Origin of the sequence: Sphingomonas sp. SUN019 (genome assembly GCF_024758705.1) — a bacterium.
GTDB lineage: Bacteria > Pseudomonadota > Alphaproteobacteria > Sphingomonadales > Sphingomonadaceae > Sphingomonas.
In genome coordinates this window covers 3,242,544-3,299,661 of record NZ_CP096971.1, presented here as the reverse complement: position 1 = coordinate 3,299,661, position 57,118 = coordinate 3,242,544, and the positions used below count along the sequence as shown (strand labels likewise).

Below are 57,118 nucleotides of genomic sequence, written 5' to 3'. Positions count from 1 at the left end.
AAAGCGCATCCCGATCGAGTTTCCGGACCGGCCCGGACTCTATTGATTGTCACATCTGATCGACACGAATGTCGCGATCTATCTGCGTGATCAGGATCGCGAAATCATCATCCGATTGTTCGCGCTCGACGACGCGCCAAAGCTGTCGATCATCTCTTTGGTGGAACTGGAAGGTGGCGTTGTCGCTAAGCCGGATCTCGCGACCGTAAGGCGCAAAAACCTCGATACGCTGCTGGCAAAAGTGGTCGTTGCGCAATTCGACCGTGCGGTGGTTGAGGAGTATCGCGGCATTGTCGAGGCTATCGGTTTTTCACGTCGTCGAATTCTCGATCGCCTGATTGCGGCGACCGCGATCGCCAATGATCTGACCCTTATTACCACCAACGGCGTCGACTTTCGCGACATTCCGGGCCTGAAACTCGAAGTCTGGCCCACCCCCGCTCAATAATCCTTCGACACGCGCACGTTCGCGCTCTGCCGCCCGAGTGTAGAAATGCTCGACAGCAGTGACAGCCAGCGGGTGACCTGAAATTCGACGCGGGTGGCGGAATAGCCCTGCCCGTCCGTCACGATCTCCGCATACAGCCGCCGCGTCACGTATTTGCCCGCGGCAATCGACGTGCCCTGCCCGGTCTGCGGATCGGCGGGGAGGATGCGCAAGCGGTCCAGCCCCGCGGCGCGGCGGACCGCGTTGATCGGGTTCAAGCCGGTGCCGCCGTCCTGCAACGCCGCGACGGCTGCGGCGAGTTGCAGCGCCTCGGGCGCGGACAGGTTGGTGATCGACGTGCCGAACAGCAGGCGTGACAACAATTCGTCCTGCGGCAACGCGGGTACGCTGGCGAAGGTGATCTCGGGTTTCTGCGCCACGCCGGTAACGCGGATCGACGCGTTCAGGCCGGTCGAATCGGCGTTCGCCTCGATATCGAGCGACGGGTTCGCGGGGACTTCGCCGGCGAAGCGGATGATGCCGCGTTCCAGCTCGAACTCGCGCCCCGCAAATTCATAATCGCCACGGATCAGGTCGGCGCGGCCGGTGATCGCAGGATTGTCGGGCGCGCCCGCAATCTGCAAATCGGCCGACCATTCGCTGGTCAGGCCGAGACCACTGACCATCACCTGCCCCGGCGCGCGGGCGCGAATGTCGAGCCGCCACGGCGTCGGCGGCGTGTCGTCTTCCTCGCCGCCGCCGGGCAGATTGATCTCGCGGATGTTGAGGCGGGGAACGGCGGTCGCGGCGGTCGCCTGCCCGAGCCGATAGCGGCTGCGGTTCAGCACCACGTCGCCCGAAATCACCCCGCCGCGCCCGCTCGACTGGAAGCGGAGCGGCCCGGTGACGGTCGCGCCGATGTCATCGCGGTCGATCATCACCGCTTTGTCGGCCTGCAGGTTGAGGTCGAGACCGATGCCGTTCGCCGCGGCGAATTCGAACTGCCCGGTGCCGCTGACGCGCCCACCCTTGCCCGCATCCGCCGCGAATTGATTGATCGCCAGCCGTGAACCGGCGAAGCGACCGCTGGCCTGGATGTTCGACAGAACGGTGCCGGTCGTCGCGCTCTCGATCCGCGCGCCGTTCGCCCGCACCACGCCCTGGATCGAGGGATTGGCCACGGTTCCGCGTGCATCCGCGCCGATCGCGACCGGCCCCGACAGGTCGAACAGTTCGACGCCGGTCAGCCGCCACAACGTATCCGCCGGACCGTTGTAGCGCATCTGCGCGAACAACCCCGCCCCGGACAAGCGGCTCGCCAGATCGCCCTGCCCGAGCGGCGTCAGCAACGCCTGCGCGCGGCCGATCGTCTGCCCGCCCGACGCCATCACCGCGCGCACCGCGGCGCGATCGGCCGACAGCACGCCCGCGACGCCGACGTCGATCGGTTTGGACGACAGCAGCAATCCCGCACGGCTGAGCCCACGGATCGTCATGTCGACGCGGCCGGTCGGCGCGGCGCCGTTCGCGAAGGCGTAGCTCAGTTTGCCCGACGCATTGCCGCCGAGGCCCAGTCCCGGATAGGCGATGTCGAGGATCGACAGCGGCATCCGCGCCAGCGTCGCGTCGATCGCGCTCTGCTCGCCCGAGAAGCGCCCCGACACCTGCGCATTGCCCCCGGCGAACGTCAGCCGTGTCGGCGCGAGCCGCCAGCCGTCGCCGTCTCGTGTAAGGACGGCGGGCGATTCCAGCTTCAGCGGACGGCGGTCGACCGTGCCCTGCGCTATGGTGCGGAAGCTGTCCGCCGCGACCTGCGTCACACTCTGGATATCGAACGCTCGCCCGCGCGATCCGGCGATGGACGCGCGCACCTCGCCGACCCCGCCGACCAGCTTCGCCGACCCGTCGAACCGCGCAAGACGCAGCGTGCCGCGACGCAGGCCGCGGCCACGCGCGGTCGCGTCGATCGTCGTGCCGGCGGGATCGAGCACCATGACCAGATCGAGCCGCCCGCGGTTAATGCTGATCCCGCCCAAGGTCGCCGCGCGCGCCTCCAGCTTCGCCGCGATCCGCTGATTGTCGCCCTGCGGCGCGAAATCCAGCGTACCGGTCAGTCCGCCGCCGTTCACCGCCAACTGCCCCGCAAACCCGCCGGGAACGATATCGAGCGCGCCGCTGGCACGCGTTCCGCTGACATCAAGTCGCGCGACCGCGATCCGCGCCTGCCCGCCGCGCGGCAGCAATATCTGACCGTCGGTCGTGAACGGCCCCAGCCGCGATCCGCCCGCCGCGGTGAAGGCGAAGCCCTCCGCATTTGGATCGAGATGCGCGCGCACATCGCTCAGCCCCATCGCGGCGTTGGGCGCGGCGAAGACCAGATCGATCGTCGGACGGTCGATCTTTCCGTCCAGCACCAATGTCACCGCGCCATAGGTAGTCTGGCGTCCACCCCCTTCGAAATGAAACGTCCCGTCGCGACGGCGATAACCGTCGCCGGTCAGCCGGATCGATGGCGCGGTCAGCACCAGATTCCGGAAATGCAGAATACCGTCCGACGTGCGCTCCAGCCCGGTGACGATACGCGGCAGCCCGCCCGCCAGGCTGCGGAAAAACGCATTGTCGAGCCGCACCATCTGCGCGGTCCCCTGCCCGACGACGCGCGTGCCCTTACCGCCCGGTCCGGGCACGACGCTCAACCGCGAGGTGACGTCGACCACACCCAGACCGGGAATCAAATAGCGCCCCAGCGCGCCGTTCAGGCCGACCTCATACCGCCCGGTCGCCAGATCGAGCGACAGCCCGATCCGCCCGGTCAATTTGTCCGACCGCAGCCGAAGGTCGTCGCCCGTCACCAGCCTCGACGTGATGCGCAACACGCCTTCGACCGACAGGTTGCGCAGGATGCCCCCCGCCACATCACCGACCCCCGTGACGCGCGCCGCGGTGAAGCGGATCGGCAGCAGGATCGGCGATTTCGACAGCCGCCCCTTGCCCGCCGCGCGCGCATTTTCGAACCCGGTCTTGTCGAATGCGAAGCGCGGCGTGGTGACGCGATAATCGAACCGCGCGGTCGCGAACGCGCCGTCCAGCACCGCGCGCAGTTCGACATTCTGCCCGGTCATGTTGCCGAACAAGGCAGGCGGGCGGAGCAGCCGCGCGCGGATGCGCAGGTTGCGATAGGCGTTCGCGGCGAGGTCGATCTCGCCGGTCGTTTCCATCGCCAACGCCGAAGACCTGAGCGACAGATTGCCGTCGAGCCGCCGGTTGGCGAAGGTCGCCGCGCCATTGACCAGCACGCGCGGTGCGGTCAGCCGCTGCAATTTGCCCCTCGTCAGCGTCGATGGCGCGAGCGTGCCGGTCAGCGTGTACGCGCCGCTGCGGTTGCCAAGCGCCAGATCGATCACCCGCACACCGCCCGCATCGGCCACCGCGGTCCCGTTCCACTGCGCCCAGCGCCCCTCTCCGCCCACATCGAGCGACAGGGTGCGCCGGATACCGGTCAATCGCGCCAGCACGCCATTGGCGGTCCCGCGGGCGCGCACGTCGATGTCGAACCGGTCGCGGTCCGGCGCGGCGTCGATCCGCATCGTCAGCCGGTCGCTGCCATCGACCACCGCCGACAGGTCGACCAGCGCGCGTCCCTTGCGGATATCCGCGCGTCCGTCGATCCGGCCGTAGCGTACGACGCCGGTCACGCCGCGCGCGACGGTCATCCGGTCGACCGTCAGCCGCCCGATGACGATGTCGAAATCGGGCAGCAACGGCCCTTGGCGTCCTGTCACTCGCGTCTTCGGCAGCTTCGCCAGCGTCGCGGCGGGGATGCGCAGCGCGTCGATCTGCAGCCGGTTGGAGAACCAGCGGAACGGCGACCAATCCAGCTCGGCGCGTGGCGCGACGAACACCAGCCCCTCGGTATCGTACACCCGCACGTCGCGCAGGATGGCTTCGGAATAGATCGACCCGTCGATCCGCCCGACGCTGAAGCGCAAACCGTTGGCGGTCTTCACCGCGTTGATCCGTTCGGCGACGAAGCGATGCCCGACGTCCGTGTCCACGATCAGCAACGCCGCGCCGAGGATAGCGAGCAACGCAACGACCGCGCCCGCGATCCACCGCCACCAGCGCATCAAAACGCCTGCCCGAGCGACACGTACACCGCGACGCGGCTGTCGCCCGGCTGCGGGTTGATCGGCGTACCGACATCGACGCGGATCGGCCCGAAATTGCTGTAGTAGCGCACGCCCAGCCCCGCGCCGTAACGGAAGTCGGACAGCTTCGGCAGCGGCGAGGTGTAGATATTCCCGCCGTCGAAGAACGGCACGATGCCGAAATTGCCGAACGCCCTGACCCGCGCCTCGATCGAGAATTCGGTCAGGCTGCGCCCGCCGATCGGATCGTTGTTCGGGTCGCGCGGCCCGATCGACTGGAACCCATAGCCGCGCACCGACGCACCGCCGCCCGCGTAGAAGCGCCGCGACGGCGCGATCGCATCACGCGGCGCGCCCAAGATCGTGCCCAGCCGCACCCGCCCCGCCAGCACGACCTTCGGCGTTACGGACTGGTACGCGCTCGCGTCGATCTGCGTCCGCGCATAACCGAACACCGATCCCTGCAACGACACTTCCGGGCTCAGCCGTCCGCCCAGCCGAAATCCCTTGGTCGGATTGAGCAGATCGTCCGACCCGTCATAGACCAGGTTCGTCGGCAGCGCGCCGATATAGAAGGTCCGCCGCCGCGGCTCGCCGGTCGACACGATCACGTCGCGCTCGTCAGACGTGACCAGTTCCGCCCCCAGCGACCACGTCCACGCCTTCTGGAAGAAGATGTTGGTCTGCCGCTCGATGCTGGCTGACACCGAGAAGGTATCCGCCTCGTAAGCGTCGCGTTCGGTGTGCGCGACCGCAACCTGCGCGGTCAGGACGCGGTCGCGCCCGTGGAAATTGTTGCGCCGGAAGACGAGCGAGCCGAGCTGTTCGCGCGTCCCCAGCACCGCGCGCACCGTCGCGGCGCCCTCTGGCGGGAACAAATTGCGGTGCGTCCAGCTCGCCTCCACCCGCGCGCCTTCGCCCGTGCCGTAACCGATCTCGCCCGCGATCGTGCGTGGCGGGGCGGGCGCGAGCGTGACGTCGACGTCGACCGTGCCGGGCGTGCTGCCGGGAACGGGCTTCACGTCCGCGGTCGAGACAAGCCCGGTCTGGATCAGCGCGCGCCGCAAATCGTCCAGCCGGGACGCGCTATAGGGCCGACCGGGTTTGAAGCGCGCGATGTCCTGGACGTGATCGGCATCGAACACGCGGTTGTTCGGGTTCGTGCGGATCACGCCGAAACGGCGCTCGGTTCCGGTTTCCAGCGGCAGGTCGAGCGTCGCGGTCTTCGCCTCGCGATCCACCGTGACCACGGGATCGCCGACCTTGGCGAAAGCGAAACTCTCCTCCCCCAGCTTCGTCGCCAGTTGCGCCTGTCCGGCGACGATGGTGTCGGCGTTGACCGGATCCTCGGCCTTCACCCCGAATGCATCGCGCAGCCCGACCGCCTTCGCGCCCGCCGCCTCGACGCCCGCGATGGTCACGCCCTTGAAGCGGTAAAGCGCACCCGGCGTCGCCTCCAGCACCACCAGAGGCCGCTCGCCCTCCGCATCGACCCGCGTGTCGACCCGCGCATCGTAATATCCTTCGCCGCGCAGCAGCGTGACGAGCAACGCCGAATCCTCGCGCGCGCGGCGATCGAGCTGCGCCGCATTCGACGGTTCGCCATCATGCTGGCCGAGTGTGGACAACTCCGCGAAGCGTTGCCGCAACAGCGCGGTGCCGATCCCGTCGATCCCCTCGATCCGCCATTTGTAGCGCGTTTCGGCGGCGATATCGGTGCGCAGTTCGGCCGGCGCTGCGATATCCTGCCCAAGCTCGGGCCAAGCCACGCCGATATCGGGCAGCGGCGCGAGCGGCGAATTCGGATCGAGTTCCGGCGGCTGCGCGGCGGGCGCGGGCGTCTGTTGCGCCGCGAGGCCAGGCGCGGCGAGGAACGCGATCAGACTAACGGCGCCATACAGCGCGCCCCGCCCATACATCGCGCCCTCCTAGCGAGGCGAACGGGCGAACGACAGAGGTTTGATGCGGCGCTGGCGCGGCGTCGCCGGACATGGCAGAGCGCCCGGCATGGCAAGGCCCCCGATACGCAACCCCTCCGCGGGCGGATTCCTGATCGCGGCGGGCGTGATGGGCGGCGCGATGATCGGCTTCCTGTTCGGCCAGGCGACGATCGGCCTGCTGATCGGCGCGGTCGTCAGCATCGGCATATCATTGGCGATCTGGGCGCGCGAACGCGGGCGGTAGCGAGAGCGGTAGAGTTCTGCTTCTGTCAAATCCTCCCCCTGCAAGGGGAGGTGGCAGGCGAAGCCTGACGAAGGGGTGTAAGCATATCGATGGCGCGACACCCCTCCGGCGCTGCGCGCCACCTCCCATTGCAGGGGAGGACAAGAACACCTTCTAAGGCACCCGCAGCAACAGCTTCACCCGCCCGATCACGTCGACATCACCAGCGTCGCGCCGCACCGGCGGGTAAGCGGGATTGTCGCTGACGATCTCCACCTCCCGCCCGATCGGCACGACGCGCTTTACCGATAGGTCGCCGTCGATGCGGATCACGAACACCCCGCCACCCCGCGAGACGCGGGCGTCGGCGCGGTCGACCAGCAGGCGATCGCCGTCCAAAATGCCCGGCGCCATCGAGTCGCCGCGCACGTCGATCAGCGACGCCTGACCAGCCGCGACGCCCGCCCCGGCGAGCATCTCGCGTGACAGCTGTTCGACGCGGACAACCTCCTCGCGATCGACCGCAGCGCCGCCGCCGGCCGACGCCGCCACCGAAAGATACGGAATCGCCGCCACGTCGGATGGCGACGGATCGGGTGCGCCCAGCATCTCCTCCCCCACGCCGAAGAACTGCGCGAGCAACCGCCGGTCACGCTCGTCGAGCCGCTTCGGCGTCCCGCGCCGGACGAATTGCTGGAGGTAGGCGACGTTGCGGCCGAGCATCCGCGACAGCTCCGACAGCGTCACGCCGCGCGCCGCCGCCAGCCCCGCCACCGCCTGTCCGACCGCCTCCGTCATGCACATCCCATACCTCTAGGAAATTTCCTAGACAAGTTGGAAATGTGAGAACAGACCACGAACATCAACCCGGTCAACGGAGTCGCCAGGGATGTCGCTGCTGCTGAAAATCGATCGCTATCTGCGCCGCACCGGCATGCCGCCGACGAAATTCGGACGGCTGGCGGTGAACGATCCGCGTCTGATCGGCGACCTGCGCGCCGGCCGCGTCCTGCGCCCGCCGACCCGCGCGCGGGTCGAAGCCTTCGTGGGGGAGGAAGCATGATGCGCGGCCCCGGCCCGACCGTGCTGCTCGAACGCGCGATCGCCGCGTCGGCGACCGCGTACGGCATCACGATCACCTTCGACGCGACGCACATGACGGCTTGGGAAAGCGCGACCTTTTCCGGTGCTCGCCATGTCCTGGAGGCACACGCGACGGCAGCTAAGGCGATCGATACATGGCTGGCGCAATTGCCCGAAGCCGATCTGCCGCTGCACGGTCACCTCGTCGCCGACCTCGCGATCATCGCCACCGCGCGCGACGGGGCCGGGCATCGCTTTACGATCGAAGCGCTGACCGTCGTCGCCTCGTGATCAGCCCGTCGCCAGACCGCGCAGCATGCCCAAGGTCTGATCGACATCGACCCGCCGCCGCGGCGCACGCTGCGTGCTGCGCTCCAACCGGTCGAGCAGCGCGCCGATCGAAACAGGCTCGCTGGCCGTCGAACGCGGCGTGCGTGTGACCGGGGTCAGGTGGAACGTCTCGAACCGCTCGCCCGGATCGATCAGCGCGCGCCGTGTCGCCAGCGGCGCGACGGGACGGACGGGTTCGGCCGGGGTCACCGGCAGCGCCGCCGGATCGAACGCCGCCAGCGGCAGGTCCAGATCGGCGGGCAAGGGCTGTTCGTGATTTTGCGGCGCGGGCGGCGGGACCGCGATCGGCAGCGGCGGCCCAAGATCCTCGCTCGCTCGAATCGGTCGCCTTGACGGCGCATCGGGATGCGCATCGGCGCGGCGCAGGACGGGAGCGTCGGGCGTGGCGTCGACAGGCCGGGCGTGTCGCGACAGCATGATGTAACCGGCCAGCGCGACGATCGCCCCCGCACCAAGCGCCAGCAGGGTCCGTCCGGTAACGCCGACCGGCGGCGCGGCGGCGGCGAACAATGCGGGCAGCCCGCTCCCCGCGACCAGCGGATCGAGCCACGCGGCCGGCATTGCGGCGACCGAGAGCGAGACCGCAGCCGCCGCCAGCCCGGCGGTCACCGGTCCTAACGGCGCGCTCAGGCGCCCAGAATAGTTGATTGCGACCATGACTCACCCATACGCGCGACTCCCACGAGCCGCTGGTAAACGGGTTCGTAACGCGAAATATTTGACGACCAGTTACGCTCGGCCTCGACGAACGCGCGCGCCCGCACCCGGCGCGCTCCCCATTCGCCACGATCGTTCAACAAAGCCGCGAGCGACGCCGCCAGCGCGGCAGGATCGTCGGCCGGAAACAGCGTACCGGTATCGCCGTCGCGAATCAGTTCGCGGTGACCGCCGACATCCGACGCCGCGACCAATCGCCCCTGCGCCATCGCCTCCAGCGGCTTCAGCGGCGTTACCAGATCGGTCAGCCGCATCTTCTTGCGCGGGTACGCCAGCACGTCGACCAGGCTGTAGTAGCGCTCGACCTGCTCGTGCGGCACGCGCCCGACGAAGCGGATGCGATCGGCGACCGGCGAAGCCGCGGCCTGCGCGCGGAGCGCCTCGCCCATCGGCCCGCCGCCGATCAGCAGCAATTGCGCATTCGGCCGCGCGGCGATCAGCGCGGGCATCGCCGCGATCAGATCGTCCAGCCCCTCATAATCGTAGAAGCTGCCGATGAACCCGACCATTTCGCCATCGATGCCGAGTTCCGCCGCGAGCGCATCATCGCGCGGCACCGGCGTACCGAACAGGCCCATGTCGACCCCGTTCGGCGACACGACGATCCTGTCCGCACCGATCCCCCGCGCGATCAGGTCGCGGCGCAAACCATCACAAATTACGGCGACTGCGTCCGCGCGCTTCACCGCCCACGTTTCCAGCGCGCGAGTCGCCCGGTAGCGTGCCGATCCTTCGCGACCCGTCCCGTTCCCGACCGCCGCATCCTCCCAGAACGCGCGGATTTCGTACACCAGAGGCAGGCTCGTCGCCCGCGCCACCTTCAACGCGGCGAGCGCATCCAGCACCGGCGAATGCGCGTGCAGCACATCGGGCCGAAACTCCCGCACGACCTCCGCGATCCGCCGCGCGAACACCGCGATCTCGGCCAGTTCGCGCAGCGGCGACGGCAACGCGCGCGGCGGCACGGTGCGATGAAAATCGATCCCGTCGATCGTCTCAGACTCTTGGGCGGTCCCTTGCCGCGCGCCCGTCACTGCCGCGACCTCCCATCCGCGCGCCATCTGCGCCTTCAGGATCGCGCGCGTGCGAAAGGTGTAGCCGCTCTGCAGCGGCAATCCGTGGTCGAGGATATGAAGGATGCGCATCGTCCGCACCCCCTGCCACGCCAGCGTTTAACGCCACGTCAACCGCGTGGGGGCTATCGCTGCGTCGGACGCACCAAACTCCGTTCGCCCTGAGCGAAGTCGAAGGGCATGCCCATGTGCTTCGACTTCGCTCAGCACGAACGAAGGTTGGGCGCGTCCGGGCAATCCAGCGAGGGCGAGACATGATCGACAATTTCGCGCTCGGCCTGACCCACGGCCTCATGCTGCTCGCGGCATGGCTGCTGCTGCGCCGCCCCGATCTCGATTCGGAAGCACCGCCCAGCGACGCGGGTAAAACCGGGCCGGAGCGTCGCCCGCGTGCGTGACCTCGCCTTCATCGGTTTCCTGCTCGCGCTGTTCGGGATGGGCCTCAAGCGCCCGTTCCTGTTCGTGCTCGCCTATGTCTATATCGACGTCGTCTCGCCGCAGCGTCTGACGTACATGCTGCTGAACACCGTGCCGATCTCGCTGATCGCGGTCGGGCTGGCGGTGGTCGCGTGGGCACTGGTCGACGACAAGAAGGATTCGCGCTTCGCCCCGCGACAGGCGCTGATCCTGCTGCTGCTCGGCTATTGCTGGGCGACGACGCGCAGCGCCGATTTCCCGGTGGAGGCGGTCGAGAAATGGGATTGGGTGTGGAAGGCGCTGGCCTTCGCCGCCTTCCTGCCGCTGACGTTGCGCACGAAACTGCGGATCGAATCGCTGCTGCTGTTCATGGTGTTGTCGGCCAGTTCGATCGTCATCGTCGGCGGGATCAAGACGCTGGCCAGCGGCGGCGGTTACGGCGAACTGAACCTGATGGTATCGAACAATTCGGGCCTTTACGAAGGCTCGATCATCTCGGCCGTGGCGGTCTGCATCATCCCCATCATCCTGTGGTTCAGCCGCCACGGCACGATCTTCGCCCCCGACTGGCGCGTGCGGACCTTCTGCTACGCGTTGATCTTCGCCTGCCTGCTGATCCCGGTCGGCACCTCGGCGCGTACCGGGCTGCTGTGCATCGCGCTGCTGGCGGTGCTGATGCTGCGCGAGGTGAAGCGGCGGATGCTGTATCTGTCGGCGCTGGCGGTGGTCGGCCTCGCCGCGATCCCGCTGCTGCCCTCGGCGTTCTCCGAACGGATGGGCACGATCAAGACCTATCAGGCCGACGAATCCGCCTCGACCCGGCTCGCGGTGTGGCAGTGGACGTGGGATTACGCGAAACAGCATCCGTTCGGCGGCGGGTTCGAGGCGTACCGCCAGAACAATATCCGCTACGACACGATCAAGACGACCGGGACGGGCACCAGCGCGAAGGTCGAGCGCAGCCTGACCGTCGACAAGAGCCGCGCCTATCATTCGAGCTATTTCGAGATGCTCGGCGAACAGGGTTTTCCCGGTCTGATCCTGTGGCTGGCGATCAGCCTGATCGGACTGGTGCGGATGGAAATCCTGCGCCGTCGCTACCGGGAGGGCGAATATGTCTGGGCCGGGCAATTGGCCGGCGCGCTGCAGCACGCGCATCTGATCTACCTGCTCGGCGGCGCCTTCGTCGGGATCGCGTTCCAGCCGTTCATCTACATGCTGCTGGGCGCGCAGATCGGGCTGGATACGTACCTAGGGCGGAAGAAGGCCGAAACCGCCTGGCGGCCGATGCGGCGCAGCCAGGCGGTTGTTGCGGCGGCTTAAGCGTCCGCCAGTTCCTCGGTCAGCGCGTTGATTATCGCCTGATTGAACGCCGTAATATCGTCCGGCTTGCGGCTGGTGATCAAATTCCCGTCGACCACGACGGCCTCATCGACCACCTCCGCCCCCGCATTTTCCAGATCGGTCCGCACCGAAGGCCAGCTCGTCACGCGCCGCCCGTCCACGACGTCGGCCTCGACCAGCAGCCATGGCGCGTGGCAGATTGCGGCGACGATCTTCTCGTCCTCCATAAACTCCGCGACGATCTCGACCGCACGTTCCTCGATCCGCAATTTGTCGGGATTGCCGACCCCGCCCGGCAACACCAGCGCATCAAAATCGTCGGTGTCGACCTGGTCCAGCGTCAGGTCCGGCGTGATCGTCCGCGCCGCATCCTTTACGCCCTGGATCGGATCGGTCTTGATCGAGGCGAGCGTCACCGTCGCGCCCGCATCCAGCAGCGCCTGCCGCGGATCGAACAGCTCCGAATCCTCGAAACCGTCGGTGGCGAGCATCAGGATGCGCGCCTTGGAAAGGTCGGCCATGTCGTAAACTCCTGTGGGGGGATTACCCGGCTAAACCCCCGTCGCCGCGACCCGTTCCGGAACGAAGCGATGCCCCGCGCATTTCCGGAGACGGGCGACAATCGTGACGGATGCAGAATGACGGTCAGACTTTCGTACTCCGACGACAGCAAACCCGGCATCACCCGGCAGAAGGTCCGCGGCGGCTGGGGATATTGGGATGCGAAGGGTGACCGCATCAAGGATCGCGAGGAAATCGACCGGCTGAACGCGATCGGCCTGCCCCCCGCCTACGTCGACGCATGGTTCTGCCCGAAGCCGACCGGCCATATCCAGGCGGTGGGATGGGACAACAAGGGCCGCAAGCAATATCGCTATCACACGCAGTTTCGCGAGGCGCAGGACGCATCGAAATACGAACGCTGCGGCGATTTCGGTCTCGCGCTGCCCAAATTGCGCAAGCAGGTCGAACGCGACCTGCGCCAGCGCACGCTCAGCAAGGAACGCGCGGTCGCCGCGGTCGTCCGCCTGCTCGACAACGGCCACCTCCGCGTCGGCAACGAATCCTATGCCAAGGACAACAAGAGTTTCGGCGCGACCACGCTCAGGAAACGCCACGCCAAGGTGAAGGGCGCGACGCTGAAGCTGCAGTTCAAGGCCAAATCGGGGAAACTCTGCACCCTGTCGCTGACCGACCGTTCGCTCAGCCGCTTCGTAAAGACCTGCTCGGACCTCGACGACCAGCATCTGTTCGCCTGGGTCGACGACGCGGGCGAGCCGCGTCCGGTCACCTCCACCGACGTCAACGAATACATCCGCGCCGCGACCGGCGACGATTTCACCGCCAAGCATTTCCGCACCTGGGCGGCCAGCGTCGTCGCGTTCGAGGCGCTGGCGACCGCCGAACGCGATCTGAGCCTGAAGACGATGCTCGAACCCGTCACCGCAAAGCTTGGCAACACCCCCGCGATTGCGCGCAAATCCTACGTTCATCCCACGCTCATCGCACTGATCAAGAATGGGCAGACCAAATTCCGCAAGGCGCTGCGCCTGCCGCGGAAGTCCTCTCACCTCAGCCGCACCGAACGCGGCCTCATCGCGTTCCTGCAGACAGGGACGCCGGCCTCCGCCAAGGCGGCGTGACGCCGCACACGGAAAGAACACATGACGACCAATACCGCCGCCGCCGCGAAGGCGCAGGCCATCAAGACCGCCGATTTCCAACGCGAGGCGCAGGAGTTCGTTTCCTCCAGCACCACTTGGGTGCAGGGCCACTGGCTCAACATCGCGATCGCCGCGGGCATCGGCACCGGCATCGCCTTGCTATTGTTCTGGCTGCGCGGCTTCGGCCCGCGTCTCGCCAAGCGCAGCAAGAGCGGCAAGGGCTGGCCCGCGATCTTCGGCCGCGCGATCGAACGCACCAACAGCTTCTTTATCGTCACCTTGTCCGCGCGTCTCGTCTCGCGCTTCGCGGGCGCGCCGGAAACGGTGGCGGACACGATCGGCTTCCTGTTCACCGTAGCCGCCGTCTTTCAGGCCGCGATCTGGGCGCGCGAGATCATCCTGGGCGCGGTCGAACACCGTGCGCGATCGGAGAATTATTCGGGCGAGGCGCTGATCAGCGCATTGGGCCTGATCCGCCTGCTCGTCACCTTCGTCGTCTTCGCGATCGCGCTGATCGTGGTGCTCGACAATCTCGGCGTGAACGTGACCGGCCTGGTTGCGGGTCTGGGCGTCGGCGGCATCGCGATCGGTCTGGCCGCGCAGGGCATCTTCGCCGATCTGTTCGCGGCCCTCGCGATCATCTTCGACCGCCCGTTCCGCCGCGGCGACGTCGTCGCCTACGATCAGACATCGGGCACGGTCGAGGAGATCGGCCTGAAATCCACCCGCATCCGCGGCATCAACGGCGAACAGCGGATCATCGCCAACAAACAATTGCTCGACAAGGAAATCACCAACAACACGAAGCGCGACTGGCGCCGCACGAAGATGGTGATCGGCGTCGCGTACGAAACCGCGCCCGAGGTGCTGGAAGCGATCCCGCAGATGTTCCAGGAGATCGTCGAGGCGGCGGACTGCACCTTCGTCCGATCGGGCGTGTTCCAGTTCGGTGCATCGTCAATCGATTACGAGCTGGAATTCGACAGCCCCCACCCCGATTTCCAGCACGCCTACAACGGCCGCCACCACGTCAGCATCGGCATCGTCCGCCGCTTCACCGCAGAGGCGATCGTCATCCCCTATCCGACACAGACGACCTACACCGCCGCGCCCGACGGCACATTGGTCATGCCGTATGCCAATCCGAACCACCGCGAACATGCGGTTTAATTAGTACCGATTCGTCCCTGATAGTCATTACGGCGACGTACCTTTAGGGTTTGTTAACCTTTGTTGTTCAAATCCTAACTGGCTTTTAGGCGAAGAGGGTCGACTATCGTGTCAGACGCGGATCTTCGCGAAACGTTGCTCCGATCCCGGCTGACGATCGCCATGATCGAGGCGCTGCAACGGGCCTGGCCGACCCCGGTCGATATCGTCCCGTCGGTGCTGGATGACGGCGACGCCACGGTCGACGCCGTCTTCCTCGACGCGATCCACGGGCTGGTCGACGAAGGGCTGGTGATGATCGAGGCGTTGCTGGTCGGCGCCGCCGCGGAACCGGTGGCGAAGGGCGCGGTGCTGACCCGGCGCGGCGCGACCGTCCTGTATCACGTCACGCGGCCGATGTGATCCGATGGTCTGCAACACGCGCTGTCCGCAGATTCAATCGCATCTCAAGCACCTGAACTGCCAGTCCGGCCAGCTTCTTCAGCAACGCGATCTGATCGTCGCTGATCGTCCGCGGCGCGCGATCCATCACTGCCAGTGTTCCCAGATCGTACCCCGCCGGTGATCGTAGCGGCACGCCCGCGTGGAAGCGCAGCCCGAACGCCGCGGCGACCAGCGGGTTGGCCAACGTCCGCGGATCGACCGCGGGATGATCGACAACCCAAGGATCGTCTTCCATCACCGCCGTCCCGCACAGCGCCACAGCGCGCGCACGGCCGTCTGTCCCGGGGCCGGTTTTCAGCCCGATGCGATCATCGTCCACCAAACTGATCACCGCGACCGGACATCCGCAGGCGCGCGCCGCAATGTCCGCGATATCGTCCAGGATCGCTTCATGCTGCAGATCGGCGATCCGCGCGCCTTCGTCTTCAGAAGCCCCCAACGACATTCTCCCCCGAGACCGTTGATGCGTCCCGACCGGACCCGCGTGAGTGCGATCCGATCCGCAGGTACGAGGCTAGATCCCGGATGGATGCGGGGCAAGCATCTCAGATTCCTCCTTCGTCCAGGCTGAGCAGCGTCGCGTTCCCGCCCGCGCTGGTCGTGTCGATCGACACCGCGCGCTCGGCGCAGAAGCGATAGAGGTAATGCGGCCCGCCCGCCTTCGGCCCGGTGCCCGACAGCCCCTCGCCACCGAACGGCTGCGACCCGACCACTGCGCCGATCATGCTGCGGTTCACGTAGAGGTTGCCGACCGCGGCCTCCGCCTCGACCACTTCGGCGGCCCGCGCGATGCGGCTGTGCAGGCCCATCGTCAGGCCGTATCCCTTCGCGTTGACGCGCGCGATCGTCTGGCTGAGCTCGCCCGCCTTCCACGTCGCGACATGCAGCAGCGGCCCGAACCATTCGGCGTTCAAATCGTCGATCGATCCGATGCGGATCAGCGTCGGGGGCACGAACAGGCCATCCGCAGGTGCGTCGACCGTCTTGACCCAGCGATCCCGAACGTTCTCACGATACGCCATCAGCCGATCATAAGCCGCGCGGTCGATCACCGGGCCGACATCGGTCGCCGGATCGGCTGGATTGCCCAGCGTCAGCAAATCCATCGCGCCCGACAGCATCTCGATCAGGCCATCGGCGATATCCTCCTGCACCAGCAACAGCCGCAGCGCCGAACAGCGTTGCCCCGCCGAGCGGTACGCGCTGGTCACCACGTCCGCCACGACCTGCTCCGGCAAAGCGGTGGAATCGACGATCATCGCGTTGATCCCGCCGGTCTCCGCGATCAGCGGCACGATCGGACGCGTGTCGTCCTCCAGCAGCGACCGGGCGATCTTCCGCGCGGTCGCAGTCGATCCGGTAAACGCGACCCCCTGCACGCGCACATCCGCGGTCAGCGCCGCGCCGACCTCCGGCCCGCCGGGAACCAGGATCAGCGCATCCGTCGGCACGCCAGCCTCGTGCGCCAGCGCCACCGCGGCGGCAGCGATGCGCGGCGTCTGCGGCGCGGGCTTCGCGACGACGGTGTTCCCGGTGACCAACGCGGCGGCACATTGGCCGAGGAAGATCGCCAGCGGGAAATTCCACGGCGCGATCGTCGCCCACACCCCGCGCCCTTCCAGGTGCAGCGTGTTGCGCTCCCCCGTCGGCCCCGGCAGCTCGATCGAATGCAGGTTCCGGCGCGCCTCCAGAGCGTAGTAACGACAGAAATCGGCCGCCTCGCGCACCTCGCCGATCGCATCGGGAATCGTCTTGAACGCCTCCTGCACACAGATCGCCATCAATTTCTCGCGATCGCGTTCGAGCAGGTCGGCGAGGCGGTCGAGGCAATCGGCGCGCTCGTCGACCGGGGTGAAGCGCCACGCGGGGAACGCGCAGTGCGCACGGGTGATGGCGTCACCAACAAATCCACCTCCCCGGCGAAGGCCGGGGTCCAGTTGCGACGAAGGTCGTTCGGGAGCGCCGCCCTCTCCAACCAAAACAGTTGCGACTGAACCCCGGCTTTCGCCGGGGGGGCACGATACGGCGGAGGCAATATCCTCCAACACCCCCCGATCGCTAAGATCGATCCCCCCAGAGTTCCGATGCCCCTCCGCCCCGAACAGGTCCACCGGCAACGGAATGCTCGGATGCCGCGCGCCGCCCACAGCGGCGATCTTCGCCACCGGATCGGCCAGGATCTCCTCCTCGCTCAGCCGCTCATCCGCCAGCTGATGCACGAACGACGAATTGGCCCCATTCTCCAGTAACCGTCGTACCAGATACGCCAGCAGGTCGCGGTGCCCGCCGACCGGCGCATACACGCGGCAATGGTATCCGCGCTCGCGCACCAGCCGCTCGTACAGGCCGTCGCCCATCCCGTGCAGCCGCTGGAATTCGAAATCGCGGGCGTTGCCCGCCCATTCGACGATCGTCGCGACGGTCAGCGCGTTATGGCTCGCGAACGCCGGCCGGATATTCTCCGCGTCCAGCATGTCCTTCGCCACCGCCAGATACGACACGTCGGTCGCCGCCTTGCGCGTGAAAAGCGGATAGTCGCTCAATCCCTCCACCTGCGTGCGCTTGATCTCGCTATCCCAATACGCGCCCTTCACCAGCCGCACGTTCATCACGCGGCCCAGCGCATTCGCCCAGGCGACGACGGGCCGTGCGCGCTTTCCGTACGCCTGCACCGCCATGCCGAACCCGTCCCAGCCCTTCAGCGCGGGCAGCGCCGCGACCGCGCCGATGATGTCGAGACTCATCTCCAGCCGCTCGCTCTCCTCGGCATCCACGGTCAGCGCGATCCCCTTGCTGGCCGCCTGTACCGCCAGCGCCGCCAGCATCGCGGTCAACGCAGGCACACACTCGTCCCACTTCGCCACCTCGTACCGCGGGTGGAGCGCGGACAGCTTGACCGAAATCGAGTGCCCAGCCGCCGCATCGCGCCCGACCGCCTCGATCGCATCGGCATAGGCCTGCAGGTATCGCTCGGCGTCGCGCGTCGTCCGCGCCGCCTCACCCAGCATATCGAAACTGGCGGTAAACCCGCGATGTTCGGGCTTCCGCATCCGCCGCGACGCTTCCTCGATCGTCCGCCCCATGACGAAGATTTCGCCCATCATCTTCATCGCGGCGCCCACCGCCTGTCGCACGAACGGCTCGCCCGCGCGCGCGATCAGCCGCCGCAGCGCCCCCGTCTCACCTTCGCGCACCAGCACGCGCCCGACCACCAAGCCCCAGGTCGCCGAATTGACGAGCTTCGAATTCGATTTCCCCGCGTGCGCGCGCCAGTCCGCGTCGCCCAGCTTGTCGGCGATCAGCAGATCGGCGGTTTCGGGATCGGGCACGCGCAGGAACGCCTCGGCCAGCGACAGCAGCGCGATGCCCTCCGACGAGTTCAACCGGTATTCCTGCAGGAACTGATTGACCCAACCCTTTGCGTTCGCTGCGCGCAGATCGGCGAGCAATCCCAGCGCGTGGCCCATGATCCGAGTCCGTGATTCGGGCGACACCGCAGCGCGCTCCAGCAACGGTTTTAGAACATCGGGTTCGCTCGCGCGGTACAGCGCGGCCATGGATTTACGGGTGTCGGACGCTACGGCAGTGGCCATCTTCATGCTTTCGGTTCTGTCGGACTTGCAGGCGGGACGGACCCGCGCCTACAGGGATGCCGAGCGCCTTAGCGCGTGATGCACCACAAGGGGAATCCCGTGAACGCAGACGAGATGAAGGCCAGCATCGGCACCGAAAGCGTGTCCGACTGGATCGAGGTCAGCCAAGACATGATCGACAAGTTCGCCGATGCGACCGGCGATCACCAGTTCATCCACGTCGATCCCGAAAAGGCGAAACTGACGCCGTTCGGCACCACGATCGCGCACGGTTTCCTGACTCTCTCGCTCCTGCCGCTGATCAGCCAGAAAACGCCCGACGCGCCGCGTCTCGACGGCGTGAAGATGGGCGTCAACTACGGCGGCAACAAAGTCCGCTTCCTTGCCCCAGTCCCCTCGGGCAGCAAGATCCGCGGCCGGTCGAAGATCGTCGAATTCGAAGAAAAGCGTCCCGGCCAATTTCAGTACACTACCGAAACGACCGTCGAGATCGAAGGATCGGACAAGCCCGCGATGATCGCCGAATGGCTGACGCAGGTGTTCGTCTAGGCCTAACCTTCCGCTAAACTTCCAAGCCATATCCCTGAGGACTCGTCCATGCGCTCCGCCGTCATCGTCTCCACCGCCCGCACCCCGATCGGCCGCGCCTATCGCGGCGCGTTCAACAACCTGCCCTCCCCCACGCTCGCCTCTCACGCGATCAAGGCCGCGGTCGAGCGTGCGAAGATCGACGGCGCAGAGGTCGACGACGTCGTGTTCGGCTCCGCGCTCCAGCAGGGCGTCCAGGCGGGCAACATCGCCCGCACGTCGCTGCTCCGCGCCGGCTTGCCGACCAGCGTGTCCGGCATGTCGCTCGATCGCCAGTGCGCGTCCGGCCTCATGGCCATCGCCACCGCCGCCAAGCAGATCGTCGTCGACAACATGGACGTGACGATCGGCGGCGGGGTCGACAGCATCAGCCTGGTGCAGACCCCCGAAATGCGTGTCGCCCCCGACCGCGAGCTGCTGGCGCTGCACAAGGACATTTATATGCCGATGCTGCAGACCGCCGAGGTCGTCGCCAAGCGCTACGGTATCAGCCGCGATGCGATGGACGAATATGGCTATCAATCGCAGATGCGCACCGCGGCGGCGCAGGCCGCGGGCAAGTTCGACGACGAGATCGTGGCAGTGACCGCGACGATGGCGATCGTGAACAAGGAAACGAAGGAAGTCAGCCACAAGGAAGTCATCCTGTCGAAGGACGAGGGCAACCGCGCCGATACGACGCTGGAGGGGCTGAAAGGCCTGAAGGCAGTGCTCGGCCCAGACATGACAATCACCGCGGGCAACGCCTCGCAGTTGTCGGACGGCGCCAGCGCATCGGTGCTGATGGAGGAAAAGGTCGCCACGGCGAAGGGCCTGACCCCGCTCGGCCGCTATGTCGGCATGGCGGTCGCGGGCACCGAACCCGACGAGATGGGCATCGGCCCGGTCTTCGCGATCCCGAAGCTGCTCGAACGCAACGGCCTGAAGATGGACGACATCGGCCTGTGGGAACTGAACGAAGCGTTCGCGGTGCAGGTGCTGTATTGCCGCGACAAGCTCGGCATCCCCGACGAATTGCTCAACGTCAACGGCGGCGCGATCTCGATCGGCCACCCTTACGGCATGAGCGGCGCACGCATGACCGGCCACGCGCTGATCGAAGGCAAGCGCCGCGGCGCGAAATACGTCGTCGTCACGATGTGCGTCGGCGGCGGCATGGGCGCGGCGGGGCTGTTCGAGGTGCTGTGATTGAAAAGTCAGGGTCGATACGTTATGTATCGATCAGGCGATGACATAGCGCCTCTTTGTGTGAGCCCCGGCTGCTGCTACAGCCGGGGCTCAATACGTTTGGGGCTCAGCCTGCTAGCCGAGCCCCGCCCGTGCACCTACTCTCTACGCGATACCTCGATCACCTTTACGACCAACGTCGCAAAGGCGATCAGTACGCCAAGGAACAGGCACAATTCGGCAAACGACATAGTTTACCTCCTTGTGTCAACGGCAGAATTGCCGCCGCCGTCGACCATGCCCGGCGATTGAATCGCGCGCAACCAAGCGCCACACGCATCGTTCTCTCCCGCATAACCCGCAGGAGAAAACGACATGGCCGATCACAATCCGCAGGAAGTCGCCGAGAAATTCATCGACAAGCTGAAGGCCAGCCCGTTCGTCATGCTGGGCCTCGAAAACGACCACCAGCACAGCGAACCGATGACCGCGCAGATCGACGACGATCAGCCGAATACGCTGTTCTTCTTCTCCGGCCCCAACAATCGCGCGGCAGCAGGCGGCAAGGCGATGGCGCAGTTCGCGTCGAAGGGGCACGATTTCTTCGCCTGCCTCGCCGGCACGGTCACTAGGGACAATGATCCCGCACAGGTCGACAAGCTGTGGAATAATCAGGTCGAGGCATGGTTCCCGAACGGCAAGGCCGACGCCACACTGCTCCGCTTCGACATCGACAGCGCCGAATTGTGGGAGACCGACGTCTCGCTCGGCGGCAAATTGAAGATGTTGTTCGGCGGCACCATCCGCAGCGACGAAGCGGGCAGCCACGCGGTGGTCGACAGCGTCGCTTAACAGGAAGGGGCTGGAACTCACCCTCCGGCCCCCTTTTACTTCAGCTGTTCTTCGCGATCCAGTCCTCGACCACCGGCGCGATCCGGTCGCGCCACTTGGAGCCATTGAAGATGCCGTAATGCCCGACGTTGTCGGCGAGCAGGTACTTCTTTTTCGCGCTCGGCAGCTTTGTCGCCAGCTTCAGCGCCGCCTTGGTCTGGCCGATCCCCGAGATATCGTCGCGCTCGCCCTCGATCGCCAACAGCGCGATGTCGGTGATCGCGGCTGGATCGACCCGCCGTCCGCGATGTTCCATCGTCCCGTTCGGCAGCGCGTGGGTCTGGAAAACCAGATCGACCGTCTGCAGGTAGAATTCGGCGCTCATGTCGCAGACCGCGCGATATTCGTCGTAGAACTCCTTGGTCGCATCCGCGCTGTCGCCGTCGCCCTTCACGAGGTGTTTGAACATCTCGAAATGGCTCATCATGTGGTTGCCGAGGTTCATCGACATGAAGCCGGTCAGCTGCAGGAATCCCGGATACACCCGCCGTCCCGCACCCGCGTGCATCGAAGGCACGGTCGCGATGACATTCTGTTCGAACCACGCGTGCGGGCGTTGCATCGCCAGCGTGTTGACCGCAGTCGGCGCCTCGCGCGTGTCGATCGGCCCGCCCATCATCGTCAGCGTCTTCGGACGGCACGGATGCTTGTCAGCGCTCATCAGCGCCGCCGCGGCGTAACACGGCACCGACGGCTGACAGACCGCCAGCATATGGCTGCCCGGCCCCATCTCCTCCAGAAATGCGACCAGATAGTCGATGTAATCGTCCAGATCGAAGCGCCCGTCGCTCATCGGGACAAGCTTCGCGTCACGCCAGTCGGTGATGTGGACGTCAGCGGTCGGCAGCATCCGCTCCACCGTACCACGCAGCAGCGTCGCGTAATGGCCAGACATCGGGGCGACGATCAGCAGCTTCGGCCCGCCCTCTACGCCGTCACGCTTGAACCGCTTCAACTGCCCGAACGGCTTCTGGAGCAGAATCTCTTCAGTCACCGCGACCTCGCGCCCGTCGACGACCGTCGAATCGAGCCCGAACGCGGGCTTCCCTCGCGGCGCAGCCGCATGCGCGAACACATCGAGCGCGGAGGCCACCACGGTCCCGCCGCCGAAATAAGCGAACGGATTGGACGGGCTGCGCAGCATTCCGACCCCAAAATTGGCCATTGCGCTTGCGGTCGCCAACATCGACCGCTGAAATTCATAGGCGTTATAGAGCATCGAGTATCCTGTAACCGCTTTCGGTAAACCACATACCGTAACAAAGTTTACGGACCTGACAACGCCGTCATGCTTAGAATGCTCCCGCGGGTGACCGTTGAGCAACACCGCGCGCGCTGCTACCCACATTCCATGGCATCCGATCCGGGCAACGATCCCCCCACCAGTCGCCGTATCGGCAACCTCGCATTGGTCTGGAATCAGGCGAAGCGCTATCCGGCGCAAATCGCCGCGGCCTGGGGTGCACTGGCGGTCACCTCCGCGGCGACGATCGCGATCCCCTACAGCTTCAAACGCGTGATCGACCGCGGCTTCGGCCCCAATGCGGGCGAGGCGGTAGCGTCGGCGTTCCATTACATGCTGATGATCGTCGTCGTGCTGGCGATCGGCACCGCGGTGCGCTTCTATTTCGTGTCGTGGCTGGGCGAGCGCGTCGTCGCCGACATCCGTACGCGCGTGCAGGCGCATCTGATGACGCTGACGCCGCGCTTCTTCGAGGAGAACCGCCCGTCCGAGATCGCCAGCCGGATGACGTCGGATACCGCGCAGATCGAAAACGTCGTCGGATCGACCGTCTCGGTCGCGCTGCGCAACGCCTTCACCGGGATCGGCGGCCTGATCTACCTGTTCGCGATCTCGCCCAAGCTGGCGGGCATGCTACTGCTCGGCATTCCCCTCATCATCCTGCCGATCGCGCTGCTCGGCCGCCGCGTCCGCGCCCATTCGCGTACTTCGCAGGACCGTATCGCCGATGTCGGATCGATGGCGACCGAAACGCTGGGCGCGATGAAGATCGTGCAAGCGTTCGGTCAGGAACGGCGCGAATCCAAGCGCTTCGCCGGTGCGGTAGAGGCGACGATGGCCGCCGCGAAACGCCGTATCGCACTGCGCGCGGCGATGACCGCGATTGTGATCGGGCTGGTCTTCGGATCGATCACGATGGTGCTGTGGGAGGGCGCGATCGACGTCGCGGCCGGACGGATCAGCGGCGGATCGATCGCCGCCTTCGTGCTGACCGGCGGGATCGTCGCGGGCGCGTTCGGCGCGCTGACCGAAGTCTATGGCGACCTGCTCCGCGGCGCAGGCGCAGCCGGGCGGCTGGCAGAACTGCTGTCCGAAACGCCCGAGATTGCCGCCCCCGCCAACCCGGTGCCGCTGCCGCGGCCGGGCGTCGGCGCGGTCGCGTTCGACCATGTCGAATTCCGCTACCCGACCCGCCGCGACACCGCCGCGCTGCACGACTTCACACTGACGATCGCACCGGGTGAGACGGTTGCGGTGGTCGGCCCGTCGGGGGCTGGCAAGACCACCCTGTTCCAGTTGCTCCAGCGCTTCTACGATCCGGAAAACGGCCGCGTGACGATCGACGGCGTCGACCTGCGCGACGCCGATCCGGCCGAGGTTCGCGCGCGCATCGCGATGGTACCGCAGGAAACGGTGATCTTCGGCGCGTCCGCCCGCGACAATTTGCGCTACGGCGACTGGACCGCCAGCGACGACCGGCTGTGGGCGGCCGCCGAAGCAGCCAACGCCGCGACCTTCCTGCGCGCGCTTCCCGATGGCCTCGACACGTTCCTGGGCGAAGGCGGCGCGCGGCTGTCGGGCGGACAGCGCCAGCGCGTCGCGATCGCCCGCGCCTTGCTCCGCGACGCGCCGATCCTGCTGCTCGACGAGGCGACCAGCGCGCTGGATGCGGAGAGCGAACAGCTGGTCCAGCAGGCGCTCGAACGGCTGATGGCGAACCGGACTACGCTGGTCATCGCGCACCGCCTTGCCACCGTCCGCGCGGCGCAGCGCATCGTGGTGATGGACGACGGCCGCATCGTCGAGGAAGGCCCGCACGCCGCGTTGATGGCGCGCGGCGGCCTGTATGCACGGCTTGCCAATCTGCAGTTCAGCGAGGCGGCTTAGGTTTGGTCTTCCGCGGCTTCGGTGGCGGGAGTTCGGCAGCGGAGCGGCGGATCAGTTCGCTCAACCAGTCGCCGTCGTCCCACCGATCGGGATCAATCAACAGGCACGGCTTGGCACCTGGATATGGCTGTCCCTCGGCAATCTCGCCCGCAAAGGCGCGCCCGGCGGGGGTCGGCTTCACATAGAGCTGATCGTCGCAGATCAACGCGACAATTCGACCGTCGCAGTAGATACCGTACTCGCCGAACATCGGCCTTGCGGCGATATCGCCCGCGGCGGCAATCTGATCGACGATGAATGCAACGGTGTTCCGATCGGAGGCCATGTCCGCATCTTGCGATCGAGGGGCGCGAGGCGCAAGCTGACATTGGGAGAGACTTAACATGAGCGACTTCGACGTGATCGTGTACGGCGCGACCGGTTTCACCGGGCGGCTGGTCGCGGAATATATCGCGCAGACCTATCCGGCCGGGGTGCGCTGGGCGATGGCCGGGCGATCGCTGACGAAGCTGGAGGAGGTGCGCGCCGAGATGGGCGTGCCAGACTCGATTTCGCTCATCGCCGCCAATGCGGACGACCCCGCCAGCCTGCGCGCGATGTGCGAGCGCGCGACCGTCGTCATCTCCACCGTCGGCCCGTACCAGCTCTACGGCAGCGACCTGGTCGCCGCCTGCGCCGCCACCGGCACGGCCTATGTCGACCTGTGCGGCGAACCCGCGTGGATGCGCCACATGATCGACGCGCACCACGAAACTGCCAAGGCCAGCGGCGCGCGGATCGTGTTCAGCTGCGGCTTCGATTCGATCCCGTTCGACCTCGGCGTGATGACGCTGCAGGAGGCGGCGGTGAAGCGCTTCGGCAGTCCCGCCCCGCGCGTCAAATGCCGCGTACGGACGATGAAAGGCGGCTTTTCAGGCGGCACCGCAGCCAGCCTGAAGGCGACGATCGCCGCCGCCGCGCGCGACCCGTCGCTCATCAAGCTGCTCGCCAGCCCGTTCGCGCTGACCCCGGGCCACACCGGCGTCCACCAGCCGACGGGCATGCTGCCCGAATATGACACGACGATCGATGCCTGGGTCGCGCCGTTCATCATGGCGCCGATCAACACCAAGAACGTACATCGCACCAATTTCCTGCTCGGGCACAGATACGGCGCGGACTTCACCTATGACGAGATGGTCGTCGCAGGGCTGGGCGACATGGGCAAGGCCGCGGCTGAGGCGCTCGCGAAACTCAACCCGCTTGCGTCCGACAAAGGTCCAAAACCCGGCGAAGGCCCGTCGAAGGAGGAACGCGACACCGGCCACTACGACATCTTGTTCATCGGCCTGATGCCCGACGGCGCGCGGATCGACACGGTCGTTACCGGAGACCGCGATCCGGGCTATGGATCGACCAGCAAGATGCTCGCGGAGAGCGCCTTGTGTCTGGTGCAGGACGTGACCGGCGAAGGCGGCGTATGGACGCCGGGCGCGATCATGGGACCGGAATTGCGCGACCGGCTGATCGCGAAGGCAGGGATGACCTTCGTCGCGGGTTGAATGCGAAGAACCGGAGCGACGGACTACCCGCCGCTCCGGCTTATCGGGGAAGATCAGATCAGGCCCAGCACCTGGTCCGGCATCGCCAGCGACTGCGGTCCCTGCAACGCCGCGCCCAGCACATATGGATCGGCCTGCGACAGGTCGACCTGATATCCGACGTCCTTCAGCGACGCGATCGTCATCCGGCTCATGGCCAGCGATCCGTTGGCGAAGCCGGTCATCAACTCGCCGTTGAACACCGATTCTTCCCAATGCCCGCCCGCAGTGCCGGGGCCGCCGTCATTCTCGACGGGCACGAAGGTCGCGTTGGGATTGCCGGACAGCGTGCGGTATTCGGCCAGCGCATTCGCCCCAGTGTAGCGGAAATTGCTCTCCAGCCCGAGTGAATCCCACAACGTCCCGATGCCCAGCACGTGACCCATTTCGTGCAGGATCACCCCCAGCAACGATCCGCCGCCGGCCAGCGAGGCGATGTCCGCGCTGTCGAACTGCATCACACCGTGCGACGGCAGCAACGATCCCGACCGGAACTCGTCCGGTCCCGCCTGTCCCAGCACGCTGCCCTGCCCGTCGATCGCCGAGATGCTGGCGTCGATCAGCAAATCGTCAATCAGACCGTAACGCGAGGAATTGAAGTTGGGGATGTCGCCGGTGATAACCGATTCCCACCGCGCCGCCGCCTGATCGAACAATGCCTGATATTGCGGATCGCCGGTGTAGCGGATCACGATGTCAAACCCGCCGCCGCTGGTGGGCGGAGTGCTGCCGGCGGCGGTGAGTGAATAGCCGCCGGTGCCGCTCTGATACCCGGCCGCTTCGAGATAGACCGTGCCGGTCGACGACGCGGTATAGGTGATCTGCGAATTCTGGCCCGATCCGAAATCGTCGTTGATCGCGATCTGCCCGCCGCTGGTGTTCAGCAGCCGCAGGACCGGATCGCCGAGGCCGCCGCTCGATGCGTTGTTCAGGTTGAACGTATAGGTGGTTCCGGCGGTCGCCGCGAAGGAGAACAGATCCTTGTCTCCCGCCGTCTCGACCCGCCCCGTGCTCGCCGCGCCGATAGCGAGCGCACCGAACGGCGCGGTCGTGTCGGTAATGTTGTCGCGATAATCATCGGTCGGCACAGGGGGCGGCGCGGTGCCGCTGGCGGACAGCGAATAACGACCGACCGACGAGCCGTAACCGCCCGCGTCGAGATAATAGGTGCCCGCCGTCTGCGCGGTGAGGGTGATCTGCGAATTGCGCGAGCCGCCGAAATCGTCGTTGGTGGCGAGCACGCTGCCCGCGGCGTTGCGCACGCTCAGCAGCGGATCGGACAAGCCGCTGGTCGCCGCCGTGTTAAGGTTCAAGGTGACGCGTTGGCCCGCGGTCAGCGAGATAGCGAAGATATCGTGATCGCCGCGCACCTCGACATTGCCGGTGACGCTCGACCCCGGCGTCAACCGTCCGAACGGGGCGGTCGTGTCGCGCACGGTGTCGGCGAAATCGTCCGCAACCGCGCGCGCCATCGTAATGCTTGGGGAGCCGCCAATCTGCACCGCCGCATGGTCGCCCAGCTTGGAGAAATCCCCCAGCGCTGAAAAGTCGAGTCCGTCGAGGTGGTAAAGGTCATCATTCGTGCGCGATCCGCGCGCGGTGAGCTGATTTTTCATCCTGCGTCCCTTTATATCGTTGGCTTATTTCGACCCTCGGCGGTGTGGCCCGCCGATCTTCACGCTGTCCGGAAGACTCTCCCTGCCGCCTCGTTCTGGCCAAGGCGTATCCGCCCCGCAGAACCGCAGCAACGCCGCCCGCGAGCCGCGAGCGGTCGATGAAATTCACGATAATCGGCAGAACGCGACCGGGTGCGGCGCGCCCTCGGCGACGATATACTCGCCGGACTTTGCGTGAAATTTCAGACTATTGGACGATCACGAAATCGCGTCGCTGGCGCGTGAGACGATCACGCGCAACTCCGGTTAACCCGGAATTAGCACCGTTTGTCAGTCAGTTACGTTCGAGCAAATGCGCCATGCCGTGCGGCCCGCGCGGCAGGCCGCTTCGCTGTCATCGCTGTCATGCACGGCCTATTCGGCCGCCGCCGCGTAGCGTGCGACCATCGACGCCAGCCGCCGGTCGATGATCTCCTCCGCATCCGCCACGATGCGGTCGATCAGTTCCTTCACGCTCGGCACGTCATGGATCAGGCCCTGCACCATGCCCGCCGACCAGATGCCGCCGTCGGTATCGCCATTGTGCATCGCGTCCTGCCCGCGCTTGCCCGCGACCAGATGCTGGATATCGGCGAAAGTCGCACCGCCCGCACGTTCGATCCCGACCACCTCATCGCTGACCGCATTCTTCATCACCCGCGCGGTGTTGTGCAGTGTGCGGAAGATCAGGTTGGTCGCACGTTCGTCATTCTCGACCATCTTTTGTTTGAAACTCTCGGCGATCTGCGCCTCCTGCGTCACGCAGAAACGTGTGCCCATGTTGATGCCGTCCGCGCCCAGCGCCAGCGCCGCGACCAGCCCGCGTCCGTCGCCGAACCCACCGCTCGCCAGCATCGGGATTTTCAGCTTATCCGCGGCAGCCGGGATCAGGATCAGCCCCGGAATGTCGTCCTCGCCCGGATGCCCCGCGCATTCGAACCCGTCGATGCTGATCGCGTCGACGCCTTTGCGTTCGGCCGACAACGCGTGACGGACGCTGGTGCATTTGTGGATGATCTTCAGGCCCGCCGCCTTGAACAGCGCCCATTGCTCGGCCACCGCAGGCGTACCCGCAGTTTCGACGATGGTGATCCCGCCGTCGATGATGACCTGCGCATAGGCATTGTAGTCGGGCGCGTTGATCGTCGGGAATACGGTCAGGTTCACGCCGAACGGCTTGTCGGTCAGGTCGCGCGTGCGCTTGATCTCGTCCGCCAGCGCCTCGGGGCTCGGCTGCGTCAGCGCGGTCAGGAAGCCCAGCGCGCCTGCATTGGCGACCGCGGCGACCAGTTGGGCCTTGCCGACCCACTGCATACCGCCCTGCGCGATCGGGTACTCGACCCCGAATTCCTCGGTGAACCGCGTCTTCAGCATCGTATCTCTCCCGTCCCGTAACAGATGTTATGCTAGTTTGGCGTCGAAGTTCAAGCCTGACCACAGTACCTCCCCGGCGAAGGCCGGGGTCCAGTCGCCACGCAAGGGATAACAGCGGACTGCCCGCCGCCGTGTTGTCCGTGCAACTGGACCCCGGCCTTCCGGGGAGGTATTGAGCGGAGTCAGCCCTTGGCCCGCTTGTTCGGCCCGGCAAACCCGAACATCCACGCCGCGATCTTGCGCATCTGGATTTCCTCCGATCCCTCGGTGATGCGGTAGCGGCGGTGGTGGCGATAGATGTGCTCGAACGGCTTGTGCCGCGAATATCCCATCCCGCCATGTACCTGCATCGCGCGATCCGCCGCCTCGCAGCACAGGCGGTTCGCCCAGTAGTTGCACATGCTGATCTTGTCGGAGAGTTGCTTTTCGACCTCGGGCTTCGACATCTGGTCCATCCGCCACGCCGTCTCGCGGATCATCAGCCGCAGCATCCGCACCTGCGTCGCCAGTTCGACCAGCGGAAACTGGATCGCCTGATTGGTCGCCAGCGGCTTGCCGAACGGCTTGCGTTCCAGCGCATAGCGAACGCTTTCCTGCACGCAATAATCCGCCGCACCCAGCGATGATGCCGCCTGACGGATGCGGTTTTCGTGGACGAAATGCTGCGCCACCGCGAGACCCTTGCCCTCCTCGCCCAGGATCGCGTCGGCGGGAATGTGGACGTTCGCAATGCTCAGCCGGGGGTGATCGGTCGGCATGTTGAAGGTCCACATATACTCCTCGACCTTGATGCCCGGGTCCTTCGCATCGACCAGGAAACAGGTGATGCCGGTGCCGTCGCCATCGTTGCCGCTGGAGCGCGCGAACAGCATGATGTGCGTCGCGACGTGCATACCCGTGATCCACATCTTCTCGCCGCCGATCCTCCAGCCGTTGCCTTCGCGGACCGCGCGGGTTTCCATGAACGTCGCGTCGGAGCCGTGGTTCGCCTCGGTCAGCCCGAAGCAGATGCGGTAGCCGCCGGTCAGCATCCCCGGAATGAATTCATCCGCCTGCGCCTTCGTCCCGAAATCACGGAACATCAGCACCTGCGGGAAATTGGCGATGATCGAATGTTCGTTCTGCAGATCGTTGTGCAGCCCCAGCCCCTTCGCCGCGAAATGATCGCGGATGACCGCCATCGCCAGGTTCGATCCGTCCTGGCCGCCATATTCCTTCGGCAACGCGAACCGCAGATGCCCGGCCTTGTCCGCGCGCACGCGGGCCTCGCGCAGCAACGCCTCCCATTCGTGGGTCGGCAGCCCCTGATTGTCCCAGTCGGTGCGCGCGTTCTCGCGGCGGTGATCGAAGAAGCGGATGTTGTCGTCCTGCTGTTCCAGCGGCTTGATCTCGGCGGCGATGAAGGCGTCCAGCTCGGCCAGATAACCGGTCAGCTCCTGCGGCAGGTCGAAGTCCATCGCGCTCTCCTGTTCGTTCGATCTAAGTCGAGTCTTTTAATTGCGTAGCGCGCCGGGGCGTGATTTACAGCCCCGAAAAGGAGCGGGTGTGGCCGAGAAGCTGTCAGGGCATGAACTTGGCGAACGGCTGACTGCGCTTGCCCCGCGGATGGCCACAGGCGCGACGCGGATCGAGGGACTGACGCGGCTGACCGGCGGCGCAAGCATGGAAACGTGGTCGTTCGATGCCTCGAGCGATGCCGGTGCCGCGACCCCGCTGATCCTGCGCCGCCGCACCGCGCCGATCGATACGCATCCGGGCAAGAAACCGCCGCTGCGGCTGGAGGCGGAGGTCATCGCCGCGGCGGTCGCGAACGGCGTCGCGGCACCGGACGTCGCGTATATCTGCGACGACGCGGACGGGCTGGACGAGGCCTATGTCATGCGTCGCGTCGCGGGCGAGACGTTGGGAAAGCGCATCGCCACTGATCCCGCCTTCGCCCCCGCCCGCGAAAAGCTGGCGCACCAATGCGGCGCGGCGCTGGCGCGTATCCACGCGACTGCGCCGGTCGCGGGACTCGGCACGGTCGATGCGCGCGAGACGCTGGCGAATTACGAGGAGACATGGCGCGCGGCGGGGCCTGTCCGCCCGACGATAGAGGCGGCGTTCCGCTGGCTGGAGCGACGCGTGCCCGAACAGACCGACCTCACCCTGGTCCACGGCGATTTCCGCAACGGCAACATCATGGTCGATCCCGATGCGGGGCTGGCCGCGGTGTTGGACTGGGAACTCGCGCATATCGGCGATCCGGCGGAGGATCTGGGGTGGATCTGCACCAACAGCTGGCGCTTCGGCCAACCGCGCAAGCGCGTCGGCGGGTTCGGCGATCTCGGCGATCTGCTGGCCGGTTATGTGGAAGCTGGCGGCGCACCGATCGCGCGCGATCGGGTCGATTTCTGGCAAATGGTCGGATCGTTGAAATGGGGCGTGATGACCACGATGATGCACGCCAGCTTCGCCGCCGATCCCGCCGCGGGGCCTGAACGCGGGGTGATCGGACGGCGGTTGAGCGAGACCGAGGCGGACATCGTCGCGATCATCGAGCGGAGTGCGGGGTGAAAGTTGCGCGCCCCATCCCCAAGCACCACCCCGGCGAAAGCCGGGGCCCAGTTGCAAGCGATCAGTTGGCGCTCTCATCGCTCCCTTTCATCCACCTCGGCGACTGGGCCCCGGCCTTCGCCGGGGAGGTCCGAAAATTCGAGGCGACGGCAACATGATCACCCACCCCACCGCGCAAGCGTTGATCGAGGGCGTCGCCACGTGGCTCCCGTTCGATGGCAGCGCGACGACCTTCGGCCTCCGTGTCGCCCGCAATGCGCTGGAGATCGCCGCACGCGACATCGCGCTCTCCCCCGCCGCCGACGCGCGTGCAGCCGAACGGATGCGCAAAATCCTCGATCGCGAAGGCGCCCGCGAGGAACTCGACACCGCCCTGGTCGACGCCATCCGCTCGGGCATGATCGCCCCCGACGACCCGGCCCTGATCGCCCACATGAAAGCCTGCGCGCTCGACATGCTCGCGATCGACCAGCCGAAATACGCGCACGAACTTACCGCTGCATAGCGAAACGCCGTTTTCCTACAGACCCATAGACGTGATATGCAGTCCACCGATCTTTGAAATCCCCGAATAGAAACGATCGACTACGATCGTTTCCCCCTCGCCGTCCGATGCCGTTTTGGCCTAACCTTAGCCTAACTTTCCGCGCCCCGCCGGGCTGGACATCCGCCGCCATTCCCCCGAAACGCGCGGGCAAAAGGAGACTGACATGGCCGGCATGGGCCCCTTCGACTGGGCGGACCCGTTCCTGATCGACGATCAGCTGAACGACGACGAACGCATGATCCGCGACACCGCGGCGGCTTATGCGCAGGAAAAGCTCGCCCCGCGCATCATCGACGCGTTCGCCAACGAGGTAACCGACCCTGCGATCTTCCGCGAGATGGGCGAACTCGGCCTGCTCGGCCCGACCATTCCGGAGGAATATGGCGGCGTCGGCGCCTCCTACGTCGCCTACGGCCTGGTCGCGCGCGAGGTGGAGCGGATCGACAGCGGCTATCGCTCGATGATGAGCGTCCAGTCGAGCCTCGTCATGTTCCCGATCAACGAATATGGATCGGAGGAGCAGAAGCGTAAGTATCTGCCGAAGCTCGCGACCGGCGAATGGATCGGCTGTTTCGGGCTGACCGAACCCGATGCGGGCAGCGACCCCGGCGGCATGAAGACCCGCGCGACGAAGGTCGACGGCGGCTACCGCATTTCCGGCAGCAAGACGTGGATCAGCAATTCGCCGATTGCCGACGTGTTCGTGGTGTGGGCGAAGAGCGACGCGCACGGCGGGGGCATCCGCGGCTTCGTGCTCGAAAAGGGCGTGAAGGGCCTCAGCGCGCCGAAGATCGAGGGCAAGCTGAGTCTGCGCGCGTCGATCACCGGCATGATCGTGATGGAGGACGTGGAGGTCGGCGAGGACGCCCTGCTGCCCGACGTCCAGGGGCTGAAGGGGCCGTTCGGCTGCCTCAACCGCGCGCGCTACGGGATTTCGTGGGGTGCGTTGGGTGCAGCCGAATTCTGCTTCCACGCGGCGCGGCAATATGGCCTCGACCGGCAGCAGTTCGGCCGTCCGCTCGCCGCGACGCAGCTGTATCAGAAGAAGCTGGCCGACATGCAGACCGACATCGCGCTTGGGCTGCAGGCGAGCCTGCGCGTCGGCCGCCTGATGGACGAAGGCCGGTTTGCGCCGGAGATGGTCTCGATCGTGAAGCGCAATAACGTCGGCAAGGCGCTGGATATTGCGCGGCAAGCCCGCGACATGCACGGCGGCAACGGCATTTCGGGCGAATATCAGGTCATGCGCCACCTGATGAACCTGGAGACGGTCAACACCTACGAAGGCGCGCACGACGTCCACGCGCTGATCCTGGGCCGCGCGATCACGGGACACGCGGCGTTCTGAGCTTGGCGAAGGAGACCCCCCTCAACGGCATCAAGGTCGTCGAACTCGCCCGCATCCTCGCCGGACCGTGGGCGGGGCAGATCCTTGCCGATCTCGGCGCGGAGGTGGTGAAGGTCCAGTCCCCCGCGGGCGACGACACGCGCACGTGGGGGCCGCCGTTCGTCGACCACGACGGCGACCATGCCGCGGCATACTATCACGCGTGCAACCGCGGGAAATCGTCGATCGTCGCGGACTTCACCAACTCCGACGACGTGGCGCGGGTGATGGAGCTGATCGCCGACGCAGACGTGGTGATCGAGAATTTCAAGGTTGGCGGGCTGGTCAAATACAGCCTCGACTACGCCAGCCTCGCCGCCGAACACCCGCGGCTGGTCTATTGTTCGATCACCGGTTTCGGGCAGGATGGCCCCTACGCCAGCCGCCCCGGTTACGACTTCATCATCCAGGGGATGGCCGGGATCATGTCGCTGACCGGCGAACCCGACGGCGCGCCGCAGAAGATCGGCGTCGCCTTCGCCGACATCATGACCGGGCTGTATGCGACGATCGGCATCCAGGCCGCGCTGCTGATGCGCGAGCGGACCGGGCGCGGGCAACAGGTCGACATGGCGTTGCTCGACACGATGACCGGCGTACTGGCGAACCAGGCGGCGAATTATTTCGCCAGCGGCGAGAACCCCGCGCGGATGGGCAATGCGCACGCCAATGTCTCGCCTTATGCGGTGTTTCCGACGAACGACGGGTGGTTCATCCTCGCGGTCGGCAACGATGCGCAATACCGGCGGTTCGCCGCGATCGTCGGGATCGAGGAAGACGCGCGCTGGGAAACGAACGGGGGCCGGATCGAGTACCGCGATCCGTTGTTCGCGCTGATCGAGGCGCGGACGCGGACGTTCCTGCGCGACGATCTGCTGGCGAAACTGGAGGCGGCGGGCGTTCCGGCGGGGCCGATCAACACGGTCGAGCAGGCGCTGAACGATCCGCAGGTCGTCGCGCGGGGCATGGTCCTGCCCGCCAACGACAGCCGCCCGATCGCGGGTCTTCGCACGCCGATCCGTTTTTCGGATGCGGACCTTGCGCTCGATAGGGGTGCGCCGCCACTCCGCTAGCATAACTTTTGTTGTGCTCCACCGCCGCCCGCGATACCCATTCGCAAAATCGATGGAGAGCAATGTGGCCAATCCCCCCCTGCACGGCATCCGCGTGGTCGAATTCGCCGGGATCGGCCCCGGCCCGTTCGCGGGGATGATGCTGGCCGATCACGGCGCGGAGGTGATCCGCATCGATCGCCCGTCGAAGGGCGGCGGGATCAGCATCGACAGCAAGGATCCGCTGCTGCGGTCGCGTAAGTCGATCGGGATGGACCTGAAAAACCCCGACGCCATCGCCGCGGTGCGGAAGATCGTGCGGGGCGCGGACGCGATCATCGAGGGGTTTCGCCCCGGCGTGATGGAGCGGCTGGGCCTTGGCCCCGATGTGCTGCTCGCCGACAATCCGCGGCTGGTGTACGGCCGCATGACCGGCTGGGGGCAGACCGGCCCGATGGCGCCGGAACCGGGCCACGACATCAATTATATCGCGATCTCAGGCGCGCTCCACGCCTTCGGGCGGAAGGGCGAGAAGCCGACCCCACCGATCAACATGGTCGGCGATTTCGGTGGTGGGGGGATGTTCCTGGCCTTCGGGATGCTCGCCGCGCTACTCCATGCGAAGGCGACCGGCGAGGGACAGGTCGTCGATGCGGCGATGACCGATGGCTCTGCGGTGCTGATGACGATGATGTGGGGGTTCCGCGGCATGGGCCGGTGGAGCGACGAGCGCGGCACGAACCTGCTCGATACCGCGGCTCATTTCTACGACACGTATGAAACGAGCGATGCGAAGTTCATCTCGCTCGGCGCGATCGAGCCGCAATTCTACGCCGAGTTCCGTCAGGTCATGGGGCTGAGCGACGACAAATGGTCGGCGCAGATGGACGCGCGGCAATGGGGTCCGTTGAAGGACGAACTGACCGCGCTGTTCCGGACGAAGACGCGCGATGAATGGACTGCGGCGTTCAAGGGCCACGACGTGTGCTTCGCGCCCGTGCTGGGCTTCGACGAAGCCTATGATGACGCACATAATCAGGCGCGCCAGACCTTCGTCACCGCGGGTGGGTGCAAGCAACCCGCCCCCGCGCCGCGCTATTCGGCCAGCACGACGGTCGCGCCACAGATGCCGGGCGACCGCACAGACGCGACGGTGCTGCGCGATCTCGGGTTCGATGATGCGGAGGTCGCCGCACTCGGCTACTGACGCTTTCCATGACGAAGCTGACGGTCAACAACGAAGCCATCGAATATCGCATGGACCCGCAGACGCCCCTGCTCTGGGCGCTGCGCGACGCGTCGAATCTGACTGGCGCGAAGTACGGCTGCGGCACAGGAAGCTGCGGGGCGTGCACGGTCGATATCGACGGGCGCGCGGTGCGATCATGTCAGGTCACGATCGCGGCGGTCGAGGGCAGTTTCGTTACGACGATCGAAGGCCTGTCGCGCGAACGCACGCACCCGGTCCAGCTCGCAATGATCGCCGAGAACGTGACGCAATGCGGCTTCTGCATCCCCGGCATCGTCATGGCCGCCGCGGTGCTGATCAAGGCGAACCGCGATCCGAGCGAGGAAGCGATCCGCGCGAGCATCACCAACCTGTGCCGCTGCGGCATCTATCCGCGGCTGGTCGAGGCGATCCAGCGCGCCGCACGGGCGAACCGCGGGGACGAAACGCTACCCGCAGGGCCGCGGCCGGGGATCGATGCGAAGGACGCCGCGCGGGTCGTTCCGGCGCTTAGTCCCCGCTGAATCCTACCCGGGACGGGGAGGTGGCACGCCGAAGGCGTGACGGATGGGGTTCTCCGCGAGCGATCCGCCTGTGGCCCACCCCCTCCACCAGCTTCGCTGGTCCCCCTCCCCTCCCCGTCCCGGGGAGGAGTGCCTCAATCCTCCACGATCCGGCTATGGTCGCGCGTGTCGCGCATGCGCAGATACACGATCAGCGAGACCCCGATCATCGCGGTGACGTACCAGTAGAAGCCCCGCTCCCACCCCGCATCCTTGAACTTCAGCGCCACTAGTTCCGCGGTCCCGCCGAAGATCGTGTTCGCGATCGCATAGGGCAAAGCCACGCCCAGCGCGCGGATGTGGGCGGGAAACATCTCGGCCTTCACCACCCCGCTGATCGCGCTGTAGCCGCTGACGATCACCAGCGCGCCCATCACCAGTAATCCGGCCATTAGCGGATCGCGCACGCTCTCCAGCGTCACGAAGATCGGATAGGTCGCCAGCACCCCCAGCACCCCGAACGACACCATCAGCGGCTTGCGCCCGACGCGGTCGCTGAGCGCGCCGACCGCGGGCTGCAGGCACATGAAGCCGAACAGCGTCGCCGCGCTGATCCGTGACGCGGTCTCGCGGCTGAACCCGCTCGTGTTGACGAGGAATTTCTGCATGTAGATCGAGTAGGCATAGAAGGCGAGCGTACCGCCCGCGGTCAGCAGCATCACCGTGATCGTCTCGCGCGGATGCCGGGTCAGTAGCGCGAGAAAGCTCGATTTCTCAGCCGTCCGGTTGGCGAAGCTCTCCGTCTCAGCCAAGCCGCGGCGGATGTAGAACACCGCAATCGCCAGCACACCGCCGATCGCGAACGGGATGCGCCAGCCCCATGCATCCAGCGCCGCCTCGCTCATCACCGATTGCAGCACCAGCAGCACCGCGAGCGCAACCAGCTGCCCCGCGATCAGCGTGACATACTGGAAACTGGAAAAGAACCCGCGGTGCTTCTTCCCCGCCATTTCCGACAGATACGTCGCACTCGCGCCATATTCGCCGCCGACCGACAGCCCCTGCATCAGCCGCGCGAGCACCAGCAGCGCGGGCGCAAACACGCCGATCGTCTCATATCCCGGCGTCACCGCGATCAGCAGCGACCCGGCACACATCAACGTCACCGACAGCGTCAGTCCTGCCTTGCGCCCCCGGCGGTCGGCATAGATGCCCATCATCCATGCGCCGATCGGCCGCATGACGAAGCCGACCGCGAACACCACCGCCGCGCTCAGCAACTGCGCGGTACGGTCGCCTGCGGGGAAGAAATGCGGCGCGAAGTACAGCGTGAACGCGGCATAGGCATACCAGTCGTACCATTCGACCAGATTGCCCGTTGAGCCGCCGACGATCGACTTCAGCCGCGGGCTCACGGCGCAACCTCACCCGTCGGCAGATCCTCGACCGGCGGCAGCTTCCCCGCCAGCGCGGCGGCGAGTTGCTCCTTGTCGAGCATCCCCTCCCACCGCGCGACGACCAGGGTCGCCACCGCATTGCCGACGAAATTGGTGAGGCTACGGCATTCGGACATGAATCGGTCGACGCCCAGGATCAGCGCCATGCCCGCCACCGGCACCGTCGGCACGATCGACAAAGTGGCGGCCAGCGTGACGAAGCCCGCGCCGGTCACCCCCGCCGCGCCCTTCGACGACAGCATCGCCACACCCAGCAGCAGCAATTGCTGGCCCAGGGTCAGATCGATGTTGGTCGCCTGCGCGATGAATAGCGCCGCCAGCGTCATATAGATGTTGGTGCCGTCCAGGTTGAACGAATAGCCGGCGGGCACGACCAGTCCGACGATCGATTTCGGCGCGCCCGCGCGCTCCATCTTCTCGATCAGCGCGGGAAGCGCGGCCTCGGACGACGACGTGCCGAGCACGAGCAAAAGTTCGGCCTTCAGGTACGCGATCAGCTTGAAGATCGAAAAACCGCACAGCCAGCCGACCAGCCCCAGCACGACCAAAACGAACAGCAATGACGTGAGGTAGAAGGTTGCGACCAGCCCGGCGAGATTGGCCAAAGTCCCGACGCCGTAGGTCGCGATCGTGAACGCCATCGCGCCGAATGCGCCGACCGGCGCGGCCTTCATCAGGATCGAGACGAGCTTGAACACCGCGATGCTGATGTCCTCCAGCACCGAGACGACGCGCGCGCCGCGGTCGCCGATCAGGGTCAGCGCGATGCCGAACAGGATCGCGACGAACAGCACCTGCAGGATGTTGCCGTCGGTCAGCGCGGACACGAGCGTGTCGGGGATCACCGACAGCAGGAATCCGACCAGCGACGTTTCATGCGCCTTTGCGGCGTAACCGCTGACCGCGCCCGCATCGAGGGTAGCGGGGTCGATGTTCAGCCCCGCGCCCGGCCGCATGACATTGGCGACGATCAGCCCGACGATCAGCGCCAGCGTGGAGAAGAACAGGAAATATCCGAACGCCTTTGCCGCGACGCGCCCGACGCGCGCGAGATCGCGCATTCCGGCGATGCCGGTGACGATCGTCAGGAAGATCACCGGCGCGATGATCATCTTCACCAGTTTGATGAAGCCGTCGCCCAGCGGCTTCAGCGCGGCACCGGCTTGCGGGTAGAGATGCCCGACCGCCACGCCCAACGCGATCGCGATCAGCACTTGCACGTAGAGGTGGGCGTACCAGGGATGGCGGTGCGGCGGCAGCGCGGCGGTTTCGGGTAGCATCATCGTCCCCGCCGCGTGGGTGCGGCGGGGGCGGGTGTAGCGGGCACGCCGCGCCACGCAAATCCTTCGTTCCCAACACGCCGACGCCTGCTAGGCTTGGTCGATGATCGAACTATGGCATTGCGCCGATGCGCGCTCGTTCCGGGCGCTCTGGGCGCTGGAGGAAATGGAGTTGCCGTACCGGCTCCACCTGCTTCCGTTCCCGCCGCGTATCCGGCAACCCGAATATCTCGAGGTGAACCCGCTCGGCACGATACCGTTGCTGGTCGACGGGAATACGCGGATGACCGAATCGGCGGCGATCACCGAATATCTCGCGGTGAGATACAGCCCGACGCCGCTCGCCGTGTCGCCCGACGAGGCCGACTACGGCGCGTGGCTCGACTGGCTGCACCGCGGCGAGGCGACGCTGACTTTCCCGCAGACGATCGTGCTGCGTTATCGCCATCTGGAGCCGAAGGAGCGGCGCATCCCGCAGGCGGCGGACGATTATGCGCAATGGTTCCTGTCGCGGTTGCGCCACGTCGACCGGGCGCTGGCCGACGGGCGGGAGTGGCTGGTCGCCGGTCGTTTCACGATGGCCGACATTTCGGTTGGCTATGCATTGTTGCTGGCGGACAGCCTTAAACTGGACAGCCGCTTCTCGCCGCTCGTCGCCGCTTATTGGGAGCGCCTCAGCGCGCGACCCGGATTCATTGCGGCGAAGGCGGCGCAGCCAGCGGCTTGAGCAGCACGACGAACGCCAGGTCGCGCGTGCGCGGCACGCCGAAGCGCGGATCGTCGAGCGGGAACGGACGCTCCTCGCCGGTCAACGCATAGCCGCGGCGTTCGTAATAGGCGATCAGCTCGCGCCGCTGACGAATCACCGTCATTTCAATCGCCTGCGCCCCGAACAAGACGACCGCATGATCCTCGGCCGCGGCGATCAGCTTCGCGCCCAGGCCACCCGCCTGACGGTCGGGATCGACGGTCAGCAGCCCGAGATAGGCGCGCCCGCTGCCCACCTTGCTGATCTGGACGCAGCCGATCAGCGTATCGCCGTCGAACGCCGCCAGGATGCGCCGGTCGGGATCGGCGAGCGTCTCGGCCAACGCCTCGAGATCGGTGCGCTGCCCGTCCAGCAGGTCAGCCTCATGCGTCCAACCGGCGCGCGCCGCATCACCGCGGTACGCGCGCTCGACCAGCGCATGAAACGCGGGCAGGTCTTCGCCGGTAGCGTATCGCACTTGCATGATGGTGACCCCTACGGGGCTCGAACCCGTGTTTCAGCCGTGAAAGGGCCGCGTCCTAACCACTAGACGAAGGGGCCGTGAAGGCGAGGTGCGCGGTACGGAATTGATTCGCGGCGGTCAAGCGGGCTTGCCGCGCATTTTCGTCATCAGTCCGCCCATGCCGCATCGTCGACGTGCAGTTCGGCCGAAGGACGCTGCGCCCAATCGTCGACCTTCGCGCGGCCGGCGAGCCAGAATTTGCGGTGCGGGGCAGCCCCCAGTAGGGCCGCACCGAGCGGGGTTTCGGCGGCGCGGAAGGCCATCGCCTTGAGGCTGCGCCCGTCGTCGCCCGCGACGATTGCGCGAACGTGGCCGTTGCCGACGACATCGACCTTGATCGCGCGCACCGGGCCGATCGCGACGCGCGGCTGCGGCCAGCCGGTGCCGTAGGGGCCGCCCTGATCGAGCGCGGCGACCAGATCGGGCGTGACGCCGCCCGGCGCGATGACCGAATCGACCAGCAAGGCGCGATCGGCGCGGGCGGTTTCAACGCGTGATTCGAGCAGTTCGTTGAGGAAATCCGCGAACGCCGCGACGTGTTCGGCGGCAATCGTCAGCCCGGCCGCCATCGCGTGTCCCCCGCCTGCGACGAGCAGCCCGGCCTCCTTCGCCGCCAGCACCGCCGCGCCGAGATCGACCCCGATGATCGATCGGCCCGAACCCTTGCCGACGCCGTTTTCGTCCAGCGCGATGACGATCGCGGGCCGACCGAGCTTTTCCTTCAAGCGCCCGGCGACGATTCCGATCACGCCGGGGTGCCAGCCCTGCCCCGCGACGACGACGACCGACCGGCCTGCGTCGATCGTTGCCTCCGCGCCTTCCTGCACGACCGCCTCGATCGCACGACGCTCTTCGTTCAGGCGGTCGAGTTCGGCGGCGATCGCGCGCGCCTCGGCCGGGTCTTGCGTGGTCAGCAGCCGGACGCCGAGATCGGCGCGCCCCACCCTGCCCCCGGCGTTGATCCGCGGACCGAGCGCGAAGCCCAGATCGGTGGCGGTCGGCGCACGGGTCAGGCGCGACGCCTCGATCAATGCGGCGACGCCGATGTTGCGGCGCGCGGCCATCACCTTCAGGCCCTGCGCTACGAAGGCGCGGTTCAGCCCGCGGAGTTGCGCGACATCGGCGACGGTGCCGAGCGCGACCAGATCGAGCAGGTCGAGCAGTTTCGGCTCGGCGCGTCCGTTGAAGAAACCGCGCCCGCGCAATTCGCGCACGAGCGCCGCGCCGAGCAGAAAGGCCACGCCGACCGCTGCGAGATGGCCATGCGCCGCGCCTTCGCCCTCATCGAGCCGGTTGGGGTTCACCACCGCGTGCGCGCGGGGCAATTGCGTCGCGCATTGGTGGTGGTCGACGACGATCACCTCGACCGGGGCGGCGGCGAGCGCGTCGAACGCCTGCGCGCCGCAGTCGACCGTCACGATCAAGGTCGCGCCTTCGTCGGCCAGCCGTTGCAGCGCCGGGGCGTTCGGGCCGTAGCCCTCTACCATCCGGTCCGGGATGTACGGCCGGGCCTCGACGCCCAGATCGCGCAGCAACAGGACCAGCAACGCGGCGGAGGTCGCGCCGTCGACGTCATAGTCGCCGAAGATCGCGATCTGCTCGTTCGCCTGAACCGCGCCGGCAATGCGCGCGGCGGCCTTGTCCATGTCGCGGAAGATCGACGGATCGGGCATGAACGCGCGGATCGACGGCGCGCGATGCGCATCGAGCGCATCGCGCGGACAGCCGCGCGCGAGCAGCAATTGCGTCACCAGATCGTCGGGCGCGAGATTGTCCGCGGCGAGCGACCGCCAGCGCCACGGCTGCCCCATGATCGAGCGGTCGATGTTGAGGACGTTCATGCGCGAATGTTGTGAATGTTGAGACGGTGGCACGTTTTTTCACGGCCCCGCGGGAACGCCGCTGAATCAACTGGTGAACGGAGATGATCTGCGAATGTGGGCATCGCAGCGACCATGACACGGAACAGGTGTTGTAGGACAGCACGCGTTCCATCGCGCCTGCATTCGTGCGACGAATGACGGTGGAAACGGCATATCGGGACAAGCTGACAGTGGTAAAATCGGACGATCGACGCGCGGCGATGCTCGATGCGCTGGCCGATCACGTCCTGGCGCACGGCCTGTCGGGGTCGAGCCTGCGCCCGCTGGCCAAGGCGGCGGGGATCAGCGACCGGATGCTGCTATATTATTTTCCTGATAAAGCGGCGGTGGTGGCGGCGACGCTGGAGGTGGTCGCGGCGCGGCTGACCGCGCTGATGGCCGAGCGGACCGGGTCGGCGAGATTGCCGCTGGAGACGTTGCGGCGGGAACTGGCGGCGTTCCTGCTCGACGACCGGTTGTGGCCGTACATGCGGCTGTGGCTGGAGGTGGCGAGCCGCGCGGCGCGCGATCCGTTCTATCGCGCGGTCGGAGAGCGGATCGGGCGCGGATTCCTGGCGTGGGGCGCGGCGCAGCTCGATGGCGGCGACAACCCGAAGGACGCGGCGCGGTTGCTGGTGACGATCGAGGGGATGGTGTTGCTGAAGAGCCTGGGCATGGAGGATGTTGCGGCGCTGGCGGTTTGATTTCTAATCCTCCCCTGCAAGGGGAGGTGGCGCGAAGCGCCGGAGGGGTGAAGACCTATCGATAGTGCGACACCCCTCCGTCAGCGCTGCGCGCTGCCACCTCCCCTTGTAGGGGAGGATTTTTCGCAACCTCTTCGTTCAGGGCTTCAATTCCTCACCGCCCCCGGCTCATCACGACCGCCAACATTAGCGCAACCCCCGCGCCCCAGAGGATCGCCGCTCCCGCCCCCGCCGTATTCGCGCCGTACAGCGCCGGAAAATACGCCAGCGCCAGACCGTCGAGCAGACCCGCCACACCGGTTGCGACCGCCACGCCATAGACGGTCTTGTCGCGACGAAGGGCCGCGAGGCGGCGGATCAGCGGAATGAAGGGGACGGTGCCCGGAATGATCAGCGCGTAGAATATTGCCACGCCGGTCCCTTCCAGCGCACCGAACGGCTCGACCGCGCGGATCAGTAGCGCGGCGAGGAACCACAGGGTCGCGCCGATCGTCGCGACGATCGCGAGTTGCGTGGCGGAAAGCTCGTTAGGATGCGCAACTGCGGCGGGGATGCTGGCCATCGATCGTCTCCGTAGCGGATGCTACGAGCGTCAATAGCGCGATGTAGCGGGCGCTACAATACGTCGGTTGGCCGTGCGGAGCGTGGGCAAATCACGCCGCCAGCCATCGCTCCTCGCGAAACCATTTCGTGACGATGTATTTGACGCCTTCGACGACCTCAGTCCCCTCATGGATGGTCATCGGGTTGGGGCTGCCGTCGCCCTGCATATTGTCCCACGCCAGCAACAGCCCCTGCTGCGGCGCGACGCGCAGGCCGGCTTGCGGGAACCAGGTCGCCCCGCCGTCTTCGACGTCGTTCAGGTAAATCATCGCGGTCCACGTGCGCTGCCCGCCCGCCTGCTTGATCCGCTCCCAATAGCTTTCGCCCTGGTGAAAATAATCGTGGTGCGCGCGGAAATGCTGCCCTGGCGCGTAGCGCTGACCCTGCATCGTCTCGCCGTTTTCGGGTGCGATGCCGAGCAGGGCAGCGATCGATTCGTCGATCGGCTGGACGCTGTCGGACCAGCGATCCATGTCGCAGCTTTCGCTGGTGCGGAACGTCGCGTCGCCGCGGTCGCTGAGCAGGGTGGAGGGGCGACGGTTCCTGTCGATCATCGTGATCAGCCGACGGCACGCCCGCGCATCGAGGAAGTTCTTGATGCGCCACGCGGCGACCTTGTCGCTCGGCAGGCGTTGCGCCGCGGGGTGCGCCTCCAGCCGCGCGGCGACACCCGTGCCGATCGCGGCGCGAGTGGCGGAGGGTAGTCCGGGCACGGAATGAGTGGTGGCCATACGCGATCATTTGCGCGGGATGGCCGACGACACAAGAGGTTGGAGAGAGGCGGGCGGGTCTAGGGGACCGCCCGCCTCTCTCCTGACCGCTCCGCGCGAACGCGGAGCGGAAGACGTTTACCAGAAGATTCCTTCGATCACGTCGACGACTTCGCCGCTGTACGTGTCGACCAGCAGCGCGTCGTTGTAGTAGCGCACCCACTGGTAGGGCTCGTAGGCTTCGGGCAGGCGGTACGAATACGGATCGCTGATCCAGTAATTCTGCGAGAACAATACCTGATTCAGCGTCGAACCGATGCCGAAGCGCCGGTAACCGCTGTTCCAGCCGTAAGGCGCGTAATAGCGCGGCAGGCGGAAGGCGTTGCGGTTCGACTGACGCCAGTTGTTCCAGTCGTAGCGGCGATCGCTGCGCCAGCCGCGGTTCCAATTGCCGCGGTCGTCGCGATTATAGCCGCGCTGGTTCTGCCAGTTGCGCTGATTCTGCCAGTTGCCCCGCTGATCGAACTGACTGCGGTTGTTCCAGTCGTTGCGATCATTGCCGCGATTGTTCCAGTCGCGTCGATCGTCACGACGGTCTTCGCGCCGGTCCTGCACGCGTTTACGATAGTCGCCGTCGTAGGCCATCCAGCGACGATTGTTCTCGCGCGCCGCCTGGCGCTGAGCGTCGTCGCCCCGGTCCTGCCCGGCGAGCCGTTGACGCCCGACCGGACCGTCGCGGCGCTGTTCGATCATCTGTTGACGTTGCGCCTGGCTTTGCTCGATCGCAGCACGGCGGGCGTCACGCGCCTGAAAATCCGCGCGAGGTTGCGATTCGATCCGCTCCGGGCGCTGCTGGCGCTGTTCGACGCGCATCGCGCGCTCTGCTTGACGCGCCTCGCGATTCTCGGAACGTTCGGCGCGACCGCCGCGATCACCGCGTTCGCCACGGTCCTGCGCCGCCGCCGCCATCGGCAGCAATGCGACCGCGGCCATCAACGCTCCAACGATCTGCTTCTTCATCTCGTTCACTCCACTGCCGGCGCACCTGCCGACCCCTGTCGATGAGGCGCTTATCGACGAGTCGTGGCGAACCGATGCTGAACCGCGCCGTCAGCGAAATGACAGCTTTCTATGCGACGCCCGCCAACGACTTCGCCTTTGCGTAATCGGCCTTGCCGTTCGGCGCGCGCAGCGACGTCTCGGTCGCGACCAGCAGCTTCGGCTGCTTGTAGCCCGCCAGTTTGCTGCGCAGCATATCGCGGACGTGACCCTCGTCGTACCCGACCGCGCGTTGCACCACCGCGGCAACCGCCTGCCCCCATTTCGGGTCGGGCACGCCGAAGACGAGCGCGTCATCGACGCAGGGACACAATTTCAGTGCCTCCTCAATCTCTTCGGGGAAGATTTTCTCACCGGCCGAATTGATGCACGCCGAGCCGCGCCCGAGCAGGACTAGCGTGCCGTCGGCGTTCACCTGCGCGAAATCGCCCGACACGGTGTAACGCGCGCCGTCGATGATGCGGAACGTCCGCGCGCTTTTTTCCGCGTCCTTGTGATATTCGACCGGGTTGGGCGGACCGAGCACGACTTTTCCCGTCACGCCCGATCCGGGGATGACATCACGGTCGTCGTCATCGAGCACGCGGCAGCGCGGGGAGACGATGAACTTCGCGGTTTCCACCGTGCCGTCCCGGGTGGTCAGCGACGCGCCCATGCCGATCGCCTCGGACGAGCTGAAATTATCCTGGCACGTCGCGTCGGGCATATGACGGATCAGCCCGTCCTTGACCCCTTGAGTCCACATCACCCCGGACGACACGATCAGGCGCACGCTCGAGACATTCCAGCGATCGGGCTCGGCATCGAGCGCGTCGAGGATAGGCCGGGCGAAGGCGTCGCCGACGACGATCAGGCGATTCGCCTGCCAGTTGTGGATCGCATCCAGCGCCTCTTCGGGGTGGAAACTGGTGCTGGGCAATGTCGCGACGAATCCGCCTGCGAGCAATGCGCCGTATGCGCTGAGCAGGCCGGTGCCGTGCATCAGCGGCGGGCCGCAGACGGTTTTCGGATAATCGGGATTGGCGGCGGCGAATTGCGCGGCCTGCGCGACCGAATCGGGCACCGGCAACCCCTGCGACGCGGCGACCGCGAGGCCGATCGCGTTGATATCGGCATGGGTCCACACGACGCCCTTCGGCATGCCCGTCGTGCCACCGGTGTAGATGAAGAACCGGTCGTGCGGATCGCGTTCGATGCCGAGCGCCACGCCGTCGCCCTCGATCAGATCGTCGAAGCGTTCGGCAAAGGCGGGCGCATCCTCGCCGCCGATCTCGACATAGGTTCGCACCAGCGGCGACTTGTCCACCACCGCGGCCACGGCTTCGCGGAGGCGGCCGTCATAGACCAGCACGGTCGCATCGCTGTCGGCCAGAATGTAAGCGAGTTCGTCGGCGACATAGCGATAGTTGACGTTGACGTGCGTCGCGCGCGCCTTCCAGCAGGCCATCAGCGCGATCAGATAGTCGGCGGAATTATAGGCGTAGAAAGCGAACCGGTCGCCCGGTTGCAGTCCGCGCGTCACCAGCGCGCGCGCGAGGTTGTTGGAACGACGGCGGAGGTCCGCCCAGGTGACGGTCTGACGCCCATGCGCCAGCGCGATGCGATCGGGCGGGATCGCCGCTTCGACCGCCTCGATCATGTCGCCGAAGTTCCAGCTCATGCTGCAGCGCCCTCGACGAGCGGTTTCTTGCCCCAATATTCGTCGCGCAGCAGGCGCTTGTAGAGTTTCCCCGTATCGTGCCGCGGCAGTTCGGCGCGGAAATCGATCCGGCGGGGAGTCTTCACATGGCTCAAATGCGCGCGCGCGAATTCGGTCAGTTCGGCGGCCAGCGCGTCGCCCGCCTCGGCCATGTCGCGCGGCTGAATCACCGCGACGACCTCCTCGCCCATCTCGTCATGCGGTGCGCCGATCACCGCCACGTCGGCGACCTTCGGATGCGTCACCAGCAGGCTTTCGATCTCGGCCGGATAGATATTCACCCCGCCCGAAATGATCATGAAGCTCTTGCGGTCGGTCAGCCAGAGATAGCCGTCCTCATCCACCCAGCCCACGTCGCCGAGCGTCGTCCAGCCGTGCGAGTCGGTCGAATCCGCGGTCTTTCCCGGATCGTTGTGGTACGAAAACGTCCGCTCGCCGGTGGGGGATTCGAAGAAGATCGCGCCCTCGGTCCGCGGCGGCACTTCGTTGCCCTCATCGTCGCAAATGTGCGTGATGGTGGTCAGGTTGCGCCCGACCGAACCCTTGTGCGTCAACCATTCCGCGGACTGGATCGCGTGAAAGCCGTTGCCTTCGGTCCCGGCGTAATATTCGCCGACGATCGGCCCCCACCAGTCGATGATCGCCTGTTTCACCGGCACCGGGCAGGGCGCGGCGGCGTGCCACACCGCCTTCAACGACGAGATGTCGTAGCGCGCGCGAACATCGTCCGGCAGTTTCAGCATCCGCACGAAATGCGTCGGCACCCACTGTGCATGGGTGACGCGGTATTGTTCGATATAGTGGAGCGCCTGCTCGGCATCGAATCGTTCCATCACGATCACGGTGCCACCCATCTGCTGCACCGCCATCGACCAGCGAAGCGGCGCGGCATGGTACAACGGTGCCGGGCTGAGATAGACCATGTCGGGGGTCCAGCCGTACAGTCCCTGCCCCAGCATCACGAGCGGCGAGACGTTCACGCCCAACGCCCCCTCGGGCAAGGCGAAGCGCACGCCCTTTGGCTTGCCGGTCGTGCCCGACGAATACAGCATGATCTGCCCCGGCGAAGGATCCGCAATCGGCGTCGCCGGTTGCGCATCGCGCGCGGTTTCGTAGCTGTCGAATCCGTCGGCCACGCCGCCTACCATCAGGCATTTGAGATCGTCGATCTTGGGACGGAGTTCCGAAGCGCAGCGCGCCGTCGCGATCGACGCGACAAACACGCGGCAGTCGCCGTCGCGGATGATGTATTCGGCTTCCTCGACCAGCAATTTGGACGAGATGCAGGTGACGTACACGCCGGTCCGCTCGGCCGCCCAAAGCAATTCCAGATAGCGCGCGTTGTTGTCCATCATCACCGCCATCGCGTCCCCACGCCGCAGCCCGAGCGAGCGGATCAGGTGCGCGCCTTGGTTCGCGCGCGCATCGAGTTCGGCGTAGGTGACCGTCTCGCCCGTGCCCGCCATGATATAGGCGGGCTTGTCGGGCGTCGCGGTCGCATGGGCGACCGGGTGCAGCATATTCTCTCTCCGCCTTGTCGACGGGACCGCGTCTGGCGCGCAGTTCCCGTCAGATAATCAGATGCGCTCGATGATGATCGCCGGTGCCATCCCGCCCGCGGCGCACATCGTCACGAGACCGTAGCGGCCACCCGTCCGCTCCAGTTCGTCGAGCACGGTGCCGATCAGGATCGATCCGGTCGCGCCGATCGGATGGCCGAGCGCGATCGAGCCGCCGTTGACGTTAACCTTGGCGCGATCGAGGTCGAGGTCGCGGATGAATTTCTCCGCCACCACCGCGAAAGCCTCGTTGATCTCCCACAGATCGATGTCGTCCTTGGTGAGGCCAGCCTTCGCCAGCACCTTCTTCGCGGCCGGAACCGGCGCGTTGAGCATCAGCGTGGGATCGTCGCCGATGTTGGCCATCGCGACGATCTTCGCGCGTGGTTTCAAACCGTGCGCGTCGGCATATTCCTTCGACGCCAGCAGGACCGCCGCCGCGCCGTCGACCACGCCCGACGAATTGCCCGCGTGATGGAAGTGCTCGATCGTCAGGTCGGGATATTTCGCGTTGATCTGGCTGCGGAAGGTCGTGCCCCTCTTGTCATAGGGCATATCCGCCATCGCCGCGAACGACGGCTTCAGCGCGGCGAGTCCCTCCGCGGTGGTTTGCGGCCGGGGAAACTCGTCCTTCGCCAATACGACATTGCCCGCATCGTCGACTACCGGCACGATCGACTTGTCGAACCGCCCCTCGTCCATCGCGATCTTCGCGCGGCGCTGACTTTCAAGGCCGAGTGCGTCGAGCGCCTCGCGGTCGATCCCCTCCATGCTGGCGATCGCGTCGCCGCAGATGCCCTGGTGCGATTGCGGGTGCGTTTCGTTCAGCCGCGTGTTGCCCGATCCCATCAGACCCGGCGCCTTGCCCGCAGCCTGATCCTCCGCGCTCATCGCGGCGGTCAGGCTCATCATCTCGGTCCCGCCGGCGATGACCAGGTCTTCCATCCCCGACATGATCTGCGCTGCTGCAAAATTCACCGCGGTGATCCCGCCGCCGCAGAAGCGGTCGAGCGTCGTGCCGCTGGCCTTCACGTCATATCCGGCGTCGAGCGCGGCCATCCGGCCCATGTCGCCGCCCTGCTTGCCGCGTTGCGTGCTGGTCGACCAGATGATGTCGTCCACCTCCGCAGTATTCAGGTTGTTGCGTTCCTTGATCGCCTTCAGCACGGTCGCGGCCAGATGCTGCGGATGCATGTCGGCCAGCGCCCCCTTGCCCTGCTTGCCGATGCCACGCGGCGTGCGGCAGGCGTCGATGATATAGGCGTCGGGCATACGGGCTCTCCAGAATCACGTCAGCGCGCGGCACCTTTACCGGCGCGGAGTTCCAGCATAACCTTCGTTATGGTCGAAGCGATGTCAAGCGTAACCCCAACTGCCGCAGCCCCCGCCCGCAGCAATGATCTCACCCAGCGCGATTGGCTGGAGGCGGGGCAATCGTTGCTTAGGCGCGGCGGTCTGCGCGCGCTGAAACTGCGCCCGCTGGCCGACGAACTGCGCGTGTCGACGGGCAGTTTCTATCATCATTTCGGTGATTTCGACGCCTATCAGGGGCGACTCGCGACCTATTTTGCGGAGACGCAGGTGGCCGACATGGTCGCGTCGCTGAAACGCGCGACGCCCGACCCGATCGACCGCATCCGCCTGCTGGGGCAGACGGTACGGCGGCGCGGCCTGTCGCGGCTGGGCATCGCGATGCGCGCCTGGGCGGAAAGCGACCCGCGCGCGCGGCTGGCGGTGGACAAGCACGATGCGGAGTTGCTCGGCTTCATCGGCGATTGCCTGGAGGACGCGGGCTTCGACCGCGGCGAGGCCGATATCCGCGCCTATGCGCTGATGATGCTGGGCCACGGCAAGATCCACGCGCCGCATCTCGACATGGAGACGCTGTTCGAATCGTTGCTCGGGATACTCGCGACAAAACCGAAGGCGGCATGAAGGCGGTCGTCGTCGCCGCGCTGTCGGACGATTTGTCCGGCACCGCATTGGCCGATGTTCCGGAACCAGTCGCGAAGCTGGGTCAGGTGCTGATCCACGTAAAGGCGGCGTCGCTGAACTTTCCCGACCTGCTGATGACGAAGGGCGAATATCAGTTGAAGCCGCCCCTGCCGTTCACGCCTGGGATGGAGATTGCGGGCGAGGTGATCGCGGGGGACGGCTTTGCGGCGGGCGATGCGGTGGTCGCGGGCACGCGGCTGGGCGGTTTCGCGGAGATCGTCGCGGTCGATGCCGACGCGGTGCGCGGAAAGCCTGCGCATCTGTCGTTCGCCGAAGCCGCCAGCGTAGGGACGGCGTATCTCACAGCTTACGTCGCGCTGGTGCGGCTGGCGGCAGTGCAGCCGGAGGAATGGGTGCTGGTCCACGGCGCGACCGGAGGGGTCGGACTGGCCGCGGTCGATCTGGCGAAGGCGCTCGGCTACCGCGTGATCGCCACGTCGCGATCGATGGAGAAACTGTCGGTCGTGATGGACGAATATTCGCCCGACGCGGTCGTCCCCGCGCCCGGTTTTCGCGAGGCGGTGAAGGATCTGACCGGAGGCGGCGCGAACGTGATCTACGATCCGGTCGGCGGCGACGTGTTCGACGAATCGACGCGCTGCATCGCGTTCGGCGGGCGCTTGCTGGTGGTGGGGTTTACCTCCGGGAGGATCGCTACGGTTTCGACCAACATGCCGCTGATCAAGGGCTTCTCGGTCGTCGGCGTGCGCGCGGGCGAATATGGGCGGCAGTTCCCGGACAAGGGCCGCGAGAATCTGGCGGCGGTGTGGAAGCTGGCGGAGGATAAGAAAATTCGCCCCCGCGTGCACGCCGAATATCCGTTGGCGGATTGGCGTAGCGCGTTTGCGGCGATGCAGGACAGCGAGATGGTCGGGAAGCTTGTGCTGGTCCCGTGAGATAAAGAGAAAAGTGGAGAGAAGAATGCCCGGTTACGATTACGTCATCATCGGCGGCGGTTCGGCCGGGTGTACGCTGGCCGCGCGGCTGTCCGAAGACCCCGCGGTCAGCGTCTGCCTGCTGGAGGCGGGCGGCGCGAACAAGGAGATGCTGGTGCGGATGCCGGCGGGCGTCGGCAATCTGATCAAGGCGAAGGGCAAGCATAATTGGGGCTTCTGGACCGAGGCCGAGCCGCACATGGACCAGCGCCGCCTGTGGTGGCCGCGCGGCAAGGGACTGGGCGGATCGTCGTCGATCAACGGCATGGTCTATACCCGCGGGCACCCGCAGGACTTCGACGAATGGCGGCAGATGGGGCTGAGTGGCTGGTCGTGGGACGACGTGCTTCCCTACTTCCGCAAGCTGGAGGGGCATCATCGCGGCGGCGATCTGCACGGAGCGGAGGGGCCGTTGCGCGTGTCGGCGGGCGAAAGCGACAGCCCGTTCCACGATGCGCTGATCGAGGCCGGGCGGCAGGCGGGGTATCCGGTGACGCCCGACTTCAATGGCGCGCAACAGGAGGGGTTCGGGCGCTACGATTTGACGATCTCGAACGGCCAGCGCTGGTCGACCGCGGCGGCGTATCTGCGGCCGGTCGAGACGCGCGCGAACCTGACCATCGTCACCGACGCGCGGACGACAAGGATCGTCGTCAGCCGCGGGCGCGTCCGGGCGGTCGAATATGTCACCGGCAAGAAGCTGGAACGCGCCGAGGTTTCGGGCGAGGCGTTGCTATGTGCGGGTGCGGTGCAATCGCCGCATATCCTGCAATTGTCGGGGATCGGCGCTGCGGATCGCTTGCGTGCGGCGGGGGTTCAGCCGGTCCATGACCTGCCCGGCGTCGGGGAAAATCTGCAGGATCACCTGGACATCATTCTGAGCTGGCGCGCGCGGGGACTGACCACCGCCTTCTCCGCGACGAAGGGGTTGCGGCAGTTAAAGGTCGGCCTCGAATATCTGACGCGCGGGACTGGGCTCGGACGGCAGCAATTCCTGGAAAGCGGCGCGTTCGTGTGTTCGCGCGAGGGACTGTCGCGGCCCGACGTGCAGATCCACGGCGTGCTGGCGATCATGCGCGACCACGGCAAGGTGCGCGTGAAGGAGGACGGCTTCTCTTTCCATTTGTGCCAACTGCGCCCCGAAAGTCGCGGGCGGATCGGCATCGCCTCGGGCGATCCGCTGGCCGATCCGTTGATCTACGCGAACTATCTGGCGAGCGAGGTGGACCGCCGCGTGATGCGCGAATGCGTCAAGATCGGCCGCGACGTGGCGAGCCAAGTGGCGCTCGATCCTTATCGCGGCGATGAACTCGCGCCGGGCCGCGATATCCAGACCGACGCACAGATCGACGCCTGGGTCCGCGCGACCGCCGAGACGATCTACCACCCGGTCGGCACCTGCAAGATGGGCGCGGACGGCGACACGATGGCGGTGGTCGACGAACGGCTGCGCGTGCGCGGGCTGGACGGCCTGCGCGTGGTCGATGCGTCGGTGATGCCGACGCTGGTGGGATCGAATACCAACGCCCCGACGATCATGATCGCGGAGAAAGCCGCAGACATGATACGGGAGCGGCAGGTGGTGACCGCTTAGCGTAATTCCTCCCCGGCACGGGGAGGAATTTTAGAATCAGTCCACCTTCACCCGCGTCATCGCCGCCGCGGCCGCCAGCATCACCACCGCCGCGAACGCCATCGTCCACACCGGCTCGGTCGGGAAGAAATGTCGCACGATCGTGCCCATCACGGTCGCGACCAGCAATTGCGGGATCACGACGAAGACGTTGAACAACCCCATGTAGATGCCGAGCTTGGATTGCGGCAGGCTGGACGCCAGAATCGCATAGGGCATGGCGAGGATCGAGGCCCAGGCGATGCCGATGCCGATCTCCGACACCAGCAGCCAATACGGATCGCGCACGACCAGGAAAGATGCGAAACCCGCCGCGCCCAGCACCAGCGCGACGATATGCGTCCGCGCCTTGCCGAAGCGGCGCGCGAGCGGCTGCAGCACGAACAGCGCCGCCAGCGCCGCGACGCCGTTGTAGGCGGCGAACAGGATGCCGGTCCAATTGCCCCCCGCATTGTACGCCGCGCTCGCCGGATCGACTGAGCCGAACGCGTACTGCGCGACTACCGGGGTGGTATAGATCCACATGATGAACAGCGCCGACCAGCTGAAGAACTGGACCAGCGCGAGCCGCTTCATCACCGGCGGCATGCCCGCGAAATCGCCGACGATGTTGGTCAGCAGATTGTCGTGACGCCCGCGTGCATGGAGCGCGATCGCGCCGAGCCGCGCGACGCCATAGGCCGCGACCAGGACGCCGAGCAGGTATAGTTCCTTCTCCAGCCCGGCAACCGCGACGACACCCGCAATCGCCAAGCCCGCTGCGATCCAGGCAAGGCCGGTCGCGGTGGACGATGGCGGCGCTGGCGGCGCAGCGGCCTTCGCATCGCGCCCCTCGAACGCGGCCAGTTCGGCGGGCGAATATTCCTTCGTCGTCAGCACGGTCCACATCACCGACGCGAACAGCGCCGCGCCGCCGATGTAGAAGCTCCAGCGCACCGTATCCGGCACGCCTTCAGCCGCGACATTCGTCACGCCGAACCGGTCGAGCAGCCACGGCGTCGCCGACCCCACCACCGCGCCCGCGCCGATGAACGCGGTCTGCAACGCATAGCCCGCCGTATGCTGATCCTTGTCGAGCATATCGCCGACGAAGGCGCGGAAGGGCTCCATCGAGATGTTGAGCGACGCATCGAGCATCCACAGCATCAGCGCCGCCGCGAACAGGGTCGGCGCATTCGGCATCCCGAAAAGCGCCAGCGCGGCGAGTACCGCGCCGGCAAAGAAATACGGCCGCCGCCGCCCGAACCGTCCCCACGTCCGGTCGCTGTAATGGCCGATGATCGGCTGGACGAGCAGCCCGGTCAGCGGCGCGGCGATCCACAATACCGCCAGATCGTCGAGGCTCTCGCCGAGCGACTGGAAGATGCGGCTCATGTTCGCATTCTGCAGCGCGAAGCCGATCTGGATGCCGAAAAACCCGAAACTGATGTTCCACAGTCCCGCAAGGGATTGCCGCGGACGGCCGAGCGTGACGGGGGCGTTCATGCGGATTCCTTGGTCGCGAGCAGCGCGTCATGCGGGGTGAAATTCAGCGCGCAGCGGCGCAGGAAGTCGTCGATCCCGTCGCTTGACACGTCGGCGGGGCGAAGGCGGGCGGCGTTGGGGAACGTGCCGTAACCCGCGAACAGGCAGCCCCATGACAGCGGCGCGTAGTAACGCGCGATGTCCTGATGCGCGATCTCCGCGGTCAGGTCGCGGCCGGTGAACCATGCGGTCATCAGTGACTTGAGCGAATCCGAGAGCCGGTCGTGCGCGGCATTATCGCACCAGTATGGCGTATCGGTGCGCTGGTTCATGCGGTAATGCGCGACGATGTAATCGCGGATTCCTTCGTACCGGCGCGCGATCGTGGCGTTGAAGGTGCTGCGATGTTCGGGGGTGAAGCCGCCGTCCTCGTAACTTTCGATGAAGCCCTCGACCGTCGCCTGCACGATGTGCAGCGCAGTCGCCTCCAGCGGTTCGATGAAGCCCTGCGCCAGCCCAACCGCGAGGCAATTGCCACGCCACGTATCGGCGACGCGGCCGACCTTCATCTCCAGGTGCCGCGCGGTGCCGTCGTCGCCGACGCCGAGGTGGGCGCGGAGTTCGGCTTCGGCTCCGTCGGGATCGCAGTAGCGCGAGGAGTATACGTAGCCGTTGCCGGTGCGCGAGGTCAGCGGAATGTCCCACACCCAGCCGTTCTTCATGGCGGTGGCAGTGGTGTAGGGCTTCGTCGCGGCCTCCGCGGAGGTGGGCATCACGACGGCGCGATCGTTGAACAGGTTTTCGCCGAAGTTGACGAAGGGCACGCCCAACGCCTGTTGCGCGAGGACGGAGCGGAAGCCGCTGCAGTCGACGAATATGTCGGCACTCACCTCTTCGTCACCCAGCGAAAGTTTGCGGATGTTGCCACTCTCATCGACCGATGTGTGCACAACGGTGCGCGGGAGGTGACGCACGCCGCGTCCGATCGCGTGTTCGCGCAGCACCGCGCCGACCAGATGCGCGTCGAAATGATAGCCGTAAGCCGCGTCGAACGGGAACGTCTCCGCCGCGATCGGCCCGAGGCCTTCGCGGGCGAGACGGGTGTTGAGGAAGAAGCGGTCGGGGTGCGCGGGCACGTCATGCCCGGTGCGGCGTGCGTGATGCGCGGCGTGGAACGCGCCTTCGGTATGCACGTCCACATCGCTGGCGAAGGGGTGGAAGTAACGATCGTATCCGCTCGCGTCGGACCAGCCGCGAAACTCGATCCCGACCTTGTAGGTCGCGTTCGCCGCGGGCATCCAGTCGGCCTCCGCGATGCCGAGCGTGCGGAAGAAAGCGCGCAGTTGCGGGGTCGATCCCTCCCCCACACCGACGATGCCGATGTCGGGGCTTTCGATCACGGTGATGGTCGAGGCGGGCCACGCCTTCGCCATCAGGCACGCCGCCATCCATCCGGCGGTCCCGCCGCCGAGGATGACGATCGAGGGGGTCATGCCGCCCATCTCCCAAGCTCCACCCCGGCGAACGCCGGGGCCCAGTCGCCGCGAACTCGATTGGCGCGTTCGACGCCCTCCAACGCAAACCTGTGCAACTGGGCCCCGGCGTTCGCCGGGGTGGTGCGCGAAATCACCGCCGCCGCTTCCCGCCGCTCGCCACGAAGCGCACCGCCGTCCCGCCGCCGGGCGCGAGCGAGAGCGTCATCGTGTCGCCCTTCCGAACCTGCTTAGTCTCGATCGTGATCGAATGCCGCGCGTCGGTGCGGTAGTCGGCTGCGGGGCCGTCGCAATAGATTTCCGCGGTGTAGCTTCGCCCGGCGTCGAGGAAGTCGAGCGTCACGGTCGACTGGCGCGGCTGTTCGTCGCCGACCGCGCCCAGATACCAGTCGTTCGACTTCGCGTCCTTACGCGCGATCGTCGCATAATCGCCGACCTCTCCGTTCAGCGCGCGGGTGTCGGACCAGTCGGTCGGCACGTCGCGGATGAATTTGAATGCTGCGGGGTATTTCGCGTAATTCTCCGGCGTGTCCGCCGCCATCACGACCGGCGAATAGAGCACGACGTAGAGCGCCAGCTGCTTCGCGATCGTCGATAGGATCGGGCTGCCGCCCTGCCCTGTCAGGCTCAGTACGCCGGGGGTGAAATCCATCGGCCCGCCCAGAAACTGCGTGAAGACCATGTTCGCCTCATGCTCGGGCGGGTTCTTGCCCGGCCAAGCGTTATATTCCATGCCCCGGCCGCCCTCTCGCGCCAGCCAGTTGGGATAGGTGCGGCGCAGGCCCGTGTCCTTCACCGGTTCGTGCGCATCCACCCCGACGCGATATTTCGCGGCGGTCTGCACGACGCGCAGATGGTGGTTCACCATCCACTGCCCCTCATGCCATTCGCGGTGCTTGCTGCCGTCGGGATCGACGCGCTCGATCTGCCCGGCGTCGGTGACGTAGCCGGTCTTCACCACCGGCTCACCGTGATCGGCGGCGAATTTGTAGGCGGTGTCGAGCTGCCGATCGTAGTTGCTGACCGAACCGCCTGTTTCGTGATGGCCGATCAGATACACGCCCTTCGATTTCGCATAGGCCGCCAGCCCATTCGCGTCGAAATCCTCGGTCGGCTGGCTGAAGTTCATGTCGTTGCCGTTG

At 66.3% G+C, this 57,118-nt stretch carries 52 protein-coding genes and 1 tRNA gene (2 of these 53 only partly in view); 26 read left to right on the top strand and 27 right to left on the bottom strand.

Translation table 11 applies throughout. From position 1 onward, the window contains the following. Both M0208_RS15910 and M0208_RS15905 read left to right on the top strand, forming a co-directional pair. Positions 1–46, top strand: the 3' end of a protein-coding gene (locus tag M0208_RS15910; protein ID WP_258892647.1) for a hypothetical protein. 215 nt of this gene lie to the left of the window's left edge; only the last 46 of its 261 coding nucleotides appear in the window; its start codon lies beyond the left edge, outside the window; the stop codon is at positions 44–46. Then, positions 47–448 carry a PIN domain-containing protein gene (locus M0208_RS15905; protein WP_258892646.1) on the top strand — a complete coding sequence of 134 codons (402 nt, stop codon included), beginning with the start codon at positions 47–49 and terminating at the stop codon, positions 446–448. On the opposite strand, the gene M0208_RS15900 is transcribed toward M0208_RS15905, so the two are convergent. Together M0208_RS15900 and M0208_RS15895 are read right to left on the bottom strand one after the other, a co-directional pair. After that, the gene (locus M0208_RS15900; protein ID WP_258892645.1) at positions 442–4,554 is read right to left on the bottom strand and encodes a translocation/assembly module TamB domain-containing protein; all 4,113 of its coding nucleotides are present in this window, start codon (positions 4,552–4,554) and stop codon (positions 442–444) included. The genes M0208_RS15905 and M0208_RS15900 overlap by 7 nt on opposite strands. Then, positions 4,554–6,494 (bottom strand): autotransporter assembly complex family protein, encoded by a 1,941-nt coding sequence (locus tag M0208_RS15895; RefSeq protein WP_258892644.1) that lies wholly within the window; start codon positions 6,492–6,494, stop codon positions 4,554–4,556. Before M0208_RS15895 ends, M0208_RS15900 begins: the two co-directional genes overlap by 1 nt. Before the next feature lie 88 nt (positions 6,495–6,582). On the opposite strand from M0208_RS15895, the gene M0208_RS15890 reads away from it, so the two are divergent. Continuing rightward, complete coding sequence (locus tag M0208_RS15890; protein ID WP_258892643.1) at positions 6,583–6,759, top strand: hypothetical protein; 177 nt, start codon at positions 6,583–6,585, stop codon at positions 6,757–6,759. A gap of 153 nt (positions 6,760–6,912) precedes the next feature. Here M0208_RS15890 and M0208_RS15885 read toward each other — a convergent pair whose 3' ends face one another. Beyond that, positions 6,913–7,536: a S24 family peptidase gene (locus tag M0208_RS15885; protein WP_258892642.1), complete on the bottom strand. Its 624-nt coding sequence runs from the start codon at positions 7,534–7,536 to the stop codon at positions 6,913–6,915. Positions 7,537–7,627: 91 nt separating this feature from the next. Here M0208_RS15885 and M0208_RS15880 point away from each other — a divergent pair, with 91 nt between their 5' ends. Then, the gene (locus tag M0208_RS15880; protein WP_258892641.1) at positions 7,628–7,801 is read left to right on the top strand and encodes a hypothetical protein; all 174 of its coding nucleotides are present in this window, start codon (positions 7,628–7,630) and stop codon (positions 7,799–7,801) included. Further along, complete coding sequence (locus tag M0208_RS15875; protein WP_258892640.1) at positions 7,798–8,112, top strand: hypothetical protein; 315 nt, start codon at positions 7,798–7,800, stop codon at positions 8,110–8,112. The genes M0208_RS15880 and M0208_RS15875 overlap by 4 nt, the downstream gene beginning before the upstream one ends. Here M0208_RS15875 and M0208_RS15870 read toward each other — a convergent pair whose 3' ends face one another. Continuing rightward, positions 8,113–8,829 carry a hypothetical protein gene (locus M0208_RS15870; protein WP_258892639.1) on the bottom strand — a complete coding sequence of 239 codons (717 nt, stop codon included), beginning with the start codon at positions 8,827–8,829 and terminating at the stop codon, positions 8,113–8,115. After that, positions 8,799–10,034 (bottom strand): TIGR04063 family PEP-CTERM/XrtA system glycosyltransferase, encoded by a 1,236-nt coding sequence (locus tag M0208_RS15865; RefSeq protein WP_258892638.1) that lies wholly within the window; start codon positions 10,032–10,034, stop codon positions 8,799–8,801. Before M0208_RS15865 ends, M0208_RS15870 begins: the two co-directional genes overlap by 31 nt. A 182-nt stretch (positions 10,035–10,216) precedes the next feature. Between M0208_RS15865 and M0208_RS15860 the strand changes: the two genes are divergently transcribed. After that, positions 10,217–10,360, top strand: a complete 144-nt coding sequence (locus M0208_RS15860) for a hypothetical protein (protein WP_258892637.1) — start codon at positions 10,217–10,219, stop codon at positions 10,358–10,360. Further along, a complete protein-coding gene (locus M0208_RS15855) occupies positions 10,353–11,702 on the top strand; it encodes a putative O-glycosylation ligase, exosortase A system-associated (RefSeq protein ID WP_258892636.1) in 1,350 nt (449 codons plus the stop codon). The genes M0208_RS15860 and M0208_RS15855 overlap by 8 nt, the downstream gene beginning before the upstream one ends. Here M0208_RS15855 and M0208_RS15850 read toward each other — a convergent pair. Continuing rightward, positions 11,699–12,244 (bottom strand): type 1 glutamine amidotransferase domain-containing protein, encoded by a 546-nt coding sequence (locus M0208_RS15850; protein WP_258892635.1) that lies wholly within the window; start codon positions 12,242–12,244, stop codon positions 11,699–11,701. The genes M0208_RS15855 and M0208_RS15850 overlap by 4 nt on opposite strands. 117 nt (positions 12,245–12,361) lie before the next feature. Here M0208_RS15850 and M0208_RS15845 point away from each other — a divergent pair, with 117 nt between their 5' ends. The 3 genes from M0208_RS15845 to M0208_RS15835 all read left to right on the top strand — a co-directional run bounded on the left by M0208_RS15845 (position 12,362) and on the right by M0208_RS15835 (position 14,959). After that, the gene (locus M0208_RS15845; RefSeq protein ID WP_258892634.1) at positions 12,362–13,366 is read left to right on the top strand and encodes a DNA topoisomerase IB; all 1,005 of its coding nucleotides are present in this window, start codon (positions 12,362–12,364) and stop codon (positions 13,364–13,366) included. A 21-nt stretch (positions 13,367–13,387) separates the two neighbouring features. Next, on the top strand, positions 13,388–14,557 hold the full coding sequence (locus tag M0208_RS15840) for a mechanosensitive ion channel family protein (protein WP_258892633.1): 1,170 nt from the start codon (positions 13,388–13,390) through the stop codon (positions 14,555–14,557). A gap of 108 nt (positions 14,558–14,665) precedes the next feature. After that, on the top strand, positions 14,666–14,959 hold the full coding sequence (locus tag M0208_RS15835) for a hypothetical protein (protein WP_258892632.1): 294 nt from the start codon (positions 14,666–14,668) through the stop codon (positions 14,957–14,959). Here M0208_RS15835 and M0208_RS15830 read toward each other — a convergent pair. Beyond that, entirely contained in the window at positions 14,943–15,440 is a 498-nt protein-coding gene (locus tag M0208_RS15830; RefSeq protein WP_258892631.1) for a GAF domain-containing protein, read from the bottom strand. The two genes, M0208_RS15835 and M0208_RS15830, sit on opposite strands and share 17 nt — an antisense overlap. A 106-nt stretch (positions 15,441–15,546) precedes the next feature. Continuing rightward, positions 15,547–18,594, bottom strand: a complete 3,048-nt coding sequence (putA, locus tag M0208_RS15825; RefSeq protein WP_258892630.1) for a bifunctional proline dehydrogenase/L-glutamate gamma-semialdehyde dehydrogenase PutA — start codon at positions 18,592–18,594, stop codon at positions 15,547–15,549. A gap of 114 nt (positions 18,595–18,708) precedes the next feature. On the opposite strand from putA, the gene M0208_RS15820 reads away from it, so the two are divergent. The 3 genes from M0208_RS15820 to M0208_RS15810 all read left to right on the top strand — a co-directional run bounded on the left by M0208_RS15820 (position 18,709) and on the right by M0208_RS15810 (position 21,201). Then, positions 18,709–19,143: a MaoC family dehydratase gene (locus M0208_RS15820; RefSeq protein ID WP_258893281.1), complete on the top strand. Its 435-nt coding sequence runs from the start codon at positions 18,709–18,711 to the stop codon at positions 19,141–19,143. Positions 19,144–19,191: 48 nt separating this feature from the next. Further along, positions 19,192–20,370, top strand: coding sequence for an acetyl-CoA C-acyltransferase (locus tag M0208_RS15815; protein ID WP_258892629.1), 1,179 nt, complete (start codon positions 19,192–19,194; stop codon positions 20,368–20,370). A gap of 354 nt (positions 20,371–20,724) precedes the next feature. Next, complete coding sequence (locus M0208_RS15810; RefSeq protein ID WP_258892628.1) at positions 20,725–21,201, top strand: pyridoxamine 5'-phosphate oxidase family protein; 477 nt, start codon at positions 20,725–20,727, stop codon at positions 21,199–21,201. Between the two features lie 40 nt (positions 21,202–21,241). Here M0208_RS15810 and M0208_RS15805 read toward each other — a convergent pair whose 3' ends face one another. Then, positions 21,242–22,459, bottom strand: coding sequence for a polyhydroxyalkanoate depolymerase (locus M0208_RS15805; RefSeq protein WP_258892627.1), 1,218 nt, complete (start codon positions 22,457–22,459; stop codon positions 21,242–21,244). A gap of 132 nt (positions 22,460–22,591) precedes the next feature. On the opposite strand from M0208_RS15805, the gene M0208_RS15800 reads away from it, so the two are divergent. After that, positions 22,592–24,370, top strand: a complete 1,779-nt coding sequence (locus M0208_RS15800; protein ID WP_258892626.1) for an ABC transporter transmembrane domain-containing protein — start codon at positions 22,592–22,594, stop codon at positions 24,368–24,370. Here the strand turns inward: M0208_RS15800 and M0208_RS15795 are convergent. After that, on the bottom strand, positions 24,354–24,695 hold the full coding sequence (locus M0208_RS15795) for a TfoX/Sxy family protein (protein WP_258892625.1): 342 nt from the start codon (positions 24,693–24,695) through the stop codon (positions 24,354–24,356). The genes M0208_RS15800 and M0208_RS15795 overlap by 17 nt on opposite strands. A gap of 58 nt (positions 24,696–24,753) precedes the next feature. Between M0208_RS15795 and M0208_RS15790 the strand changes: the two genes are divergently transcribed. Continuing rightward, positions 24,754–25,911 (top strand): trans-acting enoyl reductase family protein, encoded by a 1,158-nt coding sequence (locus M0208_RS15790; protein ID WP_258892624.1) that lies wholly within the window; start codon positions 24,754–24,756, stop codon positions 25,909–25,911. Positions 25,912–25,964: 53 nt separating this feature from the next. Here the strand turns inward: M0208_RS15790 and M0208_RS15785 are convergent, their stop codons facing one another. The 3 genes from M0208_RS15785 to M0208_RS15775 form a co-directional block, all read right to left on the bottom strand. Next, a complete protein-coding gene (locus M0208_RS15785; RefSeq protein WP_258892623.1) occupies positions 25,965–27,566 on the bottom strand; it encodes a pre-peptidase C-terminal domain-containing protein in 1,602 nt (533 codons plus the stop codon). A gap of 414 nt (positions 27,567–27,980) precedes the next feature. Beyond that, complete coding sequence (locus M0208_RS15780) at positions 27,981–28,979, bottom strand: nitronate monooxygenase family protein (protein WP_258892622.1); 999 nt, start codon at positions 28,977–28,979, stop codon at positions 27,981–27,983. A gap of 182 nt (positions 28,980–29,161) precedes the next feature. Continuing rightward, on the bottom strand, positions 29,162–30,436 hold the full coding sequence (locus M0208_RS15775; RefSeq protein WP_258892621.1) for an acyl-CoA dehydrogenase family protein: 1,275 nt from the start codon (positions 30,434–30,436) through the stop codon (positions 29,162–29,164). Positions 30,437–30,524: 88 nt separating this feature from the next. Here M0208_RS15775 and M0208_RS15770 point away from each other — a divergent pair, with 88 nt between their 5' ends. From M0208_RS15770 to M0208_RS15745, 6 genes are all read left to right on the top strand, one after another. Continuing rightward, positions 30,525–31,535 (top strand): phosphotransferase family protein, encoded by a 1,011-nt coding sequence (locus tag M0208_RS15770; protein ID WP_258892620.1) that lies wholly within the window; start codon positions 30,525–30,527, stop codon positions 31,533–31,535. Positions 31,536–31,716: 181 nt separating this feature from the next. Next, positions 31,717–32,040, top strand: coding sequence for a DUF6285 domain-containing protein (locus tag M0208_RS15765; protein WP_258892619.1), 324 nt, complete (start codon positions 31,717–31,719; stop codon positions 32,038–32,040). A 205-nt stretch (positions 32,041–32,245) separates the two neighbouring features. Continuing rightward, positions 32,246–33,430 (top strand): acyl-CoA dehydrogenase, encoded by a 1,185-nt coding sequence (locus M0208_RS15760; protein ID WP_258892618.1) that lies wholly within the window; start codon positions 32,246–32,248, stop codon positions 33,428–33,430. A gap of 2 nt (positions 33,431–33,432) precedes the next feature. Next, positions 33,433–34,542 carry a CaiB/BaiF CoA-transferase family protein gene (locus M0208_RS15755; protein ID WP_258892617.1) on the top strand — a complete coding sequence of 370 codons (1,110 nt, stop codon included), beginning with the start codon at positions 33,433–33,435 and terminating at the stop codon, positions 34,540–34,542. A gap of 64 nt (positions 34,543–34,606) precedes the next feature. Beyond that, positions 34,607–35,728, top strand: a complete 1,122-nt coding sequence (locus M0208_RS15750; RefSeq protein ID WP_258892616.1) for a CaiB/BaiF CoA-transferase family protein — start codon at positions 34,607–34,609, stop codon at positions 35,726–35,728. Between the two features lie 8 nt (positions 35,729–35,736). After that, a complete protein-coding gene (locus tag M0208_RS15745) occupies positions 35,737–36,273 on the top strand; it encodes a (2Fe-2S)-binding protein (RefSeq protein WP_258892615.1) in 537 nt (178 codons plus the stop codon). Between the two features lie 134 nt (positions 36,274–36,407). On the opposite strand, the gene M0208_RS15740 is transcribed toward M0208_RS15745, so the two are convergent. Together M0208_RS15740 and M0208_RS15735 are read right to left on the bottom strand one after the other, a co-directional pair. Then, the gene (locus tag M0208_RS15740) at positions 36,408–37,667 is read right to left on the bottom strand and encodes an MFS transporter (protein ID WP_258892614.1); all 1,260 of its coding nucleotides are present in this window, start codon (positions 37,665–37,667) and stop codon (positions 36,408–36,410) included. Continuing rightward, positions 37,664–38,992, bottom strand: coding sequence for a dicarboxylate/amino acid:cation symporter (locus tag M0208_RS15735; protein WP_309547038.1), 1,329 nt, complete (start codon positions 38,990–38,992; stop codon positions 37,664–37,666). The genes M0208_RS15740 and M0208_RS15735 overlap by 4 nt, the downstream gene beginning before the upstream one ends. Positions 38,993–39,092: 100 nt before the next feature. Between M0208_RS15735 and M0208_RS15730 the strand changes: the two genes are divergently transcribed. Beyond that, positions 39,093–39,716, top strand: coding sequence for a glutathione S-transferase family protein (locus tag M0208_RS15730; RefSeq protein ID WP_258892613.1), 624 nt, complete (start codon positions 39,093–39,095; stop codon positions 39,714–39,716). On the opposite strand, the gene M0208_RS15725 is transcribed toward M0208_RS15730, so the two are convergent. The 3 genes from M0208_RS15725 to recJ all read right to left on the bottom strand — a co-directional run bounded on the left by M0208_RS15725 (position 39,682) and on the right by recJ (position 42,101). Beyond that, entirely contained in the window at positions 39,682–40,221 is a 540-nt protein-coding gene (locus M0208_RS15725; protein WP_258892612.1) for a GNAT family N-acetyltransferase, read from the bottom strand. The genes M0208_RS15730 and M0208_RS15725 overlap by 35 nt on opposite strands. A gap of 2 nt (positions 40,222–40,223) precedes the next feature. Further along, a tRNA-Glu gene (locus tag M0208_RS15720) sits at positions 40,224–40,298 on the bottom strand. A gap of 69 nt (positions 40,299–40,367) precedes the next feature. Continuing rightward, positions 40,368–42,101 (bottom strand): single-stranded-DNA-specific exonuclease RecJ, encoded by a 1,734-nt coding sequence (recJ, locus tag M0208_RS15715; protein ID WP_258892611.1) that lies wholly within the window; start codon positions 42,099–42,101, stop codon positions 40,368–40,370. 176 nt (positions 42,102–42,277) lie between these two features. Between recJ and M0208_RS15710 the strand changes: the two genes are divergently transcribed. After that, positions 42,278–42,826, top strand: coding sequence for a TetR/AcrR family transcriptional regulator (locus M0208_RS15710; protein ID WP_258892610.1), 549 nt, complete (start codon positions 42,278–42,280; stop codon positions 42,824–42,826). 154 nt (positions 42,827–42,980) lie between these two features. On the opposite strand, the gene M0208_RS15705 is transcribed toward M0208_RS15710, so the two are convergent. The 6 genes from M0208_RS15705 to M0208_RS15680 all read right to left on the bottom strand — a co-directional run bounded on the left by M0208_RS15705 (position 42,981) and on the right by M0208_RS15680 (position 49,728). Further along, complete coding sequence (locus tag M0208_RS15705) at positions 42,981–43,388, bottom strand: hypothetical protein (protein ID WP_258892609.1); 408 nt, start codon at positions 43,386–43,388, stop codon at positions 42,981–42,983. 91 nt (positions 43,389–43,479) lie between these two features. Further along, positions 43,480–44,160 carry a 2OG-Fe(II) oxygenase gene (locus M0208_RS15700; protein ID WP_408988110.1) on the bottom strand — a complete coding sequence of 227 codons (681 nt, stop codon included), beginning with the start codon at positions 44,158–44,160 and terminating at the stop codon, positions 43,480–43,482. A gap of 117 nt (positions 44,161–44,277) precedes the next feature. After that, positions 44,278–45,159, bottom strand: coding sequence for an RcnB family protein (locus M0208_RS15695; protein ID WP_258892607.1), 882 nt, complete (start codon positions 45,157–45,159; stop codon positions 44,278–44,280). A 109-nt stretch (positions 45,160–45,268) separates the two neighbouring features. Further along, positions 45,269–46,858, bottom strand: coding sequence for an AMP-binding protein (locus M0208_RS15690; protein WP_258892606.1), 1,590 nt, complete (start codon positions 46,856–46,858; stop codon positions 45,269–45,271). Continuing rightward, entirely contained in the window at positions 46,855–48,417 is a 1,563-nt protein-coding gene (locus M0208_RS15685) for an acyl-CoA synthetase (protein WP_258892605.1), read from the bottom strand. The genes M0208_RS15690 and M0208_RS15685 overlap by 4 nt, the downstream gene beginning before the upstream one ends. A 57-nt stretch (positions 48,418–48,474) precedes the next feature. Further along, positions 48,475–49,728 carry an acetyl-CoA C-acetyltransferase gene (locus M0208_RS15680; protein ID WP_258892604.1) on the bottom strand — a complete coding sequence of 418 codons (1,254 nt, stop codon included), beginning with the start codon at positions 49,726–49,728 and terminating at the stop codon, positions 48,475–48,477. Positions 49,729–49,809: 81 nt separating this feature from the next. Between M0208_RS15680 and M0208_RS15675 the strand changes: the two genes are divergently transcribed. From M0208_RS15675 to M0208_RS15665, 3 genes are read left to right on the top strand one after another with little or no spacing between them, the layout of a single operon-like run. Next, positions 49,810–50,391 (top strand): TetR/AcrR family transcriptional regulator, encoded by a 582-nt coding sequence (locus tag M0208_RS15675; protein WP_258892603.1) that lies wholly within the window; start codon positions 49,810–49,812, stop codon positions 50,389–50,391. Next, entirely contained in the window at positions 50,388–51,347 is a 960-nt protein-coding gene (locus tag M0208_RS15670; RefSeq protein ID WP_258892602.1) for an NADPH:quinone oxidoreductase family protein, read from the top strand. The genes M0208_RS15675 and M0208_RS15670 overlap by 4 nt, the downstream gene beginning before the upstream one ends. 25 nt (positions 51,348–51,372) lie before the next feature. After that, positions 51,373–52,980: a choline dehydrogenase gene (locus tag M0208_RS15665; protein ID WP_258892601.1), complete on the top strand. Its 1,608-nt coding sequence runs from the start codon at positions 51,373–51,375 to the stop codon at positions 52,978–52,980. A gap of 36 nt (positions 52,981–53,016) precedes the next feature. Here M0208_RS15665 and M0208_RS15660 read toward each other — a convergent pair whose 3' ends face one another. The 3 genes from M0208_RS15660 to M0208_RS15650 all read right to left on the bottom strand — a co-directional run. Further along, entirely contained in the window at positions 53,017–54,504 is a 1,488-nt protein-coding gene (locus M0208_RS15660) for an MFS transporter (RefSeq protein WP_258892600.1), read from the bottom strand. Next, a complete protein-coding gene (locus M0208_RS15655; RefSeq protein WP_258892599.1) occupies positions 54,501–55,976 on the bottom strand; it encodes a tryptophan halogenase family protein in 1,476 nt (491 codons plus the stop codon). Before M0208_RS15655 ends, M0208_RS15660 begins: the two co-directional genes overlap by 4 nt. Before the next feature lie 133 nt (positions 55,977–56,109). Next, positions 56,110–57,118, bottom strand: the 3' end of a protein-coding gene (locus M0208_RS15650; RefSeq protein ID WP_258892598.1) for a glycoside hydrolase family 97 protein. It continues 1,073 nt past the right edge of the window; the window shows 1,009 of its 2,082 coding nt (coding positions 1,074–2,082); the start codon falls outside the window, past its right edge; the stop codon is at positions 56,110–56,112.

Bases quoted from the DNA above. Each gene is read 5' to 3' on its own strand.
- M0208_RS15795 (WP_258892625.1), bottom strand. From the start codon at position 24,695: ATGGCCTCCGATCGGAACACCGTTGCATTCATCGTCGATCAGATTGCC.
- M0208_RS15705 (WP_258892609.1), bottom strand. From the start codon at position 43,388: ATGGCCAGCATCCCCGCCGCAGTTGCGCATCCTAACGAGCTTTCCGCC.
- M0208_RS15805 (WP_258892627.1), bottom strand. From the start codon at position 22,459: ATGCTCTATAACGCCTATGAATTTCAGCGGTCGATGTTGGCGACCGCA.
- M0208_RS15675 (WP_258892603.1), top strand. From the start codon at position 49,810: ATGTCAAGCGTAACCCCAACTGCCGCAGCCCCCGCCCGCAGCAATGAT.
- M0208_RS15680 (WP_258892604.1), bottom strand. From the start codon at position 49,728: ATGCCCGACGCCTATATCATCGACGCCTGCCGCACGCCGCGTGGCATC.
- M0208_RS15685 (WP_258892605.1), bottom strand. From the start codon at position 48,417: ATGCTGCACCCGGTCGCCCATGCGACCGCGACGCCCGACAAGCCCGCC.
- M0208_RS15840 (WP_258892633.1), top strand. From the start codon at position 13,388: ATGACGACCAATACCGCCGCCGCCGCGAAGGCGCAGGCCATCAAGACC.
- M0208_RS15820 (WP_258893281.1), top strand. From the start codon at position 18,709: ATGAAGGCCAGCATCGGCACCGAAAGCGTGTCCGACTGGATCGAGGTC.
- M0208_RS15660 (WP_258892600.1), bottom strand. From the start codon at position 54,504: ATGAACGCCCCCGTCACGCTCGGCCGTCCGCGGCAATCCCTTGCGGGA.
- M0208_RS15695 (WP_258892607.1), bottom strand. From the start codon at position 45,159: ATGAAGAAGCAGATCGTTGGAGCGTTGATGGCCGCGGTCGCATTGCTG.
- M0208_RS15870 (WP_258892639.1), bottom strand. From the start codon at position 8,829: ATGGTCGCAATCAACTATTCTGGGCGCCTGAGCGCGCCGTTAGGACCG.
- M0208_RS15815 (WP_258892629.1), top strand. From the start codon at position 19,192: ATGCGCTCCGCCGTCATCGTCTCCACCGCCCGCACCCCGATCGGCCGC.
- M0208_RS15790 (WP_258892624.1), top strand. From the start codon at position 24,754: ATGAGCGACTTCGACGTGATCGTGTACGGCGCGACCGGTTTCACCGGG.
- M0208_RS15810 (WP_258892628.1), top strand. From the start codon at position 20,725: ATGGCCGATCACAATCCGCAGGAAGTCGCCGAGAAATTCATCGACAAG.
- M0208_RS15710 (WP_258892610.1), top strand. From the start codon at position 42,278: ATGACGGTGGAAACGGCATATCGGGACAAGCTGACAGTGGTAAAATCG.
- M0208_RS15735 (WP_309547038.1), bottom strand. From the start codon at position 38,992: ATGATGCTACCCGAAACCGCCGCGCTGCCGCCGCACCGCCATCCCTGG.
- M0208_RS15655 (WP_258892599.1), bottom strand. From the start codon at position 55,976: ATGACCCCCTCGATCGTCATCCTCGGCGGCGGGACCGCCGGATGGATG.
- M0208_RS15850 (WP_258892635.1), bottom strand. From the start codon at position 12,244: ATGGCCGACCTTTCCAAGGCGCGCATCCTGATGCTCGCCACCGACGGT.
- M0208_RS15780 (WP_258892622.1), bottom strand. From the start codon at position 28,979: ATGCTGAAGACGCGGTTCACCGAGGAATTCGGGGTCGAGTACCCGATC.
- M0208_RS15730 (WP_258892613.1), top strand. From the start codon at position 39,093: ATGATCGAACTATGGCATTGCGCCGATGCGCGCTCGTTCCGGGCGCTC.
- M0208_RS15745 (WP_258892615.1), top strand. From the start codon at position 35,737: ATGACGAAGCTGACGGTCAACAACGAAGCCATCGAATATCGCATGGAC.
- recJ (WP_258892611.1), bottom strand. From the start codon at position 42,101: ATGAACGTCCTCAACATCGACCGCTCGATCATGGGGCAGCCGTGGCGC.
- M0208_RS15865 (WP_258892638.1), bottom strand. From the start codon at position 10,034: ATGCGCATCCTTCATATCCTCGACCACGGATTGCCGCTGCAGAGCGGC.
- M0208_RS15875 (WP_258892640.1), top strand. From the start codon at position 7,798: ATGATGCGCGGCCCCGGCCCGACCGTGCTGCTCGAACGCGCGATCGCC.
- M0208_RS15900 (WP_258892645.1), bottom strand. From the start codon at position 4,554: ATGCGCTGGTGGCGGTGGATCGCGGGCGCGGTCGTTGCGTTGCTCGCT.
- M0208_RS15665 (WP_258892601.1), top strand. From the start codon at position 51,373: ATGCCCGGTTACGATTACGTCATCATCGGCGGCGGTTCGGCCGGGTGT.
- putA (WP_258892630.1), bottom strand. From the start codon at position 18,594: ATGGCCACTGCCGTAGCGTCCGACACCCGTAAATCCATGGCCGCGCTG.
- M0208_RS15785 (WP_258892623.1), bottom strand. From the start codon at position 27,566: ATGAAAAATCAGCTCACCGCGCGCGGATCGCGCACGAATGATGACCTT.
- M0208_RS15700 (WP_408988110.1), bottom strand. From the start codon at position 44,160: ATGGCCACCACTCATTCCGTGCCCGGACTACCCTCCGCCACTCGCGCC.
- M0208_RS15890 (WP_258892643.1), top strand. From the start codon at position 6,583: ATGGCAAGGCCCCCGATACGCAACCCCTCCGCGGGCGGATTCCTGATC.
- M0208_RS15885 (WP_258892642.1), bottom strand. From the start codon at position 7,536: ATGACGGAGGCGGTCGGACAGGCGGTGGCGGGGCTGGCGGCGGCGCGC.
- M0208_RS15800 (WP_258892626.1), top strand. From the start codon at position 22,592: ATGGCATCCGATCCGGGCAACGATCCCCCCACCAGTCGCCGTATCGGC.
- M0208_RS15690 (WP_258892606.1), bottom strand. From the start codon at position 46,858: ATGAGCTGGAACTTCGGCGACATGATCGAGGCGGTCGAAGCGGCGATC.
- M0208_RS15860 (WP_258892637.1), top strand. From the start codon at position 10,217: ATGATCGACAATTTCGCGCTCGGCCTGACCCACGGCCTCATGCTGCTC.
- M0208_RS15670 (WP_258892602.1), top strand. From the start codon at position 50,388: ATGAAGGCGGTCGTCGTCGCCGCGCTGTCGGACGATTTGTCCGGCACC.
- M0208_RS15895 (WP_258892644.1), bottom strand. From the start codon at position 6,494: ATGTATGGGCGGGGCGCGCTGTATGGCGCCGTTAGTCTGATCGCGTTC.
- M0208_RS15845 (WP_258892634.1), top strand. From the start codon at position 12,362: ATGACGGTCAGACTTTCGTACTCCGACGACAGCAAACCCGGCATCACC.
- M0208_RS15760 (WP_258892618.1), top strand. From the start codon at position 32,246: ATGGCCGGCATGGGCCCCTTCGACTGGGCGGACCCGTTCCTGATCGAC.
- M0208_RS15775 (WP_258892621.1), bottom strand. From the start codon at position 30,436: ATGGACTTCGACCTGCCGCAGGAGCTGACCGGTTATCTGGCCGAGCTG.
- M0208_RS15725 (WP_258892612.1), bottom strand. From the start codon at position 40,221: ATGCAAGTGCGATACGCTACCGGCGAAGACCTGCCCGCGTTTCATGCG.
- M0208_RS15880 (WP_258892641.1), top strand. From the start codon at position 7,628: ATGTCGCTGCTGCTGAAAATCGATCGCTATCTGCGCCGCACCGGCATG.